Raw genomic sequence first — 57671 nt, forward strand, 5'->3', positions numbered from 1 at the left:
ACGGCATGCCATGCAACACCTTGGCATGGCGCACGGCAAAGCCACGCTGGTAGATGCGGTCCAGCCTCAGCCAGGGAAATGCTGCGGGAAACGTGCGAGGCGGCGGAGTCAGGCGTGCCGCTCCATGGGCACCCAGCTCATGAACTGTCTGAGACAATGCCCTCGGCCTGAACGCCATATCGCGCAAGCGGCGTAACAGACGCGGGTCCGGCGCCTGAGGCGCGACGGCAAACACTTCGTACAGGCCCAGCTGCTGCACGAACAAAGGTGCGAGACGGTTGTTCCAATCGTTGAAGTCACCCGCAATCAGCACAGGCTCGTCATCCGGCACCAGCCGCTTAATACGCTCGACCAAAGCCGCTACCTGGCGCGAGCGGCCGCCACCAAACAAACCCAGATGAACGACCAGGCAATGCACTGGCGTTTCGTTGATTTCCACCACAGCATGCAGCAAGCCACGCTGTTCCATGCGATGGTCGGAAACATCCTGGTTTTCGTATTGAAGGATGGGGAATCTCGACAACAAAGCGTTGCCGTGGTCGGTGCGGGCCCGCACCGCGTTGCAGCCATAAGCCGCCTGCATGCTGAGCACTGCGGCCAAGGATTCATGCTGGCCGTCCAGGTGGGAGCGCCGTTCGTTGCGGCCCTGAACTTCCTGCAGAAAAAGCAAATCGGGCCGCAGGTTGTACAACCCCAGGCGCAGCGCCGTCAGCGATTCACGAGTTCCCGTCGCTGAACGGCCCTTATGAATGTTGTAACTGACGACCCTGAGTACGGTCACCTGGGGCTAGCTCCTTATTTCACTTCGGTGTTGCGCAACCTGATATGAAGTTCGCGCAGCTGTTTTTCATCAACAGCCGACGGCGCATGCGTTAACAGACATTGTGCACGCTGAGTCTTGGGGAAGGCAATCACATCGCGAATGGACTCTGCACCGGCCATCATGGTGACCAGTCGATCCAGACCGAAGGCCACCCCGCCATGCGGAGGCGCACCATATTGCAAGGCATCCAGCAGGAAGCCGAACTTGAGACGCGCTTCTTCGTCGTCGATATTCAGCGCACGGAACACCTTGCTCTGAATCTCTGCGCGGTGAATACGCACCGAACCGCCGCCGATTTCCCAACCATTCAGCACAATATCATAGGCCTTGGCCAACGCCTTGGCAGGGTCGGTTTCGAGAAGATCCTCATGGCCGTCCTTGGGGCTGGTGAAAGGGTGGTGAGCCGCAAAATAACGGCCTTCCTCTTCGTCGTATTCGAACATGGGGAAGTCCACAACCCACAGGGGCTTCCAGCCGCTTTCGAACAGGCCGTTTTCCTTGCCGAAATCGCTATGCCCGATTTTGACACGCAAGGCGCCCATGGCGTCGTTGACGATTTTGGCTTTGTCGGCGCCGAAGAAGATGAGATCGCCGCTTTGTGCACCCGTGCGCTCGATCAGGCCCTTGAGGGCGTCAAGGTGGATGTTTTTGACAATGGGCGACTGCAGGCCTTCAGGCAGATTGGCGGCATCATTCACTTTGATATAGGCCAGGCCCTTGGCGCCATAGATGCCCACAAACTGCGTGTAGGCGTCGATTTCACCACGAGTCAGGCTGGCGCCGCCGGGCACACGCAAGGCCACCACACGGGAAGCCGGGTCGTTGGCTGGCGCTGCAAACACCTTAAAGCTGACATCCTTCATGAGGTCGTCAACGTTGGTGAATTCCAGCTTTACGCGCAGGTCGGGCTTGTCGGAGCCAAAGCGGCGCATGGCTTCTTCCCACGTCATGGTGGGGAACTGCTCGGGCAGTTCGACCTGCTGCACTTTGGCGAATACATGGCGCATCATGCCTTCAAACAGTGCGCGGATTTCCTCTTCGTTCAGGAAGGAGGTTTCGCAGTCGATCTGGGTGAATTCAGGCTGGCGGTCGGCACGCAAGTCTTCGTCGCGGAAGCACTTGGTGATCTGGTAGTAGCGGTCGAAGCCGGACACCATCAGCATTTGCTTGAAAAGCTGAGGCGACTGCGGCAGCGCAAAGAATTCGCCGGCGTTCACACGAGAGGGCACGAGGTAGTCGCGCGCACCTTCGGGTGTGCTCTTGGTGAGCATGGGCGTTTCAATGTCGATAAACCCTTGCTCGTCCAGGTATTTACGGACTTCCATGGCCACCCGGTAGCGCAGCATAAGGTTTTGCTGCATCTGCGGGCGACGCAGGTCCAGCACGCGGTGAGTCAACCGCGTGGTCTCGGAAAGGTTGTCGTCATCCAGTTGGAAGGGCGGCGTCACCGAAGCATTGAGAATTTCGATTTCGCGGCACAGCACTTCCACTGCACCGGAAGCCAGCTCGGGATTGATCGTGCCTTCCGGGCGCTCGCGCACCAAGCCGGTCACCCGCACGCAGAACTCATTGCGAATGCGCTCGGCAATGGGAAACGATTCCTGGTTATCGGGATCAACAACAATCTGAGCCAAGCCGGCGCGATCGCGCAGATCAATGAAAATGACTCCGCCATGGTCGCGGCGGCGGTGGACCCAGCCGTATAAAGTGACTGTCTGGCCCAATTGGGCTTTGCTGACCTCGCCCGTGTAGCAGGTACGCATCAAGGATGACTCCATGTAAAGAAGACGGAATTATAAAGGGAACGCCGTGACCGGCGTTCCCACCGCCTCGCTGCCTCATGGCAGCGGTGAACCCGGTTATGAATTCCGCTTTCAGGCGGACGCTGAGTCGCCCGAGCAGGAAGACCCACCTTCCGATGCTCCGCCGGCGGGCTTGCCGGAAGAGCCATTGTTGCGGAAATCGGTGACATACCAGCCCGACCCCTTGAGCTGGAAGCCCGCCGCAGTCACCTGCTTGGTGTAAGTTGCCTGTTCACATTCGGGGCAAACAGTAAGCACAGGGTCAGACATCTTCTGAAGAACGTCCTGCTCATGACCGCAGGCGCTGCACTTATACGCATAAATAGGCACGACAAATCATCCTAATAAAAAAAACAGGAGAAACGCCGCCACCGCGGCAAAACCTGTTGATTTTAACCGGTTTTCTATTCGTCGGCCCCGATCACAGCAGGAACAAGACCGCTGCGATCAGCGTGGGCGGCGCGGCGGCGGCAAGAAGCTTGAGTGGCGAAATTGCGCCATCCGGGAAGGTATTCTTCAAAATGGCAAAGCCTGCCGGGTTGGGCGCGTTGGCGATGACGGTCAAGCCGCCGCCCGTAACCGCGCCCGCCACCAACATATAGCGCCACGTTTCGCTCGTACCTTCCACCAACGACCCCAGGTAGGTGAGCGCAGCATTATCGGTGATGGCCGTCAGCATGGCAGAACCCCAGAAGAGGACGGTCGGCGACAGGCCACCAAGGAGATCTTGCAGCCACCACTTTTGCAGGCCACCCAGTACCACCAAGCCTGCCAAGAAGAAGCCCACCATCAACCCTTCGCGGATCATCAACGGGTTCTGGTGGTGCCTGTAAGCGTAGGCATAGCCCACGAACAGCAGCAACAAGCCCATGAAAATCGGCATGTGATGGGCGGAAAGCACGATAGCCACCAAAAAGGCGATATGTATCGCAATGACGATAGGGGGAACGGGGGCACGGTCTTTTTCGGCCGATGCAACGCCAATGGTTCCGTCCAGCAGGTAGTTACGACAAAGGATAGTCGCCGCGCCCGCACTGATGAGAACGGCAAGAGCTGCGCGCCAGCCAAAATGCGTGGCCATATAAGCGCTATCCCAGCCAAAAGTGTTGGCCACCATCAGCACCGGGGGTGCTGCGTAAGCCGTCAGCACACCACCAATGGAAATGTTGACAAACAACACACCCAACGTCAGGTATTTAAAGCCTTCTTGCCCATGGCGGCGGAAATAAGCATCACGCAGCAACAAGGCGGCGAGTGTCATTGCAGCGGGCTCCGTGATAAACGAACCGGCCAGCGGCACGAAGGCAAGAATCACGAAGTACATGGACAGTTCGCGGCGCATCGGCAGCAAGCCCGCCAGCAACTTCACCAGCATATTCACCACTGCAATAATGGGGCGGCTGGCTGCCACCACCATAATGGCAAACACAAAGGCGGGCTCGGTGAAATTGGCCGACTCCACATAGGCCACGGCGTCGCCCACCCCGACAAACACCACCATGAAGGCGACCAGCACAGCAGCCCACACCCCGAACACGGCCTCGACTTCCGACAGCAAGTGCCAGAGCCCGGCGTGCGGCCCGCCTTTGTTGGCCATGCGCGCGAAAACGGGTACGGAAAAAGTGTGAATGACAGCCAGCGCAAAAAGCGCCGTCGCCAAATATTCGATAAAGCTGGTAGCCATCAGAGGAGATTCCTATGAATTGCAAATGTGGCAGGATTTTCGCATGCTCAGCCGCAATTGCCCAATTTTCGGTCTTGCAGGATCATTTCGGCGGCCTTTTCCGCAATCATGAGTGTCGGTGAATTGGTGTTGCCAGAGGTAATGGTGGGCATGATGGAGGCATCGGCCACGCGCAAGGCTTGCAGCCCGTGTACACGAAGCCGGGCGTCTACAACGGCTGTAGTGTCGTTGCCCATTTTGCACGTGCCGACGGGGTGAAAAATCGTGGTGCCAATATCGCCCGCTGCGGATTCCAGATCGGCCTGTTCCTGCACCGGTTCACCAGGCCGGTACTCTTCCGGCTTGTAACGCGCCATGGCCGATTGCCCCATAATGCGGCGAGTCAAGCGTATGCTGTCTGCGGCAACTTTGCGATCTTCCAAGGTGCTGAGATAGTTGCAGAGAATTTCCGGCGCTTCACCCGCATGTGGGCTGCGGATACGCACGTGGCCGCGGCTACTGGGCCTGAGATTGCACACTGATGCAGTCATAGCAGGGAAACTGTGGAGTTCTTCACCAAAGCGCTCCAGCGATAGCGGCTGCACGTGATATTCCAGGTTGGCGCGGTTGTATTCCGGCCCAGAACGCGCAAAGGCCCCAAGCTGTGACGGCGCCATGCTGAGAGGGCCGCGCTTGCGAAGCAGGTAATCCAGGCCCATTAACGCCTTACCCCAGACCGACCCCACCATGGTGTTGAGGGTGCGCGCATGGCTGAGCTTGTAAACCAGCCGCAATTGCAGGTGGTCTTGCAGGTTAGCCCCCACACCGGGGAGGTCGTGCACCATGCTGATTTCCAGACTCGACAAATAGCGCCCTGGGCCCACACCCGATAGCTGTAATAACTGAGGCGACCCTATAGCGCCTGCGGCCAGCACCACTTCTGAATGGGCTCGGGCGTAGCAGCGACTGCCTTCGTGGAGGTATTGCACACCGACTGCCCGACGCGCTTGAAAGCGGATGCGCTGCGCATGAGCGCCGGTGATCACATGCAGGTTAGGCCGCTGAGAGACCGGGTGCAGGAAGGCTTTGGCTGCCGTCCAGCGTACGCCACGACGCTGATTCACTTCAAAATAAGCACAGCCTTCGTTGTCGCCCTGGTTGAAATCGGTGATGGAGGGAATGCCGGCTTGTGAAGCCGCCTGGCGGAAAGCATCGAGAATCTCCCACGACAGGCGCTGCTGCTCGACCCGCCACTCGCCGCCCACGCCGTGGAATTCGCTGCCGCCCGCGTAGTGGTCTTCCATGCGCTTGAACAGGGGCAACACGTCTTCCCACGCCCAGCCGGAATTGCCGGCTTCGGCCCAAGCGTCGTAATCGGCCGCCTGGCCGCGCATGTAGATCATGCCGTTGATGGCGGAACAGCCGCCCAGCACGCGCCCCCTTGGATACCCCAGGCTACGGCCATTCAAGCCCGGGTCCGGCTCAGTGGAATAGCACCAGTCTGTCCGAGGATTGCCAATGCAATACAGGTAGCCCACGGGGATATGGATCCAGCGCCAATCATCACGCCCCCCGGCTTCCAGCAACAGTACGCGCACATCCGGATCGGCAGACAAACGATTGGCAAGCAAGCAGCCCGCGGAACCCGCGCCCACGATGATGTAATCGTACTCAGCTCCGCCCGCCACGGGCATATTTGAGCGTTTCATTCCGACCCTCCTTGCCAGTGTGCCGAGTAGACGATGACGCGCTTATTTTTCAGCCGGCACACCCGTCGCCCCGTTTTAATTCGCACCAGCCATCGTGCTCGGGGCCGCTTATGTTTCTTCTTTTATGGCTTGGTGTTTTTTTCGTTACCTTACAACGGCAGAACCGTGCCCGCCAGTGCGGCAATCACCATCATGGCGCCCACCGCCATATTGGATCGAAACAGCATAAAGCTGCGGTCGGGACGATGGACGCTGAAAACTGACAGTTGCCAGACAAAATGAATGGCAATAGCGCCCATGACCACAAAATACGGCCAATCCATACCCATGCCAACGCCCGCATACACCCACAGCGCCATCGTGGCGAGGTAAAAGCCCCCGATCCACAATTTGCCTTGGTCGCCAAAACGCATGGAAGCAGAGCGCAGGCCCAGCCTGAGATCGTCGCGCATATCGACATAGCCGTACATGGCGTCATAACCCACTTGCCAGCATACGGCGCCCAGCCACATCGCCACCGCTGCCAGCGGCACAACTTCGCGGGTGTCCGACCACGCCATCAGCATGCCCCAATTGAAAGCAATGCCTAACACCACCTGCGGCCAGTAGGTAAAGCGCTTGCACAGCGGGTAAATAATGACGATAGGCACAACCACCAGCGCCAGCCAGCGGCTGTATTCATTGATGGCAAACAGCAGCAGCGCACACAGGCACAGCTGCGCGAACACGAACCACAGCGCGTTACGCAGGCTGAGCTGGCCACTGGTTAGCGGCCTGAAGCGGGTGCGTTCAACTTTGCTGTCGAAGTCACGGTCGAAAATGTCATTGAAGCAGCACCCCACCCCGCGCATCAAAAACGCCCCCAGGCAGAAAATGAACAGACGCCATAACGTAGGCAGGCCGTCGGCGGCCTGCACCAACGCCGCCACTGTGGGCAGCAAAGTCAGCCAGGTACCCACCGGCCGGTCGAGCCGGCACAGGCGGGCATACGGCCCCCAGGCACGCGGCAGCCAGCGCTCGACCCAGTCGTCGGGACGCATGTCCGCCAGGTCAGGGATGGGGGGCTGGCCGTTCGAAGAACGGCCGTTCTCGTGAGATGACGCCTGATTCATGTGTTACTGGATGTCTTGCTGTTTACGCACGGTAGGTGATCAGCCTTCGCGAAGAAGCTCACCGAGAATGGCGATGCCTTCACGGATACGCTCTTCGGACACCGTCACAAAGCTGAGCCGCAGCGTGTTGGCGCGCGCATGGCTGGCATAGAAGGGCTCACCCGGTACAAACGCGACGTTGCGGTCAATGGCTCGCTGCAATAGGCGGCTGCCATCCATATGTTCGGGCAATGTCACCCAGATAAACATGCCGCCCTCGGGCCGCGTCCACGTCACCGACTTGGGGAAGTGTTCTTCCATGGCGTCGAGCATGTATCCACACTGGCGCTTATAGAGTTCGCGCACCTTGGGCATGTGTTCGTCCAGGAAACCGCTTTTGATGGTTTCATAAACCGCCATTTGCGAAACGGTAGCGGTGTGCAGGTCGGTGGCCTGCTTGATCTGCACCAGTTTGGCAATAATGGGGCGCGGCGCCACGATATAGCCCAACCGCAGGCCCGGCGCCAACACTTTAGAGAAGGTTCCCAGGCGAATCACCGTCGCGCCAACCTTGCGGCCCAGCGTCAACAAACCAGGTAAAGATTCGCCCGCATAGCGCAGCTCGCCATAGGGGTCATCTTCTACGATGGGCAGTTGCAAGGCCGCGCACCGTTCCACCAAAGCTTGGCGGCGCTCAAGGTTGAGCGACACCCCGGTCGGGTTCTGGAAGTTGGGCAGCGCATACAAGAAGCGTGCGCCCGCGGCCAACGTATCGGTGATTTCTTCAGGGATGAGGCCGCCATTATCCGTGGGCACTGACGCATATTCCGGCTCAAACAGCGAGAACGACTGCAAGGCGCCCAAATAGCTGGGCGCCTCTACCAAGACCTTGCTGCCTGGGTCGATGAACAACTTGCCCAGCATGTCGAGCGCCTGCTGCGACCCGGACACAATCAGCACCTCATCCAGGGCGACATCCGCCCCGCGACGCTTGAAGTCGTCGGCCACCCATTGGCGCAGCGGAGTAAAGCCTTCTGTCGGGCCGTACTGCAGGGCACTCTTGCCATTTTCCCGCAGCACGCGGTCAAACGCAGCATTGATTTCCTCGACGGGGAAACCGCCTGGCGCAGGCAGACCGCCTGCGAAGGAAATCACTTCAGGCCGTTCGGTGACCTTCAAAATCTCTCGAATCGTGGAGCTGGTGAGCTTTTGCGCCCGTTGTGAAAAAGTATAAGGAAGGGAATAGGAATCCATGGTCGAGAGATATCCAGAAAAAGAACAGAGAATGACTTGGGGAGACCCCTGAACCAAAACGCGGCCATGCCGCTCAACTGATTCAGAAGCCTCCTAGGTTACAGCAAAGCCCGCCGAGATTCAGCGAGCGCCTTATCCGATCACGTCGGCCAGCGCATCCGTGAAGTGACCGACATTATGCGTATTCAAGCCCGGCACGGCAATGCGGCCGGAATCTATGATGTAGACACCATGACGTTCACGCAAGGCCTGCAATTGTTCGCGCGACAAACCGCTATAGGTAAACATGCCGCGCTGGAGAATAAAGTAGTCGGCATCGTAGCCGGGCAACTTCGCCGCTAACTGCTCGTGCACCAGGGTGCGCATTTGCGCCATACGCACACGCATGGCCGACACTTCTTCCAGCCACTGGCTGTGCAGCGCCGCATCGTTCAGCACACCGGCCACCACATGCCCCCCATGCCACGGAGCGCTGGAATAAATGCGCCGCACCACAGCCTTAAGTTGGCCCAACACGAGTTCAGCTTCGGCTTGCGAGCCACACACCACCGACAGGCCGCCGCAACGTTCGCCGTACACCGACAGGTTTTTGGAGAAAGAATTGGCCACCAGCACCGTCAGGCCCGCCTGCGCCATGGCGCGCACTGCATAGGCGTCTTCTTCCATGCCATCGGCCATGCCCTGATAGGCGATATCCAAAAAGGGAATCAGGCCGCGCTCTTGTATCACGGCAATGACTTCACCCCATTGTTCCTGCGATAAATCCACCCCCGTCGGGTTGTGGCAGCAGGGGTGCAACAAGACGATGGTGCGCGAGGGCAAACCGCGCAGGCAGTTCATCATGGCATCGAAGGCCAGCCCTTTGGTGGCCGGGTCGTAATAGGGGTAACTGCGCGTCTGAAACCCCGCACCGCCAAAAATGGCATGGTGGTTGTCCCAGGCCGGGTCGCTGATCCATACCTCGCTGTCCGGGTAAGCCGCTTTGAGGAAATCCGCCCCCACCTTCAGGGCACCCGTGCCCCCCAGGGTTTGAATTGTCGCCACCTTGCCCTGGGCCACCACCTGGCTATCCGCCCCGAACACCACCTTCTGCACCGCGCTACGATACGCCGCCAGCCCTTCCATCGGCAGGTAAACCCGAGGCGACGGGTCATCCACCAGACGGCGCTCAACGGCAGAGACGGACGACAGCACAGGAATGCGACCTGCGTCGTCGTAGTACAGCCCGATTGTGAGATTGATTTTCTGCGGATGCGTATTCTGATGGAACGCATCATTCAAGCCGAAAATGGGGTCGCCCGCGTACTGGGGAAGGTGCTCGAACATAATGAAAGGCCCGTAAGAAAACGCGCCCTGATTACCGGACGCCGATAGTGCCACATTATAAGGATGTGGCCGCCAACCACCCAGGCAGCCCGCATGGCCGGCGATATCCTTTCCCGGCAGCTCTCAATCGTTATATACAAGAAAACATAACCGAGTAAAACACTCCTCGGACATTGACGAGCAAAACATGTAAGGAATAATGATGTCCTTGAACGCCTCATGGTTTTTCTGGCGCAATTACGGGCCTCCGAACACGCTCAGATGGAAACACTGCGCACCAACCTATTCGAGGGCTCCATAAAGAAGCAAGAAACACTGGGCGTCAGTAGACCGACGTACGCCGCGCACTGCTTCGCTGGCCTGTTTGGTAGTATCCCACTATCCTTGTTTGGAAAATCTCGTTCAAAATCAGAACCTTACACCAAACAACCAAAATAGAAGGAAAAACATGGCAGACCCTCTTGGCGCTTCGACGCTGCCCACGGGCACGACGTCCACACACAACACCACGAAAACATCCACCAAGAAAGAAGCCGTTGATGCGCCTTTGTCAAAGGCGGCTGAATGGCGCCGCTGCCTGTTGCTGGCATTCGTAGGTCTGCCCATTTTTGCGCTGCTTTGCGTATGCGCCTACGGCTTCATCATCTGGTTTATGCAGATCCTTTTCTGGGGCCCTCCCACTTGATCGACGCCGCATTTCGGCCCCTGTTTAACTACGGCATTTCAAACCTGAATGGTGGAGCATCATGAAAGCCATTAAAAGACTTTTTGCGTGGCTGTACCGGCTTTTCACGCAACCCGCCGCACGCATCGGCATGGGCGTGCTGGTAACCGTCAGCTTCATTGCAGGCGCGTTCTTCTGGCACTACTTCAATGTGGGCATGGAAGCCACGAACGAAGAAGAGTTCTGTATTTCCTGTCACACCATGGGCGACAACCTGCTGCCCGAGCTGCAGAAAACGGTTCACTGGCAGAACCGCACCGGTGTGCGTGCTCGCTGCCCGGACTGTCACGTTCCCCACGACTTCACCGACAAAGTGGCCCGCAAAATGCAAGCCTCACGCGAAGTGTGGGCGCAAATTGTCGGCACTATCGACACGCGTGAAAAATTCAATGAGCACCGCATCGTGCTGGCGCAACGCGAATGGGAACGCTTCAAGGCGAACAACTCCAAAGAATGCCGCAACTGCCATGACTACAACAGCATGGACTTCAACAAGATGCGCGTGACCTCACAAATGGTGATGCGCCGCGCTGCGGAACTGAACACAAGCTGTGTGGACTGCCACAAAGGTATCGCCCACCAGTTGCCTGAAATGAAAGGCCTGCGCAACCCGGCCTTTGATACCCTGATTACGGAAGCCCGCACCCAGAGTGTGAGCCCTGGCAACACGTACTACAGCGTGGCACCCATGCCCATTTATGCAGATGCAGGGCTGGGTACAGAAATCGGCAGTCTTGAAGTGGCTACGCCCGTTAAAGTGCTGCAAGTCGAAGGTGACTCCCAACTGATTGAGCTCGACCTGTGGCGCAAAAACAAGGGTTTTGGTCGTGTTTGGTACGATACTTTCGGCCTGAACATCACCAGCGCCATCATCGAGAAAGACTACGCTCGTTCTGACAATATTGATGTCCTCGAAACCCGCGAAGACGACATGACCGGCCTTGAATGGCAGAAGGTTTCCGCTCAGGTCTGGATCCGCCAAGGTGCTCTGCTTGAAAGCACCGAGGAAATCTGGAATATCGCGCGCACCAGCTATCAGAACAGCTGCAGTACCTGCCACCGCCAGCCGGTGGAAAGTGGTCACGATGCCAACCAATGGACAGGTCTGTTCGCCGGCATGGTGGGCTTTACCAACATGGACGACGACACTGCCGATCTGGTACTGAAGTACCTGCAAATGCACTCGTCTGATTTCGTCAGTAACCCGCTGGGTGGCGGCTCGCCCGAAAACACCCCGCAAACCGCCAGGCCGTAAAGGAGAGCCAGCATGACAACGACTCGCCGAACTTTTTTGAAGGGCATGGCGGCCCTTTCCGCAGGCGCGGTAGCCCCCTCTTTGCTGGGTATCCGCGTAGTTGAAGCAGCCAGCGTGGCACACGCCGCCCCTGCCCCCTCCTCCGACGACATCACCACTTGGCGCATGTCGGGCGCTCACTGGGGCGCCTTCCGCGCCAAGGTGGAAGCCGACCGCGTGGTGGAGATCCGCCCGTTTGAGCTCGACAAACACCCGACCGACATTCTCGACGGCACGCTGGGCGTCATCTACAGCCCCTCCCGTGTCCGTTACCCGATGATCCGGGTTGACTGGTACAAAAACCGCAAGAACAGCAACCGCGCCGAACGCGGCGATAACCGCTTTGTGCGCGTCAGCTGGGACGAAGCCCTCGATATCCTCTACGAAGAGCTGGAACGCATTCAAACCGAATACGGCCCTTGGGCGCTGCATACGGCCAACGTAGGCTGGCGCTCCGTGGGCCAAGTCCACAGCTGCGGCAACCACATGTTGCGTGCGATTGGCATGCACGGCCGCAGCGTCGGCACTGCGGGCGACTACTCCACCGGCGCCGGCCAGATGATTCTGCCCTATGTTCTGGGTTCCACCGAGGTCTATTCCCAAGGCACCTCCTGGGACATCATTCTGGAAGAAAGCAAAGTCATCATCTTCTGGGCCAACGACCCCATCAAGAACCTGCAGGTCGGCTGGAACACCGAAACGCACGAAGCCTACGCCTACTTTGAGAAGCTCAAGGAAAAGGTCGCCAATAAGGAAATCCGTGTCATCTGCCTGGACCCAGTCAAGAGCAAGACACAGAACTACCTGGAGTGCGAGCACCAGTTCATCAACCCCATGACCGATGTCGCGTTGATGCTGGCCATCGCCCACACCTTGTGGAAGGAAGACCTGGTCGATCACGAGTTCATCGAAACCTACACCCTGGGCTATGAACAGTTCTTGCCCTATGTGAAGGGCGAAACCGAAGACTTCATCGAGAAAACGCCTGAGTGGGCCGCTGAAATCTGCGGCGTGCCGGCCGACCGCATCCGCGAACTTGCCCGTCTGATGGCGGCCAACCGCACCCAACTGTGCTTTGGCTGGGCAATTCAGCGCCAGCAGCACGGCGAGCAGCCCTACTGGATGGGCGCCATCATCGCCGCCATGCTGGGCCAGATCGGCCTGCCCGGCGGGGGCATCAGCTATTCCCACCACTACAGCTCGGTGGGCGTATCGTCGTCTGGGGCTTCCATGCCCGGCGCTTTCCCCCTCAACCTGGATACCGGCCGCGAACCCAAGCATGTCAACGACGACTACCAGGGTTACAGCTCGGTTATACCGGTGGCGCGCGCTATCGATGCCTTGTTGGAGCCCGGCAAGGAAATCAACTTCAACGGCCACAAGGTCAAGTTGCCGCCCTACAAAATGGGTATTTTCTCCGGCTGCAACCAGTGGCACCGCCACCAGGATCGCAACCGCATGAAGCGTGCCTACCTGAACGTGGAAACCGTGGTGGCCGTCGACTACAACTGGACAGCCACCTGCCGTTTCGCCGACATCGTGCTGCCCGCCTGCACGCCCTACGAACGCAACGACCTGGACGCCTATGGCTCCTACAGCAACCGCGGCGTCATCGCCATGCACAAGCTGGTCGATCCGCTCTATCACTCGCGTTCCGACTTCGACATCTGGCATGCCTTCAGCCGCCGTCTGGGCCGCGACCAGGAATATTCCCGCGCTAAAACGGAAATGCAGTGGGTTGAGTTCCTTTACGAGGAATGCCGCGCTGACAACCTGAAGAAAGATTTCTTCATGCCGCCGTTCGAAGAGTTCTGGGAAAAAGGCTATGTGATCTTCCCCGAAGGCAAGCCGTGGGTGCGTCACGCCGATTTCCGCGAAGACCCTGAAGTCAACGCGTTGGGCACGCCCTCGGGCTTTATTGAGATCTACAGCCGTCGTATTGCCCGCTACGGGTACGATGACTGCAAGGGCCACCCGATCTGGATGGAAAAAATCGAACGCTCCCATGGCGGGCCCGGTTCGGACAAGTTCCCGCTGTGGTTGCAGTCGGTTCACCCCGATACGCGTCTGCACTCGCAAACATGCGAATCGGAAGAGCGCCGCGCCGTGTATACGGTGCAGGGCCGGGAGCCCATTTACATGAGCCCCGAGGACGCACAAGCGCGTGGTATTGAAGACGGCGACCTGGTGCGCGTTTTCAACGATCGCGGCCAGTTGCTGGCCGGCGCTGTGGTCTCCGACAACTTCCCGCCGGGCATTGTGCGCATTCAAGAAGGTGCGTGGTATGGCCCCACCGGCCCCGAAGTGGGCGCCCTGGATACTTACGGCGACCCCAACACCCTGACGCTGGACGTCGGCACATCCGACCTGGCACAAGGCCCAAGCGCCAACACCTGCCTGGTCGAAATGGAGAAGTTCGTCGGCACGCCTCCGCCTGTCACGAGCTTTGGCGGGCCCATTGAGGTCACGCCTTCCGGCCAAGTTGTGCCGCGGGAAAGCTGATGCCTTCATCTTCCCGTAGCACTCACGAGGAAGTCACCCCCGACTGGGCTGCCATCAGCCGCAGTCGGGCCGACCTCTACGCGTGGTTTTCCAGCCTGTTTGCGATCGAACTGTCTGACGATGCCGTGGCAGCGTATCGCCAGGGCCAAGCTGAACCCTTGCTGGCGGCCTTTGCCGCCATGGGCCTCGAAGCCGAGGCGCAGCGCCTGTCCCAGGCTCTGCAAGGCTGGGCCGCCTTACCGCACCTGCGCGTCGAACTGGCAGCCGATTTCGCCCGACTGTTTTTGTACGACGCACGCACAGCCGCCGCGCCCTATGCATCGGCCTACCTCGACAGCCAGTTCTTTGGCGAGCCGCACCGGCAAATGCAGGCCTTCCTGCGTTCGGGGGGCCTGCAAGTCCATGCTGACTTCAAAGAGCCCGCCGATCACTTGGCCGTCTTCCTGGCGTTCATGGAAGACAATATCCGCAAGGCCGAGCACGCGGCGCCCGAGGAGCGCCCCCAGGCGGCTCATATACAGGCAGACTTCCTCAAAGAAGCGCTGCTTTCCTGGTTGCCGCAATTTGAAGCGCGCTGCCAGTCGCTGAAGGGGGAAACCGTCAGCGATTTCTACCCGGCCGCCGCCGCCTTGCTGCTGGCCTTCATTCAAGCAGATGCCGAGACCCTCACCACGGACAGCCTTGAATGACGGCAGAGGTTTACCTGAGTACGACCGACCTCGCCCTGGCGCGTGGAGACACCTCCATCTGCCAGGGCCTGTCCATGCAACTCAGGGCGGGCGAATGCATTCACTTGCATGGGCCCAATGGCAGTGGCAAAACCTCCTTATTGCAGGCGCTGTGCGGGCTGTTACGGCCTGAAGCTGGCAGCGTACAGTGGCACGTCGGCTCACCCCACGCCAGTCTGCACTATTGCGCCCATCAGAACGCCCTGAAAAGCGCATGGACCATTGCTGAGAACCTGGGCTGGCATCTTCGCCTGCATGGCTACCCGGTCCGGGAAGACGATTGGGAAGAAGCGCTAGCGGCAATGCGTCTATCGCACCTTAGCGATACGCCTGCGGCCCAGCTGTCACAAGGTGAAAAGCGCCGGGCGGCCCTCATGCGGCTTGCGGTAATGCCGCGCCCGGTCTGGCTGCTGGATGAACCTTTTAACGCGCTGGATAGCGCCGCCCAGGAATGTCTGGCGCAGTGGGTTAACCATCATGTGCGACAGGGCGGCGCCGTACTTTTTTCCAGTCATTCCGGCCATCCATCGTCTCTACAGCTGTCGCGACGGGTGTCCATGGAAGTGGAAGGGCATGTGTGAAAACCGGGTTGAGCATTTTCCATAGCCTGCTGTGCCGCGACCTTTCGCTGGCCTGGCGACACCGCCTGAACAGCGCCATGGGGCTGGTTTTTTTCGTAGTGGTCGCCACGCTATTTCCGCTGGCAGTCGAGCCACGCCCTGAGCTATTACGCCAAGCGGGTGTCGCGGTACTGATGATGGCAGGTTTGCTGGCCAATCTGCTCACTCTGCGCGCTTTGTTCGAAGACGACTGGCGCGATGGCAGCCTTGCTCAGCTCATGCTGCTACCGGTTCCTGCTGTTGTCATGGTGTGGGCCAAGATGCTGGCGCATTGGGTGACCATCGGCATTCCGCTGACACTGGTCGCGCCCTTGCTGGCCATGCAATTCCAATTAGAAGGCGCGCAGATTCTTTACGTCACATTGGCGTTGGCCGTTACGATGCCGGTGCTCACCGCCATTGGTGCAGTCGCCGCGGCCCTGACATTGGGCCTGCCACAAGCCGGGCTTTTGTTGGCCCTGCTGCACTTACCCTTGTGCGTTCCGGTGCTAGTATTCGCTAGTCAGGCAGCCACGAATCAAACGGGTTCTGCTGAATGGTGGTTGTTAGCCGCCTTGCTGTTGGGCAGCTGGTTCTTCGCGCCGCCCGCAGCCGCGGCAGCCCTGCGCCTGGCAACGGAATAAACATCATGCATTATCCTAAGAATTCCCCCAAGCAAAGCTGGCTGCGCTGGTCCAGCCCTCGCAATTTCGATGCTTTAGGTGCGAAACTGGAACGGCCTTTACTGCTGCTGGCCGCTGTGCTGGCCGCGCTCGGCCTGTATTGGGGCTTTTACCTCGCCCCCGTCGACGCGGTACAAGGCGAAAGCTATCGCATCATGTTTTTGCATGTGCCGGCCAGTTGGGTCGCCATGATTACCTACTTGGCCATGGCGTTCTGGTCCGGCGTTTATCTGGTATTCAGAACCCGCCTGTCGGCCATGATGGCGCAGGCGCTCGCGCCCACGGGAGCGCTCATGACGGTGCTATCGCTGGCGACGGGAGCCCTGTGGGGCAAACCCACCTGGGGCACTTACTGGGTGTGGGATGCCCGACTGACCAGCATGCTGTTATTGCTTTTCCTGTATCTGGGCTTTATTGCGCTGACTCGCGGCATTACACCCGCCAGCCGCGCCGATGGCGCAGGCTCTATTCTCGCTCTGGTCGGCGTTGTGAATGTTCCCATCATCTATTTTTCTGTGGTGTGGTGGAACACTTTGCATCAGGGCGCGTCTATATCATTTGATTCAGGCGTCAGCATGCACCCCACCATGCTCACCGCCCTGCTCCTGATGAGCGCCGCCGCCTGGTTTTACGCAATTGGCACGGTGGTGCGCCGCCTGCGGGTGCTTATCCTGGAGCGGGAAGCCCAATCTGATTGGGTGGGTGAGCGGTATGGCAGCGCATCGGCCCTGCCTCAGTCAGCACCCACGGAGCAACGGACATGAGCGGCTACAGCCTGCAACAGTTATGGTCGCTGAATGGCCATGGCCTCTACGTTTGGGGCTCTCTGGCCTTATGTGCGCTGGCCGTGCTTATTGAATGGCAGGCGCTTCGACAAGCACGTAAAAACGCTTTGCGACGCATCAGCCGCCTGCAACGCAACAAAGGAAAGACCCAAGCATGACACCCAGACAAACCCGCTTCGCATGGTTGGCCGCCGGCCTGCTCGTACTGGGGCTGATAAGCTTCTTTATCGTGCAGGCGTTGCGCGAAAACATGGTGTTCTTCTACACCCCCACCGAGGTCCGTTCGGGGGAAGTCGGCACCGGCCAGTACGTACGTATTGGGGGTCTGGTCGAACCAGGCAGCCTGCAGCGCCAGGCGGATGGCGTTACCGTGCACTTCGCCATTACTGATAACGGTGTCGCTCTGCCCGTCAGCTATCGCGGCATCCTGCCCGACCTCTTTCAGGAAGGTAAAGGCGCGGTCGCCCAAGGCCATTGGGATGGCGAACGCTTTACAGCCAACCAGGTGCTGGCTAAGCACGATGAGAACTATATGCCCCCGGAAGCCCAAGAAGCGCTCGACCGGCATGACGCAAAAACTACGACACTGATGATGGAGCCCTGAAAATGTGGGTGGAACTGGGGCATTTCTGTGTCATTTTGGCCAGTGTGCTAACGATTTTCTGCGGGGTGACCGGGCTGGTCGGCGGCATACGGCAAGTCCACAGCCTGCTGGCGCCCGTACGCATGGCGACTATGTTGGTGGCTATCCTGCTGACCGCCAGCTTCATCGCCCTGGCTTATGCCTTCGTGACAGACGATTTTTCTGTCCGTTATGTGGCATCGCATTCCAACTCCTTGCTACCGGTGTTTTACAAAGTGGCCGCTGTTTGGGGCGGCCATGAAGGCTCGCTGCTGCTGTGGGTGATGATGCTGGCCTTCTGGGCCGCCGCCGTATCGCTGCTGTCGCACGAGCTTCCCGAACGGCTGCAAATGCTGGTACTGGCCGTGCTGGCCCTGCTAGGCTCGGGCTTTCTGCTCTTCATTCTGCTGACGTCCAACCCCTTTGAGCGCCTGAACCCGGTACCCGTTGATGGTGCCGACCTCAACCCGTTGCTGCAGGATATCGGCCTGGTGGCCCACCCGCCCTTTCTTTATCTGGGTTATGTGGGGTTTTCCGTCGCCTTCGCCTTCGCCATCGCCGCTCTCATCACCGGCCAATTGGATGCGGCCTGGGCTAAGTTCAGCCGCCCCTGGACGGTGGCCGCCTGGGTCTTTCTGACCATCGGTATTTTGCTGGGAAGTATGTGGGCCTACTACGAGCTGGGCTGGGGTGGCTGGTGGTTCTGGGACCCTGTAGAAAACGCATCTTTTATGCCTTGGATAGCGGGCACGGCACTCATTCATTCCCTGGCCGTTGCTGAGAAACGCGGTGTTTTCAAGCATTGGACAGTGCTGCTAGCCATTGCCGCCTTTTCGCTTTCACTGCTGGGCACGTTTTTGGTGCGTTCAGGCGTACTAACGTCCGTCCATGCTTTTGCGACCGACCCAGCGCGTGGCAGCTTTATCCTGGCGTTTCTCGCCATTGTGGTGGGGTCGGCGCTCGCGCTGTACGCCTGGCGGGCGCCCGCCCTTAGCAACAATGTGCGCTTTACCTGGCTGTCGCGCGAGGCGTCGCTCTTGCTGAACAACGTGTTTCTGGTGGCGGCTTGCGCAGCCGTGTTCATTGGCACGCTGTTCCCTCTGCTGATGGACGCCATTGGCGGCGGCAAATTCTCGGTGGGCCCACCCTATTACAACCGCGTGCTCACCCCCTTGTGGCTGGCCCTGTTGTTCTTTCTGAGCGTCGCGCCACACCTGCACTGGCGCCAGAATAAATGGGCGCGTATTGCGGGCCGCACCTATCTGTGCTGGGGCACCGCGCTGCTGCTGGGCGCACTGATGCCCTTGGCCTTTGGGCCGTGGCGCTGGGGGGTAGCGCTGGCGCTGGCCCTGGCATGGTCTGTGGTGATCGCTTCAGGCGAGGACATCGTTCAACGTCTGCGCAAGACGGGCAAAGGCATGTCGCTATGGCGTAGCTTGCGCCGCCAGCCGCGCGCCTTTCTGGGCATGCACTTGGCGCATATCGGGCTGGCCGTTTTTGCTATGGGTGCCACCGTGGTCACCGCCTACGAAACCGAATACGATGCCGTCATCATGCCCAAGGAAACCATCACCATGGGCGAGCACCAAGTGCATTTCCAGAACCTGCAAGGGTTTGTCGGCCCGAACTACGAAGCCCTCATTGGCCACTTTCGCATTGCCGATGAAGACGGCCGCGTTCTCGGTGTGCTCAAGCCTGAAAAACGGCAATATGTGTCCGGCGGCGAACCCATGACGGAAGCGGCCATTATGCGGCGGTTCCTCGGCGACCTTTATATTTCCTTAGGCGAAATGCAAGGCAGCGATAGAGCGACCAGCGGCTGGCTGATCCGCTTCTATCACAAGCCGCTTATGGGCTGGGTGTGGGCCGGCTGCCTGCTGATGGTGTTGGGCGGCTGGCTGGCCATGACCGACCCTCGCTACCGCCGCCGCAATACCAAGGAGGCTACCGTATGACCCGGCGCTTTCTTCCTCTGCTCATCTTTGCGGGTGTACTGATTTTGCTCGCGATTGGGCTGACGCTGAATCCCCGCGAGCTACCTTCAGCACTTATCGGCAAACCCGTGCCCGAATTCACCCTGCCGGCACTGGCTCACGACCAGCCCGCCGTGAATGCCAGTGACTTCAAAGGCCAGGTCTGGGTGATGAATGTCTGGGCGTCATGGTGCGTGGCCTGCCAGGACGAGCACGACCTGCTGCTAAGCTGGCGCCTGCCCGAAGGCGTCGCCTTGGTAGGCTTGAACTACAAAGACCACCCCAAGGCAGCGCGTGACTGGCTGCGTGACATGGGCGGCGACCCCTACACCGCCGTCGCAGTGGATACCGAGGGGAAGACGGGCATTGACCTGGGCATTTACGGGGTGCCGGAAACGTTTGTCATTGGCCGCGACGGCAAGATTCTGCTGCGCCACACCGGCGCGCTGTCCCAGCAAAGCATGCTGGCCAAGGTCATGCCGGCCGTGAACGAGGCGCTGAAACCATGATGCGCACCTTCACCCCCTGGCCGCGGCGCATAAGCGCACTCGTCGCTCAGCATTTGCCCAGAACAAGCGGGCTGTTTTATGCATTGGCGCTGTGTCTGGCCGTGCTCGCCGCCGGCCTGGCCGCTCCCACCTACGCCGCCGAAAACCGGCTGCCGCCTGCTGAAGAGTCGCGCCTGCGCGAACTGGCGCGAGACTTACGCTGCCTGGTCTGCCAGAACGAGTCGCTGGCTGAATCGCACGCTCCGCTGGCTGCCGACCTGCGCGATGAGATCCGCGAACAGATCAGTGCGGGCTACAGTGATAAGGAAGTCATCCAATACCTGGTTGACCGCTACGGCGACTTCGTCACTTACAAACCCCCTTTCAATTCCCGCACGCTGCTGCTTTGGTTTGGCCCGTTCGCCGTCCTGCTGCTTTTGCTGTGGGTATTGTGGTCTTTTCACAAGCGCGGGCGGCCTGGCGCTAGCCAAGCGACAGCCGAAGAAGACAGACGTGAAACTCATGAAGAATTCCGACGCCTGAAGCGTCAGTATGGAAGCGACGATGACTGAATTCATTATTCTTGCCACCCTCATCAGCGTAATCGTCGTGGCCTTGTTGGTGTGGTCTAGCATCAAGCAACAAGGCGTGCGCCGTAATAACGACGCTCGAGCGCAGTGCTACCAGGTGCACGAACAAACTCTGCTAGAGCTTGCCAACGACCACAAAGCCGGGCTCATTGACGAAGCCACGTATCGCGAGGCGCGCTACGAAGCCGAAAACCGGCTGGTGGCGGATATCCGCAATATTGATGAGCGCCCCGTGATGAACCCAGCCTACCGCTGGATTATTCCCGTGTCATTCGCCGTGCCTTTGGTTGCAGCCGGGCTGTATCTGCTGGTCGGCAACCTGGCTGGCAGCGACCCAGCGGCCAACTTCGTACGTACCGGCAACGTAGGGCAATTTGTGAACGCGGTCGAGCAGTTGGAAGAAAAAGTCCGGCAGAACCCGGAAGACCTGCGCAGTCAGTTGATGTTGGCCCGCAGCTACCGGGCCATGGGTCGTTATGAAGAATCCGTCATTGCGTTTGGCCGCGCGTGGCCGTTGATCAAAGATGACGCCACGGAAATTTCCATATTCGCCGGTGTGCTGGCCCTCTACCGGGGCAGTTTTGAAGGCAAGCCTGACGAACTGATTGAGCAAGCTCTGGCCCTGGACGCCAACGACCACGACGCCCTTACCCTGGCTGGTGGCTCCGCCTTCCAAAAAGGGCAGTATGCCGAAGCGATACGCCACTGGAAAAAGCTACAGGCGCTGGTGGGCAAGGGCAGTGAAGAACATCAGTGGGTGGCCGAGCAAATTGAGGAAGCCCAGTGGCGCCTGGACAACCCAGGAAAGGAACGCAGCCCCCAGCGCGACCCGCACCAAGGCATGAGCGCTGAGGTTGACCCACAACTGCCCATGGGGCAAGCGCCGGTGCTTTAACAAGCCCCACGGCAACTTCCCCACACCTGTCGCAGTCGCAAGGCATTGCCAGGTTTGGCTATCGCTTAGTTTTCAGTTTTTAAGAAACCGGTAAGGGCGGCGATATCATCTTCCGCCGCCCGATTGGCAGCGGCTTCAATCGCGCGGTAGCGGCGGATGATTTCTTCGCCAATTTCACTCAGTTGGGCGCCTCCGCCCTTGGCGCCCCCCGTCACCGTGATGACGGCGGGCTGCTCCAATGCATTATTGAGCGTTTCCACCAGCGACCAAGCGCGGCGGTAGGACATGTTCATCAGCCGTGCTGCACCGGAAATCGAACCCGCTTCAACAATCGCTTCCAATAGGTCGACCTTGCCGGGGCCGATGGCCACAACCGCATCTTGGTAGACCCGCAAACGAAACCTGACTCGTACGTTCACTCTATTCCCCCCAACATCTTCAACCTGAAGCATGATTCCCGGCTTCTTCCACCCGCACGGTCTTTCCATCGACCTGCGCCAGATGCACAACTTGAGCGTTCAGCGCCAGGCGATCCTGTTCGTCATGGGACACCATTAACAGCGGAATAGCCAGTGTTCTCAAAAGCTTGTCGATTTCCATGCGCATGGACTGACGCAAGGCCGGGTCCAGAGCAGAGAACGGTTCATCCAGCAATAATACGCGAGGTTTCAGGATGGCCAGGCGAGCCAGGGCCAAACGCTGTTGCTGGCCGCCGGATAGCGTGCAAGGCCGCTGGTGAGCAAGGTGGGCAATTTCGAATCTCTCCAACCAATACATGGCTTCTTCTTTATGTTGCCGCGTCAGCCAGCCCCATACTCCACGCCGCAACCCAAAGCCCACATTGGAAAGCACCGATAAATGCGGTAGCAGTGCGTAATCCTGAAACAAGAACCCTAATTTGCGCCGCTGCGGCGGCCAATGGGTATTGGATTCTTTTTCGTAGAAAAGATCACCGCCAATGCGAATATGGCCTGAATCCGGGCGGATCAATCCGGCAATGGCTTGCAAAACCATGGTCTTGCCGATGCCCGACGGCCCCATCAACACAATGCGTGGCGCATCGGAACGCAACTGTACATCCAACTCGAAGCGGCGGGTGGGAAGCACCAGAGTCTTTCGAATATGCACATCACACCAGGGCGTTGTTGGGCTGAACGGCCCTTGGTCGGGAACCACCCGGTCGGCCACCTCGCCGCTGTTGTGCTGTTCCCCTGTCTGCCTGAACAGCTTCGCCTGGCTACTCATGCCCTGCCTCCCCGGGTTTGGCGGCGCCCCTGCGTCAACCAGGTCGCTATCAACAGAAAGCTGATACACACCACGGAAATCACCAGCGCCATAACGTTGGCGGCACCGTCCCGGCCTGCCTGAACGGCTTCATAAATAGCAATGGAAAGGGTTTGGGTTTTGCCGGGTATGCTGCCCGCAATCATGAGGGTGGCGCCAAACTCACCCAGCGCCCGCACAAAGCCCAGCATGACGCCCGCCATAATGCCGCGCCAAGCCACCGGCACACTTATACGTAGAATGATTCCCAACTCGCTGACGCCCAGTACCCGCCCGGCCTGTTCCAGCTTGTGGTCCACCGACTCAAACGCCGCCCGCGCAGGCTTGAATACCAACGGAAAACTGACGACGGCGGCGGCGACAATTGCACCTTCAATGCTGAAGATAAGATTGATGCCAAAGTGCTGCTTAAGCCAGGCGCCAAACACCCCCTGGCTGCCAAATAACACCAGCAGGTAATACCCCAGCACGGTGGGCGGCAACACCATGGGTAGCGTGCAGAGCGTATCAAGTACATTGCGCAGCCGGTTGTCGCTGCGCGCCAGGTACAAACCCAGAGTGATACCCGTAACCGAGCTGAATAAGGTGGCCCAGACAGCCACTTTGAGAGATAGAAAGAGCGGCGTCAGTACTTCCGCCAAAGAAGGCCAGTCACTCATAGCTAAGCCCCGCCGCTGTGTTGCCCGAGGACAGGCGCTGGCAACCCATCTGGCTGCGTAACGGGCCAAAAGGCTGCGGCGACACCATCAATGGGCACGCTCAAAACCAAAGCCTGCCAACACACCCTGACCTTCCTCAGACAGCAGTAGATCGACAAAGCGCTGGGCGGCGGGCTTGCCCTCACCATGCTGAAGCACGGCAACGGGGTAACTAATTCGCTGTTCAGTCGGCACGGTGTACGACACTTTGACTTTGCCCTTCATCAGCACGGCATCGGTGCCATAGACAAAGCCCGCATCCACTTCACCACGCGCCACATAATCCAGGGCCTGACGCACATTCTGAGCCAGAATCATTTTCTCCAGCAGCGCATCCCACTGGCCGGCGGCCTTTAGAGAATGCTTGGCATAGCGCCCCACAGGCACACTTTCCGGGTTACCCACAGCAATGCGTTGCACCGTATCCGCGTGCAAAGCGTCAATTGAATCCAGAACATATCCCGCATTAGCCGGCTGAATCAGCACCAGCGTGTTCTGCACAAACGACTGGCGTGTGCCCTGCACCACCCAACCCCTGTCTTCAGCTCGGTTCATGGTGACTTCATCGGCACTGGCGAACACATCAACCGGTGCGCCTTTGAGAATTTGCTGCAGTAAGGAGCCGGATGCGCCAAAATTCAACTGCACAGAGTCTTCAGGGTAAGCCGCTGAAAACCGCGCAGCAATTTCCGTGAAGGCATCGGCGAGGCTGGCCGCCGCAGATACGGTGATGGTTTCCGCCGATACGCCGTGCGCGGTAAAAACCAAGCTCAAGGCCGCCGCATATCTGGTAAGCACCGCTACCCGCTTCTTCATAATGAAAATCTCCTGAACACGGCTGCCCAAGGCACAGCGCTTACGTAATATACCAACAAACACAGCGCCGAGTTAAAAAAAGGGAAGCCGACGCTTCCCTTTTTCATGGCTGCAACACACGCCTACATCGAGGATACGCAGGCTTCCAGCCCAGCGCCCACCTGATACAGCGTTGCTTCGTCGTGCATCTTTCCGATTAACTGCAAGCCAATGGGCAAACCTTCTTCATCGCGCAGAAAGGGCACGGATAAACTAGGATGTCCGGAAAAATTCGTTGGTGCAGTCAGGCGGGTCAATAGCCAGGGGGTGTGGTGGGTTTCACCATTCAACGGTGTCTGGCGTTCATCCAGCAAGCGGGCTGTAATGCCGCAGGTCGCTGTCAGCAGCACATCAACGTCTTCGAGTGCAGTGTCGAAGCTCGCGATGGCCGTTTGCTGGAAATCCAAGCTACGCAGGTAATCTACCGCGAGGGTATCCTTGCCTCCCAACAGCCTTTCCTTCACCTCGGCAATATAAGGCGCCCCTTTAAGCAACGCCGCTTCGTGGACGGCATAAGCTTCGGTTTTCAGGATTAGCTGTTGCGCCTCGTAGATCTGCTGTATGTGATCAATCTCCACCGACTTCACCGTGCAGCCAGCCGCCTCAAATGCCCGAATGGCCTCTTGAAGGCTGTTGGCTACCGAAGGCGAAAGATACTCGGTGAAGAAGCGCTGCGGCACGCCAATGGTCAGCCCTTGCAGACCGACATCCAGCTTGCGGGTATACGTGCCGGGCTCTTTGCCGGACATGACCTCCAAGAACACAGCATTGTCTCGCACGTCAGCGGAGATGGGGCCGGTGTAGTCCAGGGTTTTCGAAAGCGGGAATACCCCGCGCTTGGACACAAGGCCTAGCGACGCCTTCATGCCCACCACACCGCATAACGCAGCAGGCAACCTGATGGAAGCACTGGTATCGGTACCCACTGCCCCATAAGCAAGACCCGCGGCCACTGCCGCTGCGGAGCCACTGCTGGACCCGCCAGGCATCCGTGACAGATCAGCAGGATTTTTTACCGGGCCAAAATCAGAGCGGTCTCCGGTAGAGCCGTAGGCGAACTGATGCGTATTGGCCTTACCGATAACGATGGCGCCTTCCTTGCGCAGCAGGCGAACCACCTCGGCATCCGTGCTGGACTCATTCTCCAGATACTGTTCCGACCCCATTGTCGTGCGGTATCCGGCCACTTCCACCAAATCTTTTACAGCTACGGGCACGCCCAGCAACGCGCCGCCCGCCTCCCCTGCCGACAGCCGTTGTTCAGCTGCTTCGGCTTCCTGCTTGGCCTGTTCGGCGCATACTGTGATGAATGCATTCAGAGGTGAGGCGTTTATCGCCGCCAGCATCTCCTCAATCACAGCCACAGGGGATTGCTCGCCCTTGCGATAGCTTTGGACAAGCTCTACCGCACTTTTCATGACCTCTCTCCGAAGCGATAGCTTTCGTATTGCGTTCTGCAGGGGCAGCCACTTGCCACCTTCATCACGCCTTCGTCGAGGTCTGTGACGATGGAAAATACCGTTTCAAAAATGTTGCCGCGTTTGCCCACGGGCCGGGGGTCACTTTCCGCATGGCGGCAGATGGAATCCGGATAATTCTTATGGTCGCGCAGAATCTCGCTGATGGCGTCGGCGGTGATGGGACCGTCGTGATTCTCCAGCCGCTGGCGTGCCACGCCGAGGCGAATATAGGTATCTGGCGCTCTCTCGGGGAATTTATCCTTCACCTGGCCGACCAGCTTAGGGCTGATGAAATGATTGGCATGCGCAAGCACGCCTTCCTGATTGAACAGCACATCGTAACCATCGTTGGACAGCTCAATGCAGGCCGCAATGCCTTCCTTGGAAGCCACGTGCAGGTTCACGCCATTAGCCGACTTCTGCTGAATGGCAGCGCCAATAGCCTCGCCCAAGGACCGCGAGTTCAACGCCCCGCGCACGGCGCAATGCACGGGCAAGCCTCCAGGTGTTCCCTCGCAGCCCAGGGCGTTGAAACATACGCCCAGCCCGGCATCATTCATCCCGATCTTTCCAATCAGGCCAGCTTCGGTCACCATCAGAATGCGTGGCTTGTCCTGCTGTTCAATTTCCACCGTCAGCATGACATCGTGGTATCGAACGTAATGGTCCCAGTTCTGCGCCACATAGGTATGCCCATCCGAGCGCGAAGGCAGGACCGACAACGTCGTGCAGCCATCTAGGGCGGCGGCCGAAAAAATCACTTCTGACCGGGCATTCAGCGTGACAATATCGATCAAGGGGCGCTGCAGGCCATCGGCCATACCCTGCATTTCGGCCAGGATGTCCGGGTCATAGCTTTCGATGGCTTCCACATAAACCTGTGCGCGCTCCACCGCCTGTTCCCAAGTTACACCGACTGAAGCGAACAGTTCGGCATACAGATCAATACAGCGATTGATCTTTACTCCTGCCTGCTGGGCCAGTTGCATACCAATTTCATATGGCGAACCACCCACTTTGACATACTGAAATGCCATTTCCTACTCCTATGCACCATGACGAGGCTTGCTCGCCCGGGAGCGGCACATGATGTTCCAGCGCCGCTCCGGGTCAAGCCGATAAACTCAGGAAAAACGGTTGGGCACGTAACAACGCACCCACTGCTTCCTTAGTTGAAGGGGACGATCTTGCCTTCCTTGAAGGTGGCCAGCCGAACTTCACCACTGTTTTGCTGCTTCTCGTCAAAACTGATTTTGCCCATCAGAATCTCGTAGCCCTCGATCTGCTTCAGACCTTCCTGAATCTGCTTGGGAGTCGCGCCGCCGCCACGTTTAGCCGCTTCAAGCACCGTGAAAATTGCATCGTAGGTGCCGGCTTCGAAGGCGCCCGGTTCTGAACCGTATTTTTCCTTATAAGCCTTCTCGAAATTCTTGGATATTTCGTTATCCAGCCCCGGCAGCCAGGTGGTGGGGAAGACAGCTCCGTTAGCTGCATCACCTGCCAGTTCCGCAAACTTTGGCACACCCTGGCCCATGTTCACCACCAGCGTGACATCCAGGCCCAGCTCTTTCACTTGGCGAGCGATGATGGAGCCTTCCGTGTAGTAACCGTGAACAAACAGCACTTGCGGGTTGGTTTCCTTGATCTTGGAAAGCTGAGCCTTGAAGTCGGTTTCGCCACGGTTGTATTCCTCATAGGCCGTGACCGTGGCGCCCAACTCCTTGGCACGCTCACCCGCAGCCTGGGTAGGCGGTTTGCCGTAATCAGAGTTCTCTACCAGAAACGCAAAGCTTTTGATCTGCTTGTTTTCAATGAAGTACTCAACCGCCTTGGTGTCCAGCTGGGCGTCGGTCATGTTGATACGCCATGTGTACTTGTAGCCCTGCTCGGTAATGGTGGGCGAACCGGCCATCCCGTTAACCACCGGCACCTTGTAGCGCTCATTCTCGCGAGTGAACGCAATGGTTACCAGACTGGCCGACGAGCCGACGATGGCGTCGACTTTTTGCTGAGTCAGCAGCTTTTTGGCTGCGTTAATGCCTGCCGCCGGGTCGCTGCGGTCGTCTTCCGCTACAAATTCAATGGGTTTGCCATTGAAGCCACCTGCCTGGTTGATGAGATCCACCGCCAGTTGGGTTCCCATGCGATGGCTCTCACCATAGGCGGCAGCCGGGCCCGAAATGGATTCGATGATGCCGATCTTCAACGTATCTTTGGCATGGGCAGCGCCAGTGGCTGCCGCAAACCCGACAATCGCCAGGCACAACTTTGATTTATTAAACATGCTCCATCTCCTTTTTGTGGAACGGGTAATTAAAACGGCCAGAAAAAGACGTCAATCTTCGATGCCCAGATAAGCCTTTCTCACGGTATCGCTCTCCAGCAAGGCTTTAGTGGTGTCGGTCGCAATGATCTCCCCTGACTCCATCAGGTAGCCACGCTGAGCGATTTTCAGAGCCAGGGTGACGTTCTGCTCAACAAGCAAAATCGTGGTGCCTGCCGCATGAATTTCCTGCAGCTTCTCCATCAGTTCAGCAACCACAAGCGGCGCCAAGCCCAGCGAGGGCTCATCCAGCAGCAACAATTTGGGTCGCCCCATGAGGGCACGCCCAATCGCCACCATCTGCTGCTCGCCGCCACTCATCGTTCCTGCTTTCTGTTTCCAGCGCTCTTTCAAGCGCGGGAACTGCTGCAGGATTTTGTCGATGTCTTCTTTCATTTCCTGGCTGGTGGAACGGCGCGCACGGGCACCGATAGCCAGGTTCTCAGCCACGGTGAATTCTGGGAAAACGCGCCGCCCTTCGGGCACAATGCTGATGCCCCGTCTGATAATGGCGTCGGGCTTTTCGGCTTCGATGCGATCTCCAAAGAACTCGATACTGCCTTGGCTGACCGGCTGCAGGCCGATAATGGATTTCAGCAAGGTGCTTTTGCCTGCTCCGTTCGCTCCAATCAGCGTGACGAACTCACCCGACTCGACCTCCACGTTGATGTTTTTTATGGCATGAACGTGGCCATAAAATGTGTCGATATTCTGTATTTTCAGCATGTCATTCGCCCCCGCTACCCAGGTATGCCGCAATCACCTTGGGGTCGCTCTGAACCTGTTGTGGATCGCCTTCGGAAATTTTGTTGCCGTATTCCAGCACGACGATCCGACTGCAAAGGTCCATGACCAGCTTCACATCATGCTCAATCAGGACGATGGTGTAGCCCATCTCATTGAGCCGCTTGATCAAGGCCTTGAGCGCGACACGCTCCTGCAGGTTCAGGCCGGCAGCCGGCTCATCCAGCAGCAATACTTTCGGGTCGGTCGCCAGGGCACGAGCAATATCGAGCTGACGCTGCTCGCCATACGGCAGGTTTTTCGCCAGCTCATCCTTTTTGCCATCAAGCCCCACATAGGAAAGGAGTTCGACGCAACGTCGCTCAGCCTCTTTACGCTCTTCGCGTTCCCGAGACGTACGCAAGATAGAAGACAAGACCCCGGCCTTTGTGCGGCTCTGCCTGCCAATCATGACGTTCTCAACCAGTGTGAGGTCGGGGAACACCATGATGTTCTGAAACGTGCGCGCCACACCCAGGCGGTTGATCTGGTCCAGACGCATCTTGCTGATTTCGTGCTCTTTGTAGAGCACCTTGCCAGACGTTGGCGTATAGATTCCGCTAACCACGTTGAACAAAGAAGTCTTGCCTGCGCCGTTTGGCCCGATCAGCCCGGTTACCTTGCCTTCTTCTATATCGAATGACACCTGGGTCAGTGCGCTGACGCCGCCAAACCGCAGGGAAACGTTTTGTACCGACAAAGTCATTATCTGGCCCTCCAGCGTTGAATTGCATTGGGCAGATCAGACAAGCCTTTAGGCAGGAAAAGAATCACTGCGGCCAGCAATGCGCCATATACAAGCACGTTATAGCTTCCAAATCCTTGTGAATACTCTTCGAGAATCGTGATTGCAAATGCGCCGATAATCGAACCGTACAAGTTGCCGATGCCGCCGATGAACGCCATCACGAAAAAGAAGATTGAGATATGCAGCCCCAGCCTGTCCGGGTCGATAAAGCCGTCGTAATGGACGAACAGCGTGCCGGCAAAGGCTGCGAACATGGTGCTGATGGTGAAAGAAATCACCTTGTACTTGAAGACTGGAATTCCCAGGCTCTGAGCCGCCAGTTCGTTATTGGCAATAGATCGCAAAGCGTCACCGGTGCGTGAGTCCGTGATCCGACGCAAGATGATGAAGCCCACCACCATGCAGAACAGCACCATGTAGTAATACAAAATATCGCTATTGAGCGACCAGCCGAAAAAGCTGGGCTCGGGCACGGCCGTCAAGCCGGATGGGCCGCCGGTAATCGAGCTGTTCTTCACCAAGGTTTGGAGAATCACGCCCACCGCAATACTGGCCAGGGCCAGGTAGTGGCCACTCGTGCGCAAAACCAGCAACCCCACCAGGCAGCCAAGAAAGCCCACCACAATGGTGGCTACCGCAACCGACCCCAGGAAAGGGAAGCCCGACTTCATCAGAATGCCGGAAATGTACGCAGCCAAACCGAAGAATGCTGCATGGCCCAGGGAAATCTGCCCCGTATACCCAATGAACAGCGTCAGGCCCATCACCACAATGGCAGCCGTCGCTGCGCGAATGCCCATGTGGGTAACAAATGGGTCATTCAACAACAGAGGTACAAGCGCGAGAAGCGCGATGGCAATGAGATTGCCCGTTTTCTTATTGATCAACATTGCCAACTCCTAGACTTTCTGAATCTGCTTTTTGCCAAGCAAGCCATTGGGTTTGAGCAAGATGATCAGGAGCAGAATCGAGAACGACACCAAATCCTTGTAAGCCGACGACAACAGCAACGTGCCGTACTGCTCAATGACTCCCAACGAAAAGCCGCCCAGCACCGCCCCTGAAACCAATCCCAAACCGCCCAGCAACGCTGCGGTAAAGCCTTTCAGGATGATGAGTTGGCCCATATCAAACGTAAGCACCGCAATCGGCACATAGACGATTCCGGCTACCGCACCCAAAACTGAGCACAGACCAAAAGTCATGTTGTTGACCCGGGAAACATTGATCCCCATCATGCGTGCGGTCGTCTTGTCTTGAGCGACGGCGCGCAATTGCAGGCCCAGCGATGTCTTGGTGAATAAGACATAGAGCAGCGCCATGATGATGAAGGTGGTGCAAATGACGATGACATACTGAGCACTGATCTGGACGCCGCCAAACTTCAGAACCGTATCGGTCATGGCCGGGAAGCGGTAGGCCGAAGAGCCGAAAATCAGCTGCGCGACAGCCCGCATCATGATGAATAACGCAATTGTCATCACCAGCAGGGAGAACCCGTTGGAATTGTCCTCAAGCTTTCTAAGGAAAATCCGCTCAATCAACGAACCCAGGATGTAGGCGGAAATCATGCTCAGCGGCAATGCCAGCCACATGGAAAGTTCCAAGTCGACATGAAACACATAGCCAAGAAAGGCGCCCGCCATAAAAAATTCGCCCTGAGCGAAGTTAATGACGTCCATTCCCCTGAAAACCAGGGTGATCGCTAGTGCAATCAATGCGTAAGTGCTGCCTAACGACAGACCAAATAAAAGTTGCTGGAAGAAATTTTCCATCAAGCCCACTCCAGTACATTTAACGAGGCTCCGGCCCCCGCCTGCCACGCATAAGACAAATTACCCAAACGTTCGGGCATTCTAGAGAGGGCAGAGTGGCGCTACAAGATAGTAGAAACCCGAACGTTTGGGTAAATGGGCAAAAAAATTATCGGGGCTGTGAGCTCTCGCGCACAAAAAGCGTGGGTTCCAGGCGTTCGGATTCCGGCTGACCCCCTGCGATGATCTCCAACAGCAGCTCAATGCCGCGATAGCCCATTTTCTCCATGGGGGAGCCAATAGATGTGAGCGCAATGGGCAGTTCTGAAGCAATCGGCGTATCGTTGAACCCAACAACCGCAACATCGTGACCGACCTGCAGACCACAATCGCGTAAAGCCCCCATCAGGCCGATGGCGAGAAAATCGTTGACCGCAAAGACGGCGGTAGGCAGATCGCCACCCCCCGAAGCAAAGAGCCGTTCGCCCACGGCACGCCCGCTAAGCGTGTCGAAACCGCTGTTGATGATCCACTGCGGGGGAATATGGATATCCAATTCCTTGCATCTTTGCAGAAACCCGGCCGCTCTGTCTAAACCCGTTGTTGCATAGGGTTCGCCCGCCAAGAGGGCAATCCGAGTGTGCCCTAGCTGAACCAGATGATCAGCCGCCATACGCCCGCCCAAGACATCATCGCAAGTCACGGAGCAATGAGAAGGAGCATGACGGCTGACGAGAACCAAAGGGATGTTCCGGCGGGCCAGATCATCCAGATAGCCCACATGATCGACCCGTGCATCACCAATAATTAGCCCCTCGACACTTTGGTCGAGCGCCATCTCACAGAACTCGGTCTGGCTCTCTGGAACATCCAGCGTCGTACCCACGAAAGTCAGGTATTTGCTGTCTTTGGCCGCAGCATCAATGCCTTCATAAATGGTGGCAAGCACAAGGTCGGTCAGGCGTGGAACCACTACGCCAATCAACCGGCTCTGGCTGGTTTTAAGCCCAATGGCCTGACGGTTCGGCCGATAGTTCAGCTCTCTGGCCAAATTCTGAATGCGCTCGATTACTTCCTGCGAAGCGGCGCGGCGCGCCTCGTCCGGTGTACCGTTCAAAACCCTTGATACGGTTGAGACATGCACCCCCAATTGGGCTGCTAGGGAACGCAAGGTGGTCCGAGAGCGCACAGTTTTGATTCTTTTTTGTGGCATCTTCACTCTTTAATGCAGTGTCGCCGGACATTCTACTGCGGGATTCGGATTTTTTATCGTTAGCACCATAGCCATCAGGGATAACTATAACGATGGACGCTCCGCTCCTTCCTGCTTCGTGCAAGACTCTATGAACCATTGAACCGGACCTAAGGCAGGCCGGCTTTTGCCCGAGCGCGAGCCACAGCCGACTATCGGCTATCGGCTATCGGCTATCGGCTGGTATCAGCTTAGATGCTGATCAAACCACGCTAATGTGCGCTTCCAGCCGTCCTGAGCGGGTTCACTGCGATAGCTTGGCCGGTAGTCGGCGTGGAAGGCATGTGGGGCATCGGGGTAGACAACGATTTCCGACGCCTTGGCCGCGTCGCTGCCTTTAGCCAGTGCGGCCTGCATGGCTTTAACGTTATCAAGCGGAATACCGGTATCTTGTTCGCCGTACAGGCCCAGCACCGGTGCGTTGATATCTTTCACCACATCCACCGGCTGCTGAGGCTGTAATTCATTCTTATCGCCTGCCAAACGCCCGTACCAGGCCACACCGGCCTTAAGCCGCGGGTTGTGAGCGGCATATAACCACACCACGCGCCCACCCCAGCAAAAGCCGGTGATGCCCAGGCGGTTCACATTGCCGCCATTCTGCCCTGCCCAGGCAACGGTGGCGTCGAGGTCGGCCATTACTTGTTCGTCGGGCACCTTGCTCACCACCTCGCTGAATAAACGGGAGATCTCCGTGTAGCGGGCCGGATCGCCCTGACGCACGAACATCTCGGGCGCTATCGCCATATAGCCTTCACGGGCCAAGCGCCGACAGACATCCTGTATGTATTCGTGTACGCCAAAAATTTCCTGTATGACCAGGATCACAGGCGCACCGCCCTCGCCTTCCGGCATGGCACGGTAAGCAGGGATGGAGCCGCCTTCAACCGGAATGCGAACCTGGCCTGCCGTCAGCCCCGACGCCTCTGTCTTGATTGCCGTTTGCGCCGCCACCGGCCCAGCGGCCGCCGCAAACCCCGCCGCCAGCGAAGTCACGAGAAAACCTCGACGGTTCAGGTGCAACGGCGGCAATAAGCTGTCGTATTCGGCTTCAAGGTGGGCGGCAAACGGCTGCGAACGGGCGTCGATAGGGGATTCCGGCTCGGCGAACGGCGGCTGGCCAGCTTTATTGATGGTTCGTCCCATTGGCATTCCTTGCTTGGTGTGAAAAATTACTTCTTATCGCCCACATGTTCAGGCTTGCCTTTATGGGGTGTAGACGCGAGGTCGTCCAGCTCTTTCTCGCTCATGGATTTGTACATCGAACGGGAAGCCCCTTTCAATTCCTTCACCGGCGTTTCGCCCCGTTTGGCCGACAAAGCGGCGCCTGCCGCCTTCTGTTGCGCTTTAGATTTTGCTGGCATGTTGTTCTCCTATCGTGATTGATCAGACAGAAGTCTGTGGAACACCTTTGCCAGCAAATACCCGGCCATGTCGCGACAGAGCGCTATGCGCGTACTAAGTAAGAACCCATGGCCAGATAGCTTCCGGGCCTCGGTAAACGCTAAACGTTAGAACGGGATATCGTCGTCCATGTCGGCCAGGTTGGTGGGCTCTTGCGACACAGGGCGTTGCTGCGCGGGAGCCGGACGCTGCTGCGGGGCCCGGGCCGGTGGAGCTTGGTTGAAATCACCGCCACCACCGCCGCCGCCCATGTCGTCGCCACGGCCACCTAGCATTTGCATTTGCTCACCGACGATTTCCGTTGCGTAGCGGTCTTGCCCGGTGTCTTTGTCTTGCCACTTGCGGGTTTTGATGCGGCCTTCCACATAGATGGAGCGGCCTTTGCGCAGGTATTCACCCGCGATTTCGGCCAGACGGTTGTAGAACACCACACGGTGCCATTCGGTTTCTTCGCGGCGTTCGCCGGTGTTGCGATCTTTCCAAGCATTGGTGGTGGCCAGCGAAATATTGCAAATCGCTGCGCCATCGGGGCTGTAGCGGACTTCTGGATCTCGACCGAGGTTACCCACAAGGATGACTTTGTTAACGGAGGCCATGTTTACACCTGTAATTGAAGAAGGTTGTTGATGATTATCGTGCATAGCGATGCAAAAAAACACCGCTGCACGTAGATGTACGGAGTGCTAGGAAGGTCGCGGGCGCGCAACACACGCCGCGAGTGTGAGTCAGCCCGGCTGGCGCATGCCACGCGCTGCTAGCAGCCACAATACGGCCAGCCCGGCGGCTAGCCAGAAGACGTGAGAGCCGTCTCCGCGGGCTGTCAGCAAACCGCCCGCCACGCCGCCCAGGAAGATGCCCAGCGATTGCAGGGTGTTGTAAAAGCCCAATGCCAAACCTTTAAACGAGGGCGGCGCTACACGCGACACCAGCGAGGGCTGCAAGGCTTCCAGCACATTGAACGCTACGAAGAACAACACCAGCAGCACAAAAATGCCGCCAAACGAAGTTGAGAACACGGGCATGAGCGCCAGCACGACGGCCATGCCCAGCACGGCGACTTCCAACGAACGCTTATGCAGCCGCCGCGTTTCGGTATAGAACACGGCAGGCACCATGGCCACAAACGACAGCACGATTACGGGCAGGTAGACCTTCCAAAGGCTGCCTGAATCATAGCCGCCCAGCCGCGCCAGCCAACCGGGCATGACGATAAACATGGCCATCAGCACGAAATGCAGCACGAAAACGCCAAAGTTCAGACGCAGTAGATCCACATGCGACAGCACATCGCGCACACGGGCCTGAATAATGTCTTCTTCCTGGCGAGGCACCACGGGCACTGCGAAGGCGGCAATCAGCAAGCAGACAAAACCCAACAGACTGATTACCCAGAACAGGCCGGACAGCCCAAAGCTGCCAACAATGACAGGCGACAGCACCAGGGACACGGCAAAGGACAGACCAATGGACGCCCCCACCATCGCCATGGCACGCGTACGCACTTCCGGGCGGGTGGCGTCGGCCACCCAAGCCGTAATGGCCGCCGACACAGCACCCAACCCTTGAATCGTGCGGCCTACCGTGATCCAGTCAACATTTGTGGCGACCGCGCAAATCACGCCACCCACCACAAACAGCACCATGCCAAAGACGATAACGGCGCGCCGCCCAAAGCGATCGGACGCCATGCCCAGTGGAATTTGCATAATCGCCTGGGTCAAGCCATAGGCGCCCAGCGCCAGGCCGACGCGGGTGGCGTCGTTACCACCGGGAATCGCCTGTGCCGCCACCGCGAATACAGGGGTCAGCAGGAACAGGCCCAACATTCGCGACGCGAACAACAACGCCAGCATGATGCTGGCCCGACGTTCAGTACTGGTTAATTTAAGGCGTTGGGGTTTTTCAGCGCTTGCGGCTGCCTGGGTCATGAAAGCTTACTCTAGGGTTCTTGAAAATTCACTGCACGCTATAGTAGCAAGTTAGCCATTGGAAAACGGTAAAGGTAGGCCAAGCAACAACGATGGAAGCTATTCGCATTCGTGGCGCACGCACACATAACCTGAAAAACGTATCCATCGACCTGCCCCGGCATAAGCTGGTGGTGGTGACGGGTTTGTCCGGCTCAGGTAAGTCATCGCTGGCTTTTGACACCCTTTATGCGGAAGGGCAACGCCGCTATGTGGAAAGCCTTTCGGCTTATGCGCGGCAATTTCTGCAGCTCATGAGCAAGCCCGATGTGGACCTGATCGAGGGCCTGTCGCCGGCGATTTCGATTGAACAGAAGTCTGCCGGGCACAACCCGCGCTCCACAGTGGGCACCATTACCGAAATCCACGACTACCTGCGCCTGCTGTACGCCCGGGTTGGCACGCCGTACTGCCCGGAACACGGCCTGCCCTTGCAAGCCCAAAGTGTGGCTCAAATGGTGGATGCCGTGCTGGCCTGGGCGCCAGAAAGTCGCCTGGCCATTCTGGCACCGGTAGCACGCGCACGCAAGGGCAGCTTCGAGGACGAATTCGCCAATTTGCAGGCGCAAGGCTTTGTGCGCGTGCGCATCGACGGCGAAATGCTGGCGATTGAAGACGTGCCCTCTTTGAAAAAGACGGAAAAACGCGATGTCGATGTGGTCGTAGACCGCCTGCGCATCCGCCCGGACGCCAAGCAGCGCCTGAGCGAAAGCTTTGAAACCGCCCTGCGGTTAACCAACGGCAGAGCCATTGCCTTGGATATGGACACCGGCAAGGAACACCCTTTCTCCAGCCATTACGCCTGCCCGGTCTGCCACCACAGCCTCACTGAAATGGAACCCCGGCTGTTCAGCTTCAACAACCCTGTAGGCGCTTGCCCCTCGTGCGACGGGCTGGGCCATGTGGAAGTCTTTGACCCACGGCGCATTGTGGCGTTTCCCGAATTAAGCCTGGCCAGCGGCGCCATTGCGGGCTGGGACCGCCGTAATGCCTTTACCCACACCTTGCTGACCAGCTTGGCCGCGCATTACGAATTCGATCTTGATACGCCGTTTGAGTCGCTTCCGGAAACCATCCGCCAACGTGTGTTGTATGGCTCGGGCGAAGAGGAAATCGCTTTCCTCTACATTAACGAAAAGGGTCGCAGCACCGTCAAGAAACACCCTTTTGAAGGCGTGATTCCCAACCTGGAACGGCGCTGGCGCGAAACCGATTCCAGTGCTGTACGTGAAGAGCTGAGCAAGTTGCGCCAGACGCAGCGCTGCCCGGACTGCCAGGGTTCGCGACTGCGCGTCGAAGCACGCCATGTATTGATTGGCGACGAACCCGGCGAACACGAACGGCGTGGCCGCCCCATTTATGAAGTGGAGGCCCTGCCGCTGAATACCTGTCTGGAATGGTTTGAAAACCTCACCCTGCAGGGCGCACGCAAAGAAGTCGCAGAGCGCATCATCCGCGAAATCGTGGCACGGCTGCAGTTTCTGAACAATGTGGGCCTCAATTATCTTTCCCTGGATCGCAGCGCCGACACCATATCCGGCGGCGAAGCCCAGCGCATCCGCCTGGCCAGCCAGATCGGTTCGGGGCTGACTGGCGTCATGTATGTGCTGGATGAGCCCTCCATCGGCCTGCATCAACGCGACAACGACCGCCTGATCCAGACACTGCAGCACCTGCGCGACTTAGGCAACAGCGTGATTGTGGTCGAACATGACGAAGACATGATTCGCGCAGCGGATTACGTGCTCGACATGGGGCCGGGCGCGGGTGAGCACGGCGGCCAAGTGGTGGCCAGCGGTTCACCTGAAGAAATCGCCGCCAACTCAGCATCGCTGACAGGCCAATATCTAAGCGGCGCCCGCAGCATTGGCATCCCGCAACGCAGGCCCATTGCTGATGACCAGCCCTGGCTGACGCTTAAGGGGGCGAGCGGCAACAACCTGCAAGCGGTGGATCTCGCCATCCCCGCCGGGCGGTTTGTGTGCATTACAGGCGTGTCGGGCTCCGGTAAATCCACGCTGGTGAACGACACCCTAGCGGTGGCCGTATCGCGCGCTTTGCACCGCGCCCAGGCCGAACCGGCCCCTTACGACAGCCTGGAAGGGCTGTCGCACTTCGACAAAATCATCACGGTGGACCAAAGCCCCATTGGCCGCACACCGCGCAGCAACCCGGCCACCTACACCGGCATGTTCACGCCTATCCGTGAATTGTTCGCCGGTGTGCCGGAAGCCCGCACGCGCGGCTACGATGCCGGGCGTTTCTCCTTCAATGTAAAAGGGGGGCGCTGCGAAGCCTGCCAGGGCGATGGCGTGGTCAAGGTGGAAATGCATTTCCTGCCCGACATGTACGTGGATTGCGATACCTGCCAAGGCAAACGCTATAACCGCGAAACGCTGGAAATCCGCTATCGCGGCTTGAACATCAGCGAAGTGCTGGGCCTTACCGTAGAACAGGGGCTGGACTATTTCAGTTCGGTGCCCGCCGTCGCGCGCAAGCTGCAGACTCTGATGGATGTCGGCCTTTCCTATCTGCGCCTGGGTCAAAGCGCCACCACCTTGTCTGGTGGTGAGGCGCAACGCGTCAAACTATCGCTGGAATTGTCGCGCCGCAGCACGGGGCGCACGCTGTACATTCTGGACGAGCCCACGACCGGCCTGCATTTTCAGGATATCGCCCTGCTGCTTGAGGTGCTGGGCAAATTGGTGGATGCGGGTAATACGGTGGTTGTCATTGAACACAATTTGGATGTCATCAAGACCGCCGACTGGGTGGTCGACCTTGGCCCCGAAGGCGGCAGCGGCGGCGGCCGCATCGTTGCCCAAGGCACACCGGAAGACATCGCTGCCTGCTCCGACAGCCATACCGGCAAATACCTGGCGCCCTTGCTGAAGCGCTGAGCCTTACATCTGAAACAGGTTGCGGTGCTCGCCGATGGCGTAGCGGTCTGTCATGCCCGCAATGTAGTCTGAGATAGCGCGCGCTTGCTGGTTCGGGTCGTCGCGCTGCCAGTCGGTATCGAGCAGGCGCGGGTCTTCCAGAAAGGCAATGAACAGTTCGCGCACGATGCGGCGCGCCTTGCTGGTCATGCGCATGACGCGAGAATGACGGTACAGGTTGCGCATCAAAAAGCTTTTCAGTTCGTCGGCCTCGCGACGCACTTCTGGCGAGAACGCCGCCAGCGCCGGTGCAGCACGGACGTCGTCCGCCGACTGTGGCCGATGTTCGTGCAGCGCTGCCAGCGTGGTTTCCGTCAAATCCACAACCAGGGTGTTGATCATGCTGCGAATGATTTCACTCACCAAGCGGCGGCGTTCAAGCCCCGGATGGCGGCGTTCCACGGCTTCGTAGTGACGGGCGAAGATGCCGACCTCCAACAATTGCTCCACCGTGAGCAGGCCGGAACGGATGCCGTCGTCGATATCATGGTTGTTGTAGGCGATTTCATCCGCCAGATTAGCCAGCTGCGCTTCCAGCGACGGTTGTTGCCGCTCGATGAAGCGACGGCCGACATCGCCCAATTGCTTGGCATGACGCACCGAACAGTGCTTGAGTATGCCCTCGCGGGTTTCAAAACACAGGTTCAGGCCATTGAAGCGGGCGTAGCGTTCTTCGAGTTCATCTACCACCCGCAGGCTTTGCAGGTTGTGCTCAAAGCCACCGGCTTCCGGAGCGAATTCTCGCATGCAGGCGTTGAGTTCATCCTGGCCCGCATGGCCGAAAGGCGTGTGGCCAAGGTCATGGGCTAGCGAAATGGCTTCGATCAAGTCTTCGTGCAGCCCCAGATTGCGCGCCAGAGTACGGGCGATCTGCGCCACTTCAATGCTGTGGGTCAGGCGGGTGCGGAAGAGATCGCCTTCGTGGTTGATGAAGACCTGGGTTTTATATTCCAGCAGCCGGAAGGCATTGCAATGGACGATGCGGTCGCGGTCGCGCTGGAAGTGGTTGCGGCCTTGCGGCGCATCTTCAGGGTGGCGGCGGCCCCGCGTGCGGGCGGGGTCGCAGGCGTAGGCGGCGAGCGCTGTCATGGCTCAGCCCCGGCTGCCCGGCGCCACGGTACGCGCCAGCACCGACACCAACTCTTCAGGTGCGACATCCCGGCATTCGGCCTCGCCAATGCGGGACATCATCACAAAGCGCAGCGTGCCGCCCTCAGCTTTCTTGTCGTGGCCCATAAGCTCAACCCAGCGATCAAAGCCTAAGTCGGGCGCCATCACCGGGCAGCCGATGGCTTCGACCACACGGCGCACACGCTCGACATCGGCGCGTGGAAACCCTAGCAAGTCGGCGGAAAGTTCAGCTGCCTGCACCATGCCGCAGCCTACGGCTTCGCCGTGCAGCCACTGACCATAGCCTAGACCGGACTCAATTGCATGGCCAAAGGTGTGACCCAAATTCAGAATGGCGCGCAAGCCGCTTTCGCGTTCGTCTTGGGAAACCACGCGAGCCTTGAGTTCACAAGAACGTTGAATGGCGTAAGACACCGCTTCTGGCTCAAGCGCCCGCAGTGCTGCAGCATTGGCTTCGCACCAGGAGAAGAACTCTGCATCAATAATGAGGCCGTACTTCACCACTTCGGCCAACCCCGCAGAGATTTCGCGCGCCGGCAGCGTAGCCAGTACACCCGGGTCGATTTCTACCGCCAGCGGCTGGTAGAAGGCGCCAATCATGTTCTTGCCCAAGGGGTGATTGATGGCGGTTTTACCCCCCACGGAAGAATCCACCTGAGCTAACAGGGTGGTGGGAACCTGCATAAAACGGATGCCACGCATGTAGCAGGCGGCGGCAAAACCGCCCATGTCGCCAATCACCCCTCCCCCAAAAGCAACAAGCAAGGCTTTGCGATCCAGACCATTCTGTAATAAATGGTCAAAAATTATATTGAGAGATTGCCAGGTTTTGTATTCCTCACCGTCCGGTAGTACGACCTCGACCAATTTTTTCCCTGTGCGCGCCAAGGACGCACGCACGCGGTCGCCGTAGCGTTCCAGAATATTCGCGTTGCTGACCAGCGCGATGGCGGTCGCATTGGCAGGAACGGCTTCAGAAAGCCTGTCGAGCCGGCCGGCCTCAATATGAATGGGGTAGTCTCCGCCTGGAGTCGTCACACGCACAATGGTCATTCGTTCACCTCGAAATTCTGTAGCAAGGGCAACAATGCCCGGACAACCTGGGCAACCGGCATACTGCCGGTATCAAAGACAATATCCGCCACTTCTTCATACAAAGGCTCACGCATTGCCAGCAGTTCGCGGATGCGGGTTTGCGGGTCGGCAGTTTGGAGCAAGGGGCGGCTGCGGTCGCGGGCCACACGCGAATACAGCTCTTCAGGCGATGCCCGCAGGTAAATCACCACACCGTGCTCGCGCAAGCGCCGGCGGTTCTCTGCGGCCAGCACCGCGCCCCCGCCAGTGGCGAGCACCAGGTTGGGTTGGGTTGAGCACTGTTCCAACACAGCGCATTCACGCCGACGGAACCCTTCCTCGCCTTCGATGTCGAAGATGTGAGTGATCTTGACCCCGCAGCGGCTTTCTATCTCGTGGTCGAGATCAAGAAATTCACGCCCCAGCAGGCGAGCCAGGCCACGGCCTATCGTTGTCTTACCCGCGCCCATCATCCCAACCAGGAAAATGGGCCGCGCATAAGGCAAGGATGCGACACACTGGCGCTCTTCTGTGTCCGGTTTGTGGACGGTTGAAGGTAAAACTCCGTTCATTTGTGTATTATCACCTGCTTACGGGCACCGAATCCCTTTTTTACCGCATTATCCGGTTACATAAAGCCATCGCCCCCTTCCAAAACCGGATGGCACAAGGCTTAAAATCGCCCCTGATGAGCACCGACACCCAATCTTCCTCCGAAAAGCAGTCCAACTCACGCACGTGGCTGCGCCGTTTCTTGATCAAGACAACAGTGCTGTTCGCGGGCCTGGGGCTGTCCGGCGCGCTGCTGGGCACTCTCGCCCTGGCATTGGCTTGGCCCAACCTGCCCGACCTGAGCGCCATGATCGACTACCGGCCGCGTGTACCGCTGCGCATTTACACCGCCGACAATGTGCTGATCGGCGAGTTTGGCGAGGAACGGCGCAATGTGCTGCGTTTTGACGAAATTCCAGATGTCATGAAAGCGGCCATTCTAGCAGCGGAAGACGACAATTTTTACCAGCACCACGGGATTGACTGGAAGGGTGTGGCACGCGCGGCGCTGGCCAACCTGACCACTATGGCGCGCTCACAGGGCGCCAGCACGATTACCATGCAGGTGGCGCGTAACTTCTACCTTTCATCGGAAAAAACCTACACGCGGAAGTTCTACGAGCTCTTGCTGACCTTCAAGATCGAGGCCACGCTCACCAAGGACGAAATCCTCGATCTCTACATGAACCAGATCTATCTGGGTCATCGCGCCTATGGCTTTGCCGCGGCGTCGCGCACGTATTTCGGCAAGCAGTTGTGGGAAGTCACACCGGCTGAGGCCGCCATGCTGGCGGGTATCCCCAAAGCGCCTTCACGCTTTAACCCGATCGCCAACTTCGACCGCGCCCGCTCGCGTCAGCTGTACGTGCTGGGCCGCATGCAATCCCTGGGCTACTTAACCCAAGAGGAATACCAAGCAGCCGTTGATCAGGAAATCGTCCTGAAATCTGCACCCGGCACGCCTGCGGGGGGCTATGCCATCCACGGTGAATACGTGGCGGAACTGGCCCGCCATCTGCTCTACAACGTCTACCAAGACGATATCTACTCGCGTGGCTTCAATATCTACACCACGGTCAATTCCGAAGAGCAGGAACAGGCTTACCGGGCGGTACGCGAAGGCATACTCGATTACACCCGCCGGGCCCGCTACACCGGCCCGGAAGCAAACATCGACCTGCCCGCAGGCATAGAATCCGACTTGCCGCGCTTTGATGCCCTGCTCGACAGCCTGCAAGACCGGCACCCCGATAACGACAACCTGCTTACCGCTGTGGTGCTGTCGGCGGCGCCCGATAAAATCGTGGTGGCCCGCACGGCGCAGCAAATCATTGAAATTACCAACCCGAATGCGCTCAAAATCGTCGCCCGCGGTTTGGTGAAAAACGCCAAGGATGACGTTCGCATCCGGCGCGGCTCGGTCGTCTACATTTACGAAATCGACGACTACTGGGGCGTGATTAACAAACCTCAGGTACAGGCGGCGCTTGTGGCACTGCGCCCCCAAGACGGCGCCATTCAGGCCCTAGTGGGCGGCTTCCACTTCCAGGACGGTAACTTCAACCGAGCAACACAAGCGTGGCGGCAGCCCGGTTCTGCGTTCAAGCCTTTCATCTATGCCGCTTCGCTGGAAAAGGGCCTGACCCCCGCCACGCAGATCTCAGACGAACCCTTTGTTCTCACAGCGGAACAGACCGGCTCCAAGCCTTGGTCACCCAAGAACTACGGCAACGCCTACGAGCCCATGCTCACCATGCGCCAAGGGCTGTATAAGTCGCGCAATATGGTGTCCATTCGCATCATGCAGGCGGTCGGCCCCCAGTACGTTCAAGACTATCTGACTCGCTTTGGCTTCGATCGTGAGCGCCAACCCGCCGTGCTTCCCGTGGCCTTGGGCGCAGGCAGCGTTACGCCGTTGCAACTGGCTGGCGCTTATGCCGTCTTTGCCAATGGCGGCTATCGGGTGCCGCCCTACATCATTGATCGTGTCACCGACAGCACCGGCAAAGTCATCATGCAGTCTCAGCCCGTCGTCGCGGGCGATGCCGCCGCGCGCGTCATCGATGCTCGTACCGCCTATGTCATGAACGACATGCTGCGCGGGGTGGCCACCTACGGCACGGGTGCGCGGGTACACAGAGAGTTCAAACGCGGTGACATCGGCGGGAAAACCGGCACGACCAACGATTCGCACGACGCCTGGTTCAGCGGTTACACGCCCGAGAAAGTCGGTGTCGTCTGGATGGGCTTCGATCAGCCCCGCTCACTGGGTTCCGGCGAAACCGGCGGCGGCGCCGCCCTGCCGATCTGGATGAACTACATGCGCTTTGCCCTGAAGGACATCCCGGTGGCAGAAGTCCCCCCCATGCCGTCGGGCCTGAATCGCATTGAGGGCGACTTCTACTTCGCAGAGTACCCGCCCGGTCAGGCGGTGGCCCGAGTCGGCCTGCCTTCTCCCAGCGATGCTCTGCTAGGGCCCGGAGGCGGCTCGCTTGTGGACAATGTTTCTGATGGGATTGGTGAGCTACTGAACCAGCTCAGGAACAACAATACACCTCAGCCGGAATACATCCCCTTCTAACCGCAAGGCGGTTGCAAGGGGCCGGCGGTTTGATCCGTTTACGGTGCTTCGGTTGATTCGCTTTCGTTGGTGCGCTGATCGATCTGCTTCATGTTGTCGAGCATCTTGAGCAGGTAGTGCACCATGTGGGTCAGGTCACCCACCGAAAACTCGTGCAGCGCGTCTTCGTAATACGCCCGTATCTTGGGGCGGGCTTTTTCCTGCCACACCACACGCCCCGAAGGCGTCATTTTTATAAGCCGTGAACGACGGTCTCGCTCGTCATAAGCGCGGCGGATGTGGCCGTCACGTTCAAGCCGACCGATTACACCAGACAAGTTCTGGCGGCTGACCATCAGGTACCGGGCCAGATCATTGACGCTCATACCGGCGTCAACTTCAGGCCGTGAGAGTGCGCCGAGCACGGCCCACTGTTGCGTGGTGAGACCTTCGCTCTCCACCGCGCGAGAGCCTGTCTTGTGCAAAAGATTGGCGCATTGGTACAAGCGGAAAAATAAGCGATTAGCTAATTCCATGCGTATCTCATTACGCAGATCCGGATCCAGTTCAGTGTTCTCGGAACCTGCCAGGGTGCTACACATAAGACTCCTTCTCCCCATTAAAAGCTCCGACCATATGAACCGGAGCTTCTCTACTTCGAGACGGGGGCACCTATGGTGCAATATTCAAATTCAAGCGTCCGGAATGGACGCAGCGCAAACACCCTCATTTTGACAGAATTGCCGCCCATCCAATAAATGGGCGCAGAAAATGCGGGCTACAAGAGCCCGCATCTGTCATTACATCTTGCACAGAGGGGAGGGGGGCGGGGTAATGGAAGCGGGATAAGCCGTTTCAATCACAGGACGCAGCTTGCCGTCATCCATCTTCACACGGGCCATGTAATTGGGAATCAGCATCTGATTGTCTTCGGGACGAATCTTAACTGTTCCATACAGGCTTTCCACTTCAGCACCGCGCAATGCCTCCATAACAGCACCTGGCTCCACACTGCCTGCCTTTGTCACGCCCTGGAACAGCACCATGGCGCCGTTGTAGGCCTGCCCTTCGGTATCTGTGGGGTAACGACCGTGCTTGGCCTTGAACGCCTCTACAAACGCCTTGGTTTGTGCGGTTTCGATGTCAGGTGTGAAACCCACGTTGCCAGGCACGTTAGTCAAGGCATCACCCGTTGCATCGACCACAAAATTGGAAAGCAAAGCATGGCCAATCAAAGGGGTGGCAGGAATCAAGTTAAAGTCAGCGGCTTGCTTAACAAACGTGATAGCGCCCGATACATCGGCAAACCAGATTGCATCCACATCCGCTGCACGCAGCTGCTGGATATAGGGTGCGTAATCTTTGGTGCCCAGCGGCGCGAACAACTTGAGCGAAACTTTCTTGCCCTTGCCGGTGACGATTTTCTCGAACAGCTCAGCCGAGTCATGGCCCCAAACGTAATCGGCAGCCAGAATTGCAAAATTGTTGCCCTCGTCGATGTAATCCTGCAGCCAGGTTTCTATCATGGCCATATCCATGGCGTCTGAATGGTTGGTGCGAATGAAACGCGGGCTGCACGCATCGGTAGTCAGGCGGTCGGCCTTGCTGATGGTGCCGATGAAAGCGGCATCCCAGCGCGTCAGATTCTGGCTGATGGCAAGCGAAATGCCGGATGTGATCGGGCCAATAATGAATTTATTGCCTTCGCGCACCAGCCTTTCCGCCTCTCTGCGGCCCGCATCGGGTGTGCTTTCGTCATCGCCTTCTGCCACGATGATCTTGCGCCCGTCCACCCCGCCTTTGGCGTTAGCCTCTTCCACAGCGAAGCGTATACCACTTAAAACGTCGGCGCCCATGGTGGCGAATGGGCCGGATTTAGAAGAAATCAGAGCAAGGCGCAGCGGTTCTTTTTCTTGAGCCGTTGCGGGCATGGTGAAACTCGTAAGCATTGCCGCACTGAGTAAGAGCGGCGTCAGGGCCTTGAACTTCATTGAAAACCTCCTCAGGTGTATTAGGCCCCGGATTTATTCCGGGTGCCGGGTCAGATAACTACGTGGGACTGCAAATCTTCAAGGCTCTGCGGCGTATTAGACACTTCGCCTTGATTGACGACCGTGCCTTTGGCCATGGCCAGGTATCGATGTGCAACGCGTACTACCAAGTTCATGTTCTGCTCGATAAGCAGCAGGGCCGTGCCTTGCTCGGCAACATGATTAAAAATATCGGCCAGTTGGTCGACGATGACGGGAGCCAGGCCTTCAGTCGGCTCGTCAAGCAAGAGCAGCTCAGGGTTGGCCATCAGCGCACGCCCCACCGCCAGCATCTGCTGCTGCCCTCCAGACAACGCCGTACCGGGGGTATGCGCACGCTCTTGAAGGATGGGGAATAATTTATAGATTTCCGGCACTGTCCACGGGCCTTTGCGCCCGACCGCACCGCCAAGCAGTAAATTTTCCTCGACAGTCAGGTTAGCCACAATACGTCGCCCCTGGGGCACAACGGCAATCCCATGCTGGGCGGCATGGTAGGGCCGCGGGCGGGCCAGACGATCCGTTCCAAGCCATAATTCGCCGCCCTTCATTTGCGCGATACCCAGAACAGTGTTGACAACGGTTGTCTTGCCCACCCCGTTACGACCGATCAGCGCCACCCGCTCACCGGCATCCACTTGCAGGCTGAGATCGTGAAGAATATGCGCAGAACCGTAATACGCATGAACGTTTTGCAGAGAAAGTAATGAGCTCATGCCGCGCTCCCGAGATAAGCGGTTCTCACCCGGGGGTCGGCTCGAACCTCTGCCGGCAAACCATTGGCAATGACCCGGCCCAGCTCGAACACCACGACGGAGTTGCAAATCCCAAAGACCACATCCATATCGTGTTCGACCAGCAGCACTGACACCTCCCACATGGAGGTCAGCGCCTGCAGGTGCTGCGCAAGGTCGTGCGATTCCTTGGCGGAGAGACCGGCCATGGGCTCATCGAGCAACAGCACCTTGGGGCGACCGGTGAGCGCCAGCGCGAGATCCAGCCGGCGCTGTTCGCCATACCCCAGCTCCCCGGCTAGTACATCGTCAAGCTCGTCCAGATTCAGTTCCTGCATGATGGCGTCGGCGTCGGCCCTCCAGTCCTCCACCCCCATCTTCCAGGAAGCCAGCTCGATCTGGCGCCTGACTGTCATGCCTTCAAAAATACTGGTGCGCTGGAAGCTGCGTGAAAGGCCGCGTTTGCGGCGCTCGACGACATCAAGCGAGGTAATGTCTGCGCCATCGAGGATGATCTGGCCGCGCGCAATCGCGCTGCGGCCGGTGATGGCGTCGATCACCGTCGATTTACCGGCGCCATTGGGGCCGATAAGCCCGCAGATGCTGCCACGGTGCAATTCCAGATCAACACCGTTAAGCGCCCTGACGCCGCCATAGTAGAGCGCAACATCCTGCGCCTGAAGAACAGGGGAACTCATGCTGCCTTCCTTTTCAACTGTGCTTGCGCGGTCTGCGCATCCTTGGCTTTCCGCTTTTTCTTGAAATAACCCGCCACCGCGCCGGTAATGCCGTGGGGCGAATACACAATGACCGCAATCAGGGCGGCGCCGAACAAGGCCATGGAATAGGTGGCGTAATCACCCAGGATGTCGCGCACCATGAAGTACACGATTGCTCCCACAATAGGCCCCAGCAGGGTTTGAAAGCCCCCAACAATGACCATCAACAGGGTGATGGCGGAGACGCTCCAGTGCAGACTTTCCGGCGAAACAAAACCCGAACTGAGATTGGAAAGCAGCCCTGCGATGGCGGACACCACCGCCGATATCGCATAGACCAGCGCTTTGGGCGCCGTGGTGCGCATACCGATGAATCGCGCCCTTTCCTCGTTATCGCGTATCGCTTCCGTTACCGCCCCAAAGCGGGTCTTGAGCAACAGCTGCAGCAGCAAAGCCACCACCACCATGACAACCCAGGCGACCATAAACATCACCTCGGGCTTGTACAGCACGCTGTCAGGCACGCCATACAGCGTTCGCGGCCACGCCACGCCCATGCCGTCGGATCCGCCAGTCATACCGCGGGTGCGCGTTGCCAGCAGATAGAACATCTGACCAATGGCCAGTGTCAGCATGCCAAATGCAATGCCCGGTACACGCACGATGACCAGTCCCACGACGAAGGCAGCCAAGCCGATTCCCAACAAAATGACCGGAATGGCCCATTCGGCCGGTAACCAGCCCATACCCAGAACAACGCCCATGGCATAAGCGGCGCCGCCGAAGAACAAGGCATGGCCAAAACTCACCAGGCCATTTTGCTTAAGCAAAAAGCCCACCCCCAGAGCGAATACTGCGTGGATCACCGCCTGCGTGAACGTGCCAAGCAACGCTGAGGAAGTTGTCAAAGTCATGATCAGCCAGCCAGCGACCAGGGCGATCAGAGTATTCAATAGAGAACGCATGTGTTTCATAGAATCTGCCACCCAGGTTTATGTGCGGCTGCCCAAAAGCCCGGTCGGCTTCCAGATCAAAACGGCAATCATGAATATGAAGGGCAGAAGCACTGAAACCTGCGGAAGGTAAACGGCCCCCACAGCATGCATCAGCCCCAGCAACAACGCAGCGATAAAAGCCCCCGCCAGCGACCCCAACCCGCCGATCACAACCACCACAAAGGAATCAATCAGCACATCGGAACTCATGTGCGGCGACAACGATAAAAACGGCCCTGCCACGACACCGGCCAGGCCGGCCAGCGCACAGCCCAACCCGACAATGAGTGCGCTCAGGCGGTCGGAATTCACGCCCTGCATGGAAGTCGTGAGCGGGTCGGTACTGGCGGCACGCACGAACAAACCAATTCGTGAATAGCGCAGCCACAAGGTCAGCCCCAGCGCCACGGCCAGGCCAAGCACCAAAACGGCCAGCCGGTAAGCCGGCAGGTCGCTGCCAAACATGGGTATGCTGAAACGCAGAAGTTCGGGCGTGAAGAGGGAATAGTTACCCTTACCCCAAATAAAGACGACCAAGTCTTCGAGAATGAGCAGCAGGCCGAACGTGACCAGCATGACATTAAGGGGCTCGCGGTCTTGCAAAAGCCGGAATCCATAGCGGTCCAGCAATACGCCCACAAGCATCATGACGGCGGGTGCAATTAACAGCGCCAGCCAGAAATTGCTGTAGATCGCGATGGTATAGCCAATGTAGGCACCCAACATATAGAGTGCACCGTGGGCAAAATTGACCACACGCCGCAAACCATAAATAAGCGCCAGCCCCGAGCTCATGATAATGAGCAAGGCGCCATAAACCAAACCGTTCATAAGACTGACGGCAAGCATGGTTGTCTCCGAATACTATGATTTTTGTAATTTCTGTCATCGCAGCGCTCTTGCGTTACGCAAGGCAGCTGCGTGTTGAGCAGGTATTGCCATCCATGGCAGTGACAGCAATACCTGCTCTATTTTTTAGCAATGCTTGAAATCAGGTTCGCGTTTTTCAAGGAAGGCATGCATCCCTTCACGAGAGTCTTCACACGCAAAACGCTCGTATAAGGCGTGCCGCTCAAAAAGCAGCCCTTCGCTCAATGGAGCCTCGTAACTACGATTGACAGCGGTTTTTATTGCCATCAAAGCAGGAAGCGAGAACTCCGCAATCGTTGTTGCGAGCTTAAGACTTTGTTCAAGCAGCTCGTCATCCGGCACAACCCGCGACACCAGACCGTAAAGGTCTGCTTCCTGCGCCGTCAGCATACGCGCCGACAAACACATGTCCATCGCCTTGGCCTTGCCTATGGCGCGGGGCAGCCGTTGGGTGCCCCCCGCTCCCGGCAATAACGCCAGTTTGACTTCGGGCAGTGCAAAGCGGGCCGACTCCGCCGCCACAATGATGTCACACGCCAATGCCAGCTCGCAGCCGCCTCCCATTGCATACCCTGCAACAGCCGCAATAACCGGCTTGCGCACCTGGCGTATGGTTTCCCAATTGCGCGTGATGAAGTTACCGCAATAGACGTCGGCGAATGACCAATCGGCCATGACTGCGATATCCGCACCCGCCGCAAACGCACGCTGTGAGCCCGTGATAACAATGACGCCTGTTTGGTCGTCCTGCTCAAACGTCATCAAGGCGGCGCCGAGTTGGTCCATCAGCGCATCATTGAGCGCATTCATCTGCTTGGGCCGATCAAGCGTGATCAACCCAACACGGCCGCGCTTTTCAGTGCGGATGAAAACTTCGCTATCGGTACTGCCCGTCATGTGTTGGCCTCCTTGGGCTGCACCATTTCGCGCAACTTGAACTTCTGAATTTTGCCTGATGGCGTGGCCGGCATTTCATCCAGTATTTCAAGCCGTTCAGGCATGTATTGGATAGCTACCTTGTTCGATTTCAGCCAGGAAACCATTTCATCCATGTCGAATTCTTGGCCAGGCTTGAGCACAACCACGGCGCAGGCCCGCTCGCCCAAGCGCTCATCTGGATAGGCAACGATGGCTGCCAGTGCGATGGCCGGATGGCGATACAGCAGCGACTCAATTTCCACAACGGGGATGTTTTCCCCGCCGCGAATGATGACATCCTTGCTGCGGCCGGTGATGCGAACATAGCCTTGGTCGTCCAGCCGCGCCAGATCGCCCGTATCAAACCAATCGTCGGCATCAGTGCTGTTCCATTGCGGCCGCTTCAGATAGCCGACAAAGTTCGAGCATGCACGCAACAGCAGGCGCCCCGATTCGCCAACCGGCACAGGCTGGTCATTGTCATCGACCACTCGCAGCTCCACACCCGGCAGGGGCAGACCATCGGTATTAAACGAACGCTCATCATCGTCTTCAGGGCGGGTTGTGGTAACCGCACCGTTTTCCGTCATGCCCCACGCGGAAATAATCTTAATGCCAAGGGCGCTACGCGCCTGCTCCACCAGCGGCCCCGGAATCGGTGCACCCGCGCACAGAAAAGTGCGCAGGGAGGGCAAGCTTTTACCGGACTCCACCACACCTCGGGTGAGGTCGGTGAGGAAGGGGGTAGAAGCCATGGTGAACGAGCATTTCTCGGCCAATATGGTTTCAATGGCCTTCTCAGGCTGCCAGATATCCATCAGCACGGCGCGCGCCTTAAGCATGATGGGCATCATCAGCCCGTACATAAAGCCCGTTTGGTGCGCCATGGGAGAGGCCATCAGCACGACATCGTCAGAATTGAGCTTAAGACGCTGTGCGTAGGGAATGATGTTGGACATCAGGCTGTTGGCGGTGTGCATCACCCCCTTGGGCTCGCCCGTTGTGCCCGAGGTGTAAATCAACTGGGTGATGTCATCAGGCCCGGCCGGGTTACGTTGCAGCAACTCGGCTGCATCGGGCTCGTTTTCCCATTCCGGCCCGCTTAGCAAGGCCTCGAAGCTATTGGGGCCTTCGCCATCGATAATGACGGCATGTTGCAACTCGGGCAAGGATGCTTGCAGGCTTTTGTACATGGTTTCGTAATCAAAACCACGGAACTGCCTGGGCGCGACAACAACCTTGGCCTCACCGTGCTTAAGCATGAAACCGAGTTCGCGCTCACGGAAAATGTGCATCAGCGGATTCATGACTGCCCCGATATAGGAGCAAGCCAGGTAAAGCAGGGTGAACTCCCACCAGTTTGGCAACTGACACGCCACCACATCATTGCGCTTCACGCCAAGGCGCGACAACCCCACCGCAATGCGGCGGGCCATGGTGTCCATCTCCTTGTAGGTGAAGCGGGTGACCGCGCCACTTTCAACGCGAATCGCAGTCAACGCAACGGTTTCCGGGCGCTCCTGAATACACTGGGCCAGGTCTTGCAAAATGGTGCGCTCATGCCAGAGCCCCTGCTCTATCATGCGGGGGCGGCGTGCGGGTAATAGAACTGCGTCAAACTCCATTTCTGTCTCCTGATTTATTCATGCTTTTTCTGTATTTGCTTCTGAGTAGTGCCGCTTTGCGCTGTTTCAGGCCGGCACGTTACGGCGGCCTGCCCGCGCCCGAGCAATAATCGTATTCATGATCTGCGCTGTACCGTCTCCAATCTGGAACCCCAGGATATCGCGTAAGCGCTGCTCCATCACACCACGGTCGTAGCCCCCATGCCCGAAGCACAGCAGGCATTGGTGCACCACGTCGTAGGCCAATTTCGGCCCCCACCATTTGGCCATACCGGCTTCAGCAGTATGAGGCAAGCCTTGGTCTTTCAACCACAAGCCTTGCAAACACAGCAGGCGCGCGCCTTCCACCTCGGTATCAAAACGTGCCAGCGGGTGGGTAAGCCCCTGGAAGGCTGACAAAGGCTGGCCGAAAGCGCGGCGTTCGGTAAGGTATTCCCAGGTTTCTGTCAAGGCCGCCCTGGCAACCGCCAGACACTGCAGGCCGATCAGGGAGCGGGAAAAGTCAAAACCCTGCATCACCTGAACAAAGCCTTTGTTTTCCTCGCCCAGGCGATAGCGCTTGGGAATGCGAACGTTCTCGAAAAAGATGGAACCACGGCCAATGGCTCGCTGGCCGTGACAATCGAAACGGTTGCGGCTAATACCGGGGACATCCATCGGCACCAGCAGAGCCGTTACGCCGTGCGCACCCGAGTCGCTGGCGCCCGTGCGACCGAACACGACAGCGATATCAGCTTGGTCGGCGGCGGAAATGGAGGTTTTCTCGCCGTTAATGATGTAATCATCACCATCCGACTCAACCCGCAGCTGCAGGTTCGCCGCATCGGAACCACCGCGAGGCTCGGTCAGGGCAATCGCGCAGATGGCTTCGCCTTGCACCAGCTTTTTGAGCCAAGGATCCACAACAGCGCGGTCTCCATGGCTGGAAAGAATCTGGCCATTGAGCGACGCTAATAGATTCAAGTAAGAAAAACTCAGGTCGGCCTGGGCGATTTGTTCGTGAATCACACCGGCAGCCAGGCTGCCCATACCCAGCCCGCCAACGCTTTCAGGCAACTCGGGGCATATAAAGCCCAGTTGCGCCATTTCACGCAGCAGGCCGCGGTCCAGATCGCGGCTGACATCGCGTTCAAGGTAGCCGGGTTTGACACGCTCATCGGCGAAGCGGCGGGCAGCCTCGACCAAAGCTTGGAGGTCTTCGTCGATGTACGGGTTAGGGGTCATGCTTGGTCTCCAACAACTTGTATTGACTGCCGTTTTCTAAGCAGCGGACTCGAACGCCCGGGCCACCGGGTGGCCCCGGTGGCCGTCGGGAGTGTTTTATTTAGCGTATTTACGGAATTCCGGCTTACGTTTTTCCATCAGTGCACTCACACCTTCACGCGACTCATCGGTGTCGTAATACAGCTTGAGCGCATACATGCCCATGCCTGCGATGCCGCTTTGATGTGCGGTATCCATATTGAAGCTGCGCTTGGCAATGGCGATTGCAGTGGGGCTGCGCTCGCAGATCGTCTCAGCCCATTCCTGCACCGTGGCATCCAGTTCATCGTGCGGGACGCAGATGTTTGCCAGGCCCATGGCCACGGCTTCTTCGCCGGAATAACGCTTGTTGAGATACCAGATTTCGCGGGCTTTCTTTTCGCCTACGACGCGGGCCAGAAATGCCGTGCCGTAACCTGGGTCAACCGACCCCATCTTGGGCCCGACCTGACCAAAGATCGCCTTGTCGGAACAAATCGTCAGGTCGCAAATAGTGCACAGCACATTGCCGCCGCCAATGGCATACCCCTGCACGCGTGCAATAACCGGTTTGGGTACATCGCGGATCGCCGTATGCAGCTCTTCCATGGGCAAGCCAATCGTGCCACGGCCGTCGTAGTTGCCATCGTGGGCGGATTGGTCACCGCCGGTGCAAAACGCACGGTCTCCCGCCCCCGCCAGGACAATACACCCTACTTCGCGATCATACCCCGCCTTGTTCAAAGCCTTGATGAGCTCATCGCAGGTCGTGCCACGGAAAGCATTCATCTTTTCAGGGCGGTTGATGGTGATCCACGCCACGCCGTTGCGTACTTCGTAAAGAATGTCTTCGAATTTCATGATAAGTGTTCTGATATAGAGAAAAAGACGCGCCTTAACCGTGCATGGTCAGGCCACCAGACACAGAAATGACCTGGCCGGTGATGAAGTCAGCATCGTCACTAGTAAAGAATGCAATCGCGCCCGCGAGATCGTCAGGCTGGCCGATCCGCCCCAGAGGGATAGCACTACGAAACGCCTCAACCAGCTTGGCCGGGTCGCGCGCGCCTTCGGCCACACTTGCCAGCAAAGCGGTATCTGTAGGGCCGGGGCACACCACATTAACGGTAATGCCATGGCGCGCATGTTCGCGGGCCAGGGTCTTAGCCAACGCCACCAAGCCGCCCTTGCAGGCTGAATAAACGGCTTCGCCTGACGAGCCGCCCCGCGCTGCATCGGAGGCCACATTGACAATACGGCCCTGCTTGCGCTCCACCATGCCCGGCAGAACGGCGTGCAACATGTGCAGTGCGCCAACCAGATTAATGTTGATCAGTTTTTCCCACTCTTCGGGAACGGTTTTGAGAAAAGGCTTGAAAACGTCCCACCCGGCATTGTTCACTAATGCATGTACCGGCCCGAGGTCAGCTTCCACCTTGGCCACAGCGGCATCGACCTGCGAACGGTCGGTAATATCACACTGAAACGCTTGAGCACTGGCGCCGCTAGCACGGATTTTCTCGGCAACCCCTTCTGCTGCAGCCAGGTTCATGTCAAAAACGGCAACTTTTGCACCTTCTTCGGCCAGACGGGTGCAGGTTGCGCTGCCGATGCCGCCTCCGCCGCCAGTCACGATGACGCATTTATCTTTCAAACCACGCAATTGAGTCTCCTTTTACGATCGGACAAACTGCTGAGTGAGGCAATCTATTTGCATATAAGCTTAGTAAGCCATGACCTTAAGCGAACAGATCAACCAATCAATAGTATTGATAATTAAGAACTTTATTCTGATTTGAGGAATAAATTCTACATCAAAACAAAATATATACGTAAAGGTATTTACCCATATTGACGAAAGCAAGAGATTTCGACATACTGCCCGGTTACTGTCTCTCGCACTTTTTTTTCATCGCACGCGTTCGTCGTGCGTGACGCGCTTTTAAGCCGCCCTGAAGGCTTGCCCATAAAAAAGTCCATGCCGCGACCCGCTCCTTGAGTGGTTGCGGCTTTTTTTCGGATACCATCTCATTTATCCCCGCACCAAGGACACCCCATGCAAACGCCTTTTCAACTGCCGGTTATTGCCCGCCGCAGCATGCGCCTGATCGCTTGCGGCCTGATGCTGAGCGGCTTACTGGCGTGTGGCTATAAGGGCCCACTCTATATGCCGCCGCCGGAAGACCCGCCAACCACACTGACCACACCCCCTGGGCACGATGCGCCCCCCGGCCCCTCCACTCGTTAATTTCAGGAAATCATGACTGTCGCACCTCGCTTCCAGCTCAAGAACGGCACTTTGCACGCAGAAGACGCTTCACTCGTCAAACTCGCAAAGGAATTCGGCACCCCGCTCTATGTGTATTCACGGGCCGCATTGCAAGACGCTTGGGATAGCTATGCCCGGGCATTGGAAGGCCGCAAGGCACTGGTGTGCTTCGGCATGAAGGCCAACTCCAATCTGGCCGTCCTGAATGAGTTTGCCCGCCTGGGAGCAGGCTTTGATATTGTTTCCGGCGGTGAATTGGCTCGTGTACAGGCTGCTGGCGGCGACCCCAAAAAAGTGGTGTTTTCCGGGGTAGGCAAACAAGTATGGGAAATGCAGGCCGCACTGGAAGCCGGTGTAAAGTGCTTCAATGTGGAATCCGAAGCCGAACTCGAACGCTTATCCCAGGTTGCATCGACTAGCGGGCGCGTGGCCCCTGTCTCCCTGCGCGTCAACCCCGATGTTGACGCCCGAACCCACCCTTACATCTCCACAGGCCTGAAAGAGAATAAGTTTGGCATCGCCATTGAAGACGCGCCGGACGTTTATCGCCGCGCCCAGACTCTCCCCGGCCTGAATATCGTGGGGGTCGACTGCCATATTGGTTCGCAAATCACCGAGGCCGCGCCTTACCTCGACGCTCTGGACAAACTAATCGCTCTTATTCTGAACCTGCGAGGCGAAGGTATCGAATTGAGCCACCTCGACCTGGGTGGCGGCATTGGCATTCGCTACACCAACGAGCAAGTGCTGGAACCCACGACACTGTTTTCCCAAGTCTTCAGTAAGCTGGATCAGGCGGGGTTGGGCCACCTGGAACTGGTGCTTGAACCCGGCCGTTCTTTAGTGGGCAATGCAGGCGTGCTGCTGACCGAAGTTCAATACCTCAAGCACTCGGAGGCTAAGAATTTCGCCATCGTCGATGCGGCGATGAACGACTTGTTGCGGCCCACGCTATACGATGCCTGGCACGATGTCGAACCCATCAAGCCCCGCCCTGTCACTTCCGCAACCCCCACCTATGACATTGTCGGCCCGATCTGCGAAAGCGGCGACTGGCTGGCCCGCGATCGCAGGCTTGAACTCCATCAGGGAGACATTCTCGCTATTATGTCGGCAGGCGCGTACGCTTTTACCATGTCCAGCCAGTACAACTCGCGGCCCAGAGCGGCTGAAATCATGGTGGACGGGGCACGCAGCCATGTCGTGCGGCAGCGCGAATCAATTGCCAGCCTGTTTGAAAATGAATACATTCTTCCCGTAACCGACTGACTCACATGACCCAAATTAAAGATTTCTTAAACTAAGCCGTAGTAAGTTAGCGGTACGCTCCCTGAAACATGGGCTACTATTTCTGTTGATGGGGCGCCCACGCGAATCAACAAGACGCAAGCTCTGAGTCGTTGTTGGCCATCAATAAGGTCATACACCCCTAGAGCTTATTAAGAGATTGCATGGCATGCGAAAAGGCAGTATTAATCGCTTATTACTCTGGGTGCTGCCTCTTGTCATCGCACTATTTACCGCCGTCGCAGTTATAGGGCTCAACCCCCTCTACCCGGCGACCTCCAGCCAGGCAGCGTTATATTTTCGCAGTATTCCCCTAGCTATTGGGCATTCCTCGCCGCAGCAAGCGATGGAAGCGCTGCGCACCGTCCCCCAACAGCAGCGGCTCGAGCTTAACGACAGTATCTGGTTTTCCATCGATCTGCCTGAGTCGCCAGCGGGGCGCAAAACCGTGGTCGACTTTCCCGCGCGGGGCGCACAAGCGGCGGCTTGCTGGCGCAGCGACACTCTGGAAATCCTGGGCAGTGCATCGGGCCGCGCCACCACGGGGGCCATGCAAAACAGCCGGCTGGGCTACGCCCTTATGGTTGGCGGCAACGAAAACACGGCTTCCCCATCGTTTTCCAGCTTCTTCTGCCAGATCAGTTATA

Annotated in this window: 56 protein-coding genes (2 of these 56 cut by a window edge); 18 read left to right on the forward strand and 38 right to left on the reverse strand. The window is 58.0% G+C overall.

The features are described 5' to 3' along the window. The 8 genes from VRY85_RS03065 to VRY85_RS03100 form a co-directional block, all read right to left on the reverse strand. Positions 1–781 carry the 5' portion of an endonuclease/exonuclease/phosphatase family protein gene (locus VRY85_RS03065; protein WP_414597131.1) on the reverse strand. The gene continues 53 nt to the left of window position 1, outside the view, so only the first 781 of its 834 coding nucleotides appear in the window; its start codon is at positions 779–781; its stop codon lies beyond the left edge, outside the window. Between the two features lie 14 nt (positions 782–795). Further along, a complete protein-coding gene (gene aspS / locus VRY85_RS03070; RefSeq protein ID WP_414597132.1) occupies positions 796–2586 on the reverse strand; it encodes an aspartate--tRNA ligase in 1791 nt (596 codons plus the stop codon). A gap of 111 nt (positions 2587–2697) precedes the next feature. Beyond that, positions 2698–2955 (reverse strand): FmdB family zinc ribbon protein, encoded by a 258-nt coding sequence (locus VRY85_RS03075; protein ID WP_414597133.1) that lies wholly within the window; start codon positions 2953–2955, stop codon positions 2698–2700. Between the two features lie 91 nt (positions 2956–3046). Continuing rightward, positions 3047–4309, reverse strand: coding sequence for a putative Na+/H+ antiporter (locus tag VRY85_RS03080; RefSeq protein ID WP_414597134.1), 1263 nt, complete (start codon positions 4307–4309; stop codon positions 3047–3049). A 47-nt stretch (positions 4310–4356) separates the two neighbouring features. Continuing rightward, positions 4357–5997 (reverse strand): GMC family oxidoreductase, encoded by a 1641-nt coding sequence (locus VRY85_RS03085; protein ID WP_414597135.1) that lies wholly within the window; start codon positions 5995–5997, stop codon positions 4357–4359. A 149-nt stretch (positions 5998–6146) separates the two neighbouring features. Next, positions 6147–7109 carry a 4-hydroxybenzoate octaprenyltransferase gene (ubiA, locus tag VRY85_RS03090; RefSeq protein WP_414597136.1) on the reverse strand — a complete coding sequence of 321 codons (963 nt, stop codon included), beginning with the start codon at positions 7107–7109 and terminating at the stop codon, positions 6147–6149. A gap of 39 nt (positions 7110–7148) precedes the next feature. Continuing rightward, positions 7149–8342 carry a PLP-dependent aminotransferase family protein gene (locus tag VRY85_RS03095; RefSeq protein WP_414597137.1) on the reverse strand — a complete coding sequence of 398 codons (1194 nt, stop codon included), beginning with the start codon at positions 8340–8342 and terminating at the stop codon, positions 7149–7151. 132 nt (positions 8343–8474) lie between these two features. Continuing rightward, entirely contained in the window at positions 8475–9668 is a 1194-nt protein-coding gene (locus VRY85_RS03100; RefSeq protein ID WP_414597138.1) for an aromatic amino acid transaminase, read from the reverse strand. Between the two features lie 448 nt (positions 9669–10116). On the opposite strand from VRY85_RS03100, the gene VRY85_RS03105 reads away from it, so the two are divergent. The 13 genes from VRY85_RS03105 to ccmI all read left to right on the forward strand — a co-directional run bounded on the left by VRY85_RS03105 (position 10117) and on the right by ccmI (position 21551). Next, entirely contained in the window at positions 10117–10353 is a 237-nt protein-coding gene (locus tag VRY85_RS03105) for a periplasmic nitrate reductase, NapE protein (RefSeq protein ID WP_414597139.1), read from the forward strand. 61 nt (positions 10354–10414) lie between these two features. Then, complete coding sequence (gene torC, locus VRY85_RS03110) at positions 10415–11647, forward strand: pentaheme c-type cytochrome TorC (protein WP_414597140.1); 1233 nt, start codon at positions 10415–10417, stop codon at positions 11645–11647. 12 nt (positions 11648–11659) lie between these two features. Beyond that, complete coding sequence (gene torA / locus VRY85_RS03115) at positions 11660–14188, forward strand: trimethylamine-N-oxide reductase TorA (protein ID WP_414597141.1); 2529 nt, start codon at positions 11660–11662, stop codon at positions 14186–14188. Continuing rightward, positions 14188–14877, forward strand: a complete 690-nt coding sequence (torD, locus tag VRY85_RS03120) for a molecular chaperone TorD (RefSeq protein WP_414597142.1) — start codon at positions 14188–14190, stop codon at positions 14875–14877. Before torA ends, torD begins: the two co-directional genes overlap by 1 nt. Further along, positions 14874–15497 (forward strand): heme ABC exporter ATP-binding protein CcmA, encoded by a 624-nt coding sequence (gene ccmA, locus VRY85_RS03125; protein ID WP_414597143.1) that lies wholly within the window; start codon positions 14874–14876, stop codon positions 15495–15497. Before torD ends, ccmA begins: the two co-directional genes overlap by 4 nt. Beyond that, entirely contained in the window at positions 15494–16159 is a 666-nt protein-coding gene (ccmB, locus tag VRY85_RS03130; protein WP_414597144.1) for a heme exporter protein CcmB, read from the forward strand. The genes ccmA and ccmB overlap by 4 nt, the downstream gene beginning before the upstream one ends. Before the next feature lie 5 nt (positions 16160–16164). After that, positions 16165–16962 carry a heme ABC transporter permease CcmC gene (gene ccmC, locus VRY85_RS03135; protein ID WP_414597145.1) on the forward strand — a complete coding sequence of 266 codons (798 nt, stop codon included), beginning with the start codon at positions 16165–16167 and terminating at the stop codon, positions 16960–16962. Then, positions 16959–17141 carry a heme exporter protein CcmD gene (ccmD, locus tag VRY85_RS03140; protein ID WP_414597146.1) on the forward strand — a complete coding sequence of 61 codons (183 nt, stop codon included), beginning with the start codon at positions 16959–16961 and terminating at the stop codon, positions 17139–17141. Before ccmC ends, ccmD begins: the two co-directional genes overlap by 4 nt. Beyond that, complete coding sequence (gene ccmE / locus VRY85_RS03145) at positions 17138–17587, forward strand: cytochrome c maturation protein CcmE (protein WP_414597147.1); 450 nt, start codon at positions 17138–17140, stop codon at positions 17585–17587. The genes ccmD and ccmE overlap by 4 nt, the downstream gene beginning before the upstream one ends. 2 nt (positions 17588–17589) lie before the next feature. Continuing rightward, complete coding sequence (locus VRY85_RS03150; RefSeq protein ID WP_414597148.1) at positions 17590–19560, forward strand: heme lyase CcmF/NrfE family subunit; 1971 nt, start codon at positions 17590–17592, stop codon at positions 19558–19560. Then, positions 19557–20087: a DsbE family thiol:disulfide interchange protein gene (locus VRY85_RS03155; RefSeq protein WP_414597149.1), complete on the forward strand. Its 531-nt coding sequence runs from the start codon at positions 19557–19559 to the stop codon at positions 20085–20087. The genes VRY85_RS03150 and VRY85_RS03155 overlap by 4 nt, the downstream gene beginning before the upstream one ends. Further along, a complete protein-coding gene (locus tag VRY85_RS03160) occupies positions 20084–20638 on the forward strand; it encodes a cytochrome c-type biogenesis protein (protein ID WP_414597150.1) in 555 nt (184 codons plus the stop codon). Before VRY85_RS03155 ends, VRY85_RS03160 begins: the two co-directional genes overlap by 4 nt. Beyond that, a complete protein-coding gene (ccmI, locus tag VRY85_RS03165) occupies positions 20631–21551 on the forward strand; it encodes a c-type cytochrome biogenesis protein CcmI (RefSeq protein WP_414597151.1) in 921 nt (306 codons plus the stop codon). Before VRY85_RS03160 ends, ccmI begins: the two co-directional genes overlap by 8 nt. 65 nt (positions 21552–21616) lie before the next feature. Here ccmI and VRY85_RS03170 read toward each other — a convergent pair whose 3' ends face one another. The 16 genes from VRY85_RS03170 to VRY85_RS03245 all read right to left on the reverse strand — a co-directional run bounded on the left by VRY85_RS03170 (position 21617) and on the right by VRY85_RS03245 (position 36040). After that, a complete protein-coding gene (locus VRY85_RS03170; protein WP_414597152.1) occupies positions 21617–22003 on the reverse strand; it encodes a winged helix-turn-helix domain-containing protein in 387 nt (128 codons plus the stop codon). Continuing rightward, positions 21990–22796 carry an ATP-binding cassette domain-containing protein gene (locus VRY85_RS03175; RefSeq protein WP_414597153.1) on the reverse strand — a complete coding sequence of 269 codons (807 nt, stop codon included), beginning with the start codon at positions 22794–22796 and terminating at the stop codon, positions 21990–21992. Before VRY85_RS03175 ends, VRY85_RS03170 begins: the two co-directional genes overlap by 14 nt. After that, positions 22793–23494, reverse strand: coding sequence for a molybdate ABC transporter permease subunit (gene modB, locus VRY85_RS03180; protein ID WP_414597154.1), 702 nt, complete (start codon positions 23492–23494; stop codon positions 22793–22795). The genes VRY85_RS03175 and modB overlap by 4 nt, the downstream gene beginning before the upstream one ends. Before the next feature lie 87 nt (positions 23495–23581). Then, complete coding sequence (gene modA, locus VRY85_RS03185) at positions 23582–24349, reverse strand: molybdate ABC transporter substrate-binding protein (protein WP_414597155.1); 768 nt, start codon at positions 24347–24349, stop codon at positions 23582–23584. Positions 24350–24471: 122 nt separating this feature from the next. Further along, on the reverse strand, positions 24472–25806 hold the full coding sequence (locus tag VRY85_RS03190; protein WP_414597156.1) for an amidase: 1335 nt from the start codon (positions 25804–25806) through the stop codon (positions 24472–24474). After that, entirely contained in the window at positions 25803–26885 is a 1083-nt protein-coding gene (locus tag VRY85_RS03195; protein ID WP_414597157.1) for a C45 family autoproteolytic acyltransferase/hydolase, read from the reverse strand. The genes VRY85_RS03190 and VRY85_RS03195 overlap by 4 nt, the downstream gene beginning before the upstream one ends. A 131-nt stretch (positions 26886–27016) precedes the next feature. Continuing rightward, positions 27017–28132, reverse strand: coding sequence for an ABC transporter substrate-binding protein (locus VRY85_RS03200; protein WP_414597158.1), 1116 nt, complete (start codon positions 28130–28132; stop codon positions 27017–27019). 51 nt (positions 28133–28183) lie between these two features. After that, positions 28184–28897 (reverse strand): ABC transporter ATP-binding protein, encoded by a 714-nt coding sequence (locus VRY85_RS03205; RefSeq protein WP_414597159.1) that lies wholly within the window; start codon positions 28895–28897, stop codon positions 28184–28186. Position 28898: 1 nt separating this feature from the next. Continuing rightward, positions 28899–29660: an ABC transporter ATP-binding protein gene (locus VRY85_RS03210; RefSeq protein ID WP_414597160.1), complete on the reverse strand. Its 762-nt coding sequence runs from the start codon at positions 29658–29660 to the stop codon at positions 28899–28901. Next, positions 29660–30589, reverse strand: a complete 930-nt coding sequence (locus tag VRY85_RS03215; protein ID WP_414597247.1) for a branched-chain amino acid ABC transporter permease — start codon at positions 30587–30589, stop codon at positions 29660–29662. The genes VRY85_RS03210 and VRY85_RS03215 overlap by 1 nt, the downstream gene beginning before the upstream one ends. A gap of 12 nt (positions 30590–30601) precedes the next feature. Next, on the reverse strand, positions 30602–31477 hold the full coding sequence (locus tag VRY85_RS03220; protein ID WP_414597161.1) for a branched-chain amino acid ABC transporter permease: 876 nt from the start codon (positions 31475–31477) through the stop codon (positions 30602–30604). 148 nt (positions 31478–31625) lie between these two features. After that, a complete protein-coding gene (locus tag VRY85_RS03225) occupies positions 31626–32654 on the reverse strand; it encodes a LacI family DNA-binding transcriptional regulator (RefSeq protein WP_414597248.1) in 1029 nt (342 codons plus the stop codon). Between the two features lie 240 nt (positions 32655–32894). After that, entirely contained in the window at positions 32895–33854 is a 960-nt protein-coding gene (locus tag VRY85_RS03230) for a dienelactone hydrolase family protein (RefSeq protein ID WP_414597162.1), read from the reverse strand. 26 nt (positions 33855–33880) lie between these two features. After that, positions 33881–34072, reverse strand: a complete 192-nt coding sequence (locus tag VRY85_RS03235) for a DUF3008 family protein (protein WP_414597163.1) — start codon at positions 34070–34072, stop codon at positions 33881–33883. Between the two features lie 147 nt (positions 34073–34219). Then, a complete protein-coding gene (ssb, locus tag VRY85_RS03240; protein WP_414597164.1) occupies positions 34220–34708 on the reverse strand; it encodes a single-stranded DNA-binding protein in 489 nt (162 codons plus the stop codon). Between the two features lie 129 nt (positions 34709–34837). Further along, positions 34838–36040: an MFS transporter gene (locus VRY85_RS03245; RefSeq protein ID WP_414597165.1), complete on the reverse strand. Its 1203-nt coding sequence runs from the start codon at positions 36038–36040 to the stop codon at positions 34838–34840. Positions 36041–36132: 92 nt separating this feature from the next. Here VRY85_RS03245 and uvrA point away from each other — a divergent pair, with 92 nt between their 5' ends. Then, entirely contained in the window at positions 36133–38979 is a 2847-nt protein-coding gene (uvrA, locus tag VRY85_RS03250) for an excinuclease ABC subunit UvrA (RefSeq protein ID WP_414597166.1), read from the forward strand. 3 nt (positions 38980–38982) lie between these two features. Here the strand turns inward: uvrA and VRY85_RS03255 are convergent, their stop codons facing one another. Genes VRY85_RS03255 through VRY85_RS03265 form a run of 3 tightly spaced genes read right to left on the reverse strand, consistent with a single transcriptional unit; the run spans position 38983 to position 41795 of the window. Next, positions 38983–40107: a deoxyguanosinetriphosphate triphosphohydrolase gene (locus tag VRY85_RS03255; RefSeq protein WP_414597167.1), complete on the reverse strand. Its 1125-nt coding sequence runs from the start codon at positions 40105–40107 to the stop codon at positions 38983–38985. Positions 40108–40110: 3 nt separating this feature from the next. Continuing rightward, positions 40111–41202: a 3-dehydroquinate synthase gene (gene aroB / locus VRY85_RS03260; RefSeq protein ID WP_414597168.1), complete on the reverse strand. Its 1092-nt coding sequence runs from the start codon at positions 41200–41202 to the stop codon at positions 40111–40113. Next, positions 41199–41795 (reverse strand): shikimate kinase, encoded by a 597-nt coding sequence (locus tag VRY85_RS03265; RefSeq protein ID WP_414597169.1) that lies wholly within the window; start codon positions 41793–41795, stop codon positions 41199–41201. The genes aroB and VRY85_RS03265 overlap by 4 nt, the downstream gene beginning before the upstream one ends. Before the next feature lie 113 nt (positions 41796–41908). On the opposite strand from VRY85_RS03265, the gene VRY85_RS03270 reads away from it, so the two are divergent. After that, positions 41909–44356, forward strand: coding sequence for a penicillin-binding protein 1A (locus tag VRY85_RS03270; protein WP_414597249.1), 2448 nt, complete (start codon positions 41909–41911; stop codon positions 44354–44356). 38 nt (positions 44357–44394) lie between these two features. Here VRY85_RS03270 and VRY85_RS03275 read toward each other — a convergent pair whose 3' ends face one another. From VRY85_RS03275 to badH, 11 genes are all read right to left on the reverse strand, one after another. Then, positions 44395–44871, reverse strand: a complete 477-nt coding sequence (locus VRY85_RS03275; RefSeq protein ID WP_414597250.1) for a MarR family winged helix-turn-helix transcriptional regulator — start codon at positions 44869–44871, stop codon at positions 44395–44397. Between the two features lie 264 nt (positions 44872–45135). Then, entirely contained in the window at positions 45136–46326 is a 1191-nt protein-coding gene (locus VRY85_RS03280) for an ABC transporter substrate-binding protein (protein WP_414597170.1), read from the reverse strand. A gap of 50 nt (positions 46327–46376) precedes the next feature. Continuing rightward, the gene (locus tag VRY85_RS03285; RefSeq protein WP_414597171.1) at positions 46377–47081 is read right to left on the reverse strand and encodes an ABC transporter ATP-binding protein; all 705 of its coding nucleotides are present in this window, start codon (positions 47079–47081) and stop codon (positions 46377–46379) included. Then, the gene (locus tag VRY85_RS03290; RefSeq protein ID WP_414597172.1) at positions 47078–47797 is read right to left on the reverse strand and encodes an ABC transporter ATP-binding protein; all 720 of its coding nucleotides are present in this window, start codon (positions 47795–47797) and stop codon (positions 47078–47080) included. Before VRY85_RS03290 ends, VRY85_RS03285 begins: the two co-directional genes overlap by 4 nt. Next, positions 47794–48783 (reverse strand): branched-chain amino acid ABC transporter permease, encoded by a 990-nt coding sequence (locus VRY85_RS03295; RefSeq protein WP_414597173.1) that lies wholly within the window; start codon positions 48781–48783, stop codon positions 47794–47796. The genes VRY85_RS03290 and VRY85_RS03295 overlap by 4 nt, the downstream gene beginning before the upstream one ends. 27 nt (positions 48784–48810) lie before the next feature. Further along, entirely contained in the window at positions 48811–49662 is an 852-nt protein-coding gene (locus VRY85_RS03300; RefSeq protein WP_414597174.1) for a branched-chain amino acid ABC transporter permease, read from the reverse strand. Between the two features lie 126 nt (positions 49663–49788). Then, positions 49789–50580 carry an enoyl-CoA hydratase-related protein gene (locus tag VRY85_RS03305; RefSeq protein ID WP_414597175.1) on the reverse strand — a complete coding sequence of 264 codons (792 nt, stop codon included), beginning with the start codon at positions 50578–50580 and terminating at the stop codon, positions 49789–49791. Beyond that, on the reverse strand, positions 50577–52226 hold the full coding sequence (aliA, locus tag VRY85_RS03310) for a cyclohexanecarboxylate-CoA ligase (protein ID WP_414597176.1): 1650 nt from the start codon (positions 52224–52226) through the stop codon (positions 50577–50579). Before aliA ends, VRY85_RS03305 begins: the two co-directional genes overlap by 4 nt. 66 nt (positions 52227–52292) lie before the next feature. Beyond that, positions 52293–53450 carry a cyclohexanecarboxyl-CoA dehydrogenase gene (gene aliB, locus VRY85_RS03315; protein ID WP_414597177.1) on the reverse strand — a complete coding sequence of 386 codons (1158 nt, stop codon included), beginning with the start codon at positions 53448–53450 and terminating at the stop codon, positions 52293–52295. Positions 53451–53546: 96 nt separating this feature from the next. Further along, positions 53547–54329, reverse strand: coding sequence for a 2-ketocyclohexanecarboxyl-CoA hydrolase (gene badI, locus VRY85_RS03320; RefSeq protein WP_414597178.1), 783 nt, complete (start codon positions 54327–54329; stop codon positions 53547–53549). A 34-nt stretch (positions 54330–54363) separates the two neighbouring features. Next, on the reverse strand, positions 54364–55131 hold the full coding sequence (gene badH, locus VRY85_RS03325) for a 2-hydroxycyclohexanecarboxyl-CoA dehydrogenase (protein WP_414597179.1): 768 nt from the start codon (positions 55129–55131) through the stop codon (positions 54364–54366). A gap of 393 nt (positions 55132–55524) precedes the next feature. Here badH and lptM point away from each other — a divergent pair, with 393 nt between their 5' ends. The 3 genes from lptM to VRY85_RS03340 all read left to right on the forward strand — a co-directional run. Continuing rightward, on the forward strand, positions 55525–55716 hold the full coding sequence (gene lptM, locus VRY85_RS03330; RefSeq protein ID WP_414597180.1) for an LPS translocon maturation chaperone LptM: 192 nt from the start codon (positions 55525–55527) through the stop codon (positions 55714–55716). A 12-nt stretch (positions 55717–55728) separates the two neighbouring features. Next, entirely contained in the window at positions 55729–57006 is a 1278-nt protein-coding gene (gene lysA, locus VRY85_RS03335; RefSeq protein ID WP_414597181.1) for a diaminopimelate decarboxylase, read from the forward strand. A gap of 187 nt (positions 57007–57193) precedes the next feature. Beyond that, on the forward strand, positions 57194–57671 hold the beginning of the coding sequence (locus tag VRY85_RS03340) for a putative bifunctional diguanylate cyclase/phosphodiesterase (protein ID WP_414597182.1). 2381 nt of this gene lie beyond the right edge of the window; the window shows 478 of its 2859 coding nt (coding positions 1–478); its start codon is at positions 57194–57196; its stop codon lies off the right edge, out of view.

Source organism: Achromobacter sp. F4_2707, assembly GCF_047501535.1.
Lineage (GTDB): Bacteria > Pseudomonadota > Gammaproteobacteria > Burkholderiales > Burkholderiaceae_B > Yanghanlia.

What these genes read in the sequence shown, in the direction of transcription:
- aspS (WP_414597132.1), bottom strand. Translation starts at nt 2,586, where the DNA reads ATGCGTACCTGCTACACGGGCGAGGTCAGCAAAGCCCAATTGGGCCAG.
- VRY85_RS03080 (WP_414597134.1), bottom strand. Translation starts at nt 4,309, where the DNA reads ATGGCTACCAGCTTTATCGAATATTTGGCGACGGCGCTTTTTGCGCTG.
- VRY85_RS03085 (WP_414597135.1), bottom strand. Translation starts at nt 5,997, where the DNA reads ATGAAACGCTCAAATATGCCCGTGGCGGGCGGAGCTGAGTACGATTAC.
- ubiA (WP_414597136.1), bottom strand. Translation starts at nt 7,109, where the DNA reads ATGAATCAGGCGTCATCTCACGAGAACGGCCGTTCTTCGAACGGCCAG.
- VRY85_RS03095 (WP_414597137.1), bottom strand. Translation starts at nt 8,342, where the DNA reads ATGGATTCCTATTCCCTTCCTTATACTTTTTCACAACGGGCGCAAAAG.
- VRY85_RS03100 (WP_414597138.1), bottom strand. Translation starts at nt 9,668, where the DNA reads ATGTTCGAGCACCTTCCCCAGTACGCGGGCGACCCCATTTTCGGCTTG.
- VRY85_RS03105 (WP_414597139.1), top strand. Translation starts at nt 10,117, where the DNA reads ATGGCAGACCCTCTTGGCGCTTCGACGCTGCCCACGGGCACGACGTCC.
- torC (WP_414597140.1), top strand. Translation starts at nt 10,415, where the DNA reads ATGAAAGCCATTAAAAGACTTTTTGCGTGGCTGTACCGGCTTTTCACG.
- torA (WP_414597141.1), top strand. Translation starts at nt 11,660, where the DNA reads ATGACAACGACTCGCCGAACTTTTTTGAAGGGCATGGCGGCCCTTTCC.
- torD (WP_414597142.1), top strand. Translation starts at nt 14,188, where the DNA reads ATGCCTTCATCTTCCCGTAGCACTCACGAGGAAGTCACCCCCGACTGG.
- ccmA (WP_414597143.1), top strand. Translation starts at nt 14,874, where the DNA reads ATGACGGCAGAGGTTTACCTGAGTACGACCGACCTCGCCCTGGCGCGT.
- ccmC (WP_414597145.1), top strand. Translation starts at nt 16,165, where the DNA reads ATGCATTATCCTAAGAATTCCCCCAAGCAAAGCTGGCTGCGCTGGTCC.
- ccmD (WP_414597146.1), top strand. Translation starts at nt 16,959, where the DNA reads ATGAGCGGCTACAGCCTGCAACAGTTATGGTCGCTGAATGGCCATGGC.
- ccmE (WP_414597147.1), top strand. Translation starts at nt 17,138, where the DNA reads ATGACACCCAGACAAACCCGCTTCGCATGGTTGGCCGCCGGCCTGCTC.
- VRY85_RS03150 (WP_414597148.1), top strand. Translation starts at nt 17,590, where the DNA reads ATGTGGGTGGAACTGGGGCATTTCTGTGTCATTTTGGCCAGTGTGCTA.
- VRY85_RS03155 (WP_414597149.1), top strand. Translation starts at nt 19,557, where the DNA reads ATGACCCGGCGCTTTCTTCCTCTGCTCATCTTTGCGGGTGTACTGATT.
- VRY85_RS03160 (WP_414597150.1), top strand. Translation starts at nt 20,084, where the DNA reads ATGATGCGCACCTTCACCCCCTGGCCGCGGCGCATAAGCGCACTCGTC.
- ccmI (WP_414597151.1), top strand. Translation starts at nt 20,631, where the DNA reads ATGACTGAATTCATTATTCTTGCCACCCTCATCAGCGTAATCGTCGTG.
- VRY85_RS03170 (WP_414597152.1), bottom strand. Translation starts at nt 22,003, where the DNA reads ATGCTTCAGGTTGAAGATGTTGGGGGGAATAGAGTGAACGTACGAGTC.
- VRY85_RS03175 (WP_414597153.1), bottom strand. Translation starts at nt 22,796, where the DNA reads ATGAGTAGCCAGGCGAAGCTGTTCAGGCAGACAGGGGAACAGCACAAC.
- modB (WP_414597154.1), bottom strand. Translation starts at nt 23,494, where the DNA reads ATGAGTGACTGGCCTTCTTTGGCGGAAGTACTGACGCCGCTCTTTCTA.
- modA (WP_414597155.1), bottom strand. Translation starts at nt 24,349, where the DNA reads ATGAAGAAGCGGGTAGCGGTGCTTACCAGATATGCGGCGGCCTTGAGC.
- VRY85_RS03190 (WP_414597156.1), bottom strand. Translation starts at nt 25,806, where the DNA reads ATGAAAAGTGCGGTAGAGCTTGTCCAAAGCTATCGCAAGGGCGAGCAA.
- VRY85_RS03195 (WP_414597157.1), bottom strand. Translation starts at nt 26,885, where the DNA reads ATGGCATTTCAGTATGTCAAAGTGGGTGGTTCGCCATATGAAATTGGT.
- VRY85_RS03200 (WP_414597158.1), bottom strand. Translation starts at nt 28,132, where the DNA reads ATGTTTAATAAATCAAAGTTGTGCCTGGCGATTGTCGGGTTTGCGGCA.
- VRY85_RS03205 (WP_414597159.1), bottom strand. Translation starts at nt 28,897, where the DNA reads ATGCTGAAAATACAGAATATCGACACATTTTATGGCCACGTTCATGCC.
- VRY85_RS03210 (WP_414597160.1), bottom strand. Translation starts at nt 29,660, where the DNA reads ATGACTTTGTCGGTACAAAACGTTTCCCTGCGGTTTGGCGGCGTCAGC.
- VRY85_RS03220 (WP_414597161.1), bottom strand. Translation starts at nt 31,477, where the DNA reads ATGGAAAATTTCTTCCAGCAACTTTTATTTGGTCTGTCGTTAGGCAGC.
- VRY85_RS03230 (WP_414597162.1), bottom strand. Translation starts at nt 33,854, where the DNA reads ATGGGACGAACCATCAATAAAGCTGGCCAGCCGCCGTTCGCCGAGCCG.
- VRY85_RS03235 (WP_414597163.1), bottom strand. Translation starts at nt 34,072, where the DNA reads ATGCCAGCAAAATCTAAAGCGCAACAGAAGGCGGCAGGCGCCGCTTTG.
- ssb (WP_414597164.1), bottom strand. Translation starts at nt 34,708, where the DNA reads ATGGCCTCCGTTAACAAAGTCATCCTTGTGGGTAACCTCGGTCGAGAT.
- VRY85_RS03245 (WP_414597165.1), bottom strand. Translation starts at nt 36,040, where the DNA reads ATGACCCAGGCAGCCGCAAGCGCTGAAAAACCCCAACGCCTTAAATTA.
- uvrA (WP_414597166.1), top strand. Translation starts at nt 36,133, where the DNA reads ATGGAAGCTATTCGCATTCGTGGCGCACGCACACATAACCTGAAAAAC.
- VRY85_RS03255 (WP_414597167.1), bottom strand. Translation starts at nt 40,107, where the DNA reads ATGACAGCGCTCGCCGCCTACGCCTGCGACCCCGCCCGCACGCGGGGC.
- aroB (WP_414597168.1), bottom strand. Translation starts at nt 41,202, where the DNA reads ATGACCATTGTGCGTGTGACGACTCCAGGCGGAGACTACCCCATTCAT.
- VRY85_RS03265 (WP_414597169.1), bottom strand. Translation starts at nt 41,795, where the DNA reads ATGAACGGAGTTTTACCTTCAACCGTCCACAAACCGGACACAGAAGAG.
- VRY85_RS03275 (WP_414597250.1), bottom strand. Translation starts at nt 44,871, where the DNA reads ATGGAATTAGCTAATCGCTTATTTTTCCGCTTGTACCAATGCGCCAAT.
- VRY85_RS03280 (WP_414597170.1), bottom strand. Translation starts at nt 46,326, where the DNA reads ATGAAGTTCAAGGCCCTGACGCCGCTCTTACTCAGTGCGGCAATGCTT.
- VRY85_RS03285 (WP_414597171.1), bottom strand. Translation starts at nt 47,081, where the DNA reads ATGAGCTCATTACTTTCTCTGCAAAACGTTCATGCGTATTACGGTTCT.
- VRY85_RS03290 (WP_414597172.1), bottom strand. Translation starts at nt 47,797, where the DNA reads ATGAGTTCCCCTGTTCTTCAGGCGCAGGATGTTGCGCTCTACTATGGC.
- VRY85_RS03295 (WP_414597173.1), bottom strand. Translation starts at nt 48,783, where the DNA reads ATGCGTTCTCTATTGAATACTCTGATCGCCCTGGTCGCTGGCTGGCTG.
- VRY85_RS03300 (WP_414597174.1), bottom strand. Translation starts at nt 49,662, where the DNA reads ATGCTTGCCGTCAGTCTTATGAACGGTTTGGTTTATGGCGCCTTGCTC.
- VRY85_RS03305 (WP_414597175.1), bottom strand. Translation starts at nt 50,580, where the DNA reads ATGACGGGCAGTACCGATAGCGAAGTTTTCATCCGCACTGAAAAGCGC.
- aliA (WP_414597176.1), bottom strand. Translation starts at nt 52,226, where the DNA reads ATGGAGTTTGACGCAGTTCTATTACCCGCACGCCGCCCCCGCATGATA.
- aliB (WP_414597177.1), bottom strand. Translation starts at nt 53,450, where the DNA reads ATGACCCCTAACCCGTACATCGACGAAGACCTCCAAGCTTTGGTCGAG.
- badI (WP_414597178.1), bottom strand. Translation starts at nt 54,329, where the DNA reads ATGAAATTCGAAGACATTCTTTACGAAGTACGCAACGGCGTGGCGTGG.
- lptM (WP_414597180.1), top strand. Translation starts at nt 55,525, where the DNA reads ATGCAAACGCCTTTTCAACTGCCGGTTATTGCCCGCCGCAGCATGCGC.
- lysA (WP_414597181.1), top strand. Translation starts at nt 55,729, where the DNA reads ATGACTGTCGCACCTCGCTTCCAGCTCAAGAACGGCACTTTGCACGCA.